Genomic DNA, 57,671 nt, shown 5'->3' with positions numbered 1-57,671 from the left:
ACGACGCCGCCAGCCTTCATGTGGCGGCCCGGGTTCGCCTCGGCGAGCAGCTCGGTGATCTCGGCCATCGGCCGGGAGCCCTCGAACTTCACTATCCCGGGGCTGATGCCCAGGCGCAGGGCCAGACCGGACCGGTGGGCAAGGCCGCGATTCTGTACCCGCCACGGGACAAATGCGTTACCCGCTTTGGTAACGCGAAGGGGCCCGCCAGGTAGTTGGCGGCCTATGCGCGTGGGTGAGGCGCCCGGCGCTACAGCGGGTCGGGGCCGCAGGTTGCGCAGCGCTGGGTCTGCACACCGCGACGCCGGAGCTCGTCCGCGCTGTAGAGCTCGGGCAGGGTGGTCCAGTCGGCCATCCTGCCAGTGGCTTCGAGGAGTTCTTCGAACTCGGCAAGGCGGTCGTCGGCGTTCCCGAGGGTGGGACAGTCCCACCGGTGCAGGCGACGCTCGGTACGGGCATAGGTGCGGCCGGCGGCGAGACCGGCCTTCCAGCGCCCAACGTCCTGGTGGGCACGGGCCCGGGCGGCGTAGCGCAACCGGCAACGCTGGCAGCGCCCGAGAGAGCCGTCGTAGCAGGAGCAGGCCGAGCAGTCCGCGCAGGGGACGCACGGGTGGACGGCTGGCGGGTCCGCAGGTTCGACGGCGAGAGCAGCGTCGACGCGCTCACGGCGCAGCACCTCCCGGAGCCGGCTCTCCTTGGATTCGCCGCGGCAGTGGTTGCCGTCCACGCATCCCTTGCCGCCACAGCCGTGCGGGTCGCGGAATCGGATGGCACGTTCTCCGAGATTGGCGAGCAGCCACCGGGCTCGGTTGGCGTCCAGTTGGCCGGCTGCGACCCGGTCCAGGATCTCCAGGACGGCAGGCACTTCGACGAAGGCGCCCCAGCCCGGCTGGTGCTCACGCTCGGGAGGCCAGTCGTCGTGGAAGCCGCCGTAGAGCAGCCGGATGTTGTCGATCGGCTGGCCGTTGATGTCCAGGTCTGCGTGCACTACGACTCCTTGCCGGGCGGTGCTGTGAGGCCGGACGGCTACGGTTCGAGGTTGGCCAGGGCGGCGCGGGTCGCTTCGGCGAGCTTGAGGGGGTGCGACGCAACCAGGGAGTAGTCCCCCACCAGCACGTACGCGGCGGGCTCGGCCGGGTAGTCGTCGAGGAACCACTCCCCGTCGTAGAAGCCCAGCCGCCAGGGCTTTCCGTTGTGCCGGAGCTGGAGGAAGCCCTGGTGCTCGGGGTGGCCGGCTTCCTCGTGGATCTCGATGGCGCTGCCCGGGGCCACGAGGTCGGTGAGGTGAGCGGCGGCCTGGTGGAGCGCTTCGGCGAAGGTCCTGGGCATCGGACGGCACGCCGGCACCGAGGACAGCTTGGTGAACAGCCGGTCGGCCGCCTGCGGGGAGGGCTTCAGCTTGAACAGGTCTGCGGCGATGGCCAACGGCGCGTCCGGGTCGTCGTACGCCCGGTCGAGGTCGGCGATGTCGCCGCGGTCCTCCATGGCGGCGAGCACGTCGAGGAGCCGGCTCTTCGCCCGAGCAATGTGATCCTCGATCGAGACGAGGGCTGCGGCGACGGCTCCCGCCTGCTCGGGGGTGTGGAGGGACCAAGGGGAGGTCAATGCCTTGGCCAGCGCATCGGCACTGGTCACAGCCGAGGCCGCGAGCCAGGCCGTGGCTTCCGGGCCCGCCGAGGCGGCGGCCACATCATCGACCCGGCAACCGTTGAACGCCTCGCCCAGGTCCTCCAGCAGCGGCAACCAGGCCGCTCCCGTCGTGGTGTCGCTCACGCGACGCTCCTCTCCCTCATTCGTTGCTGGTTCTCCGGCCGGGCCCTGCGCAACCCTCAGCCCGTAGAGCACCTTCTACAGAGTGATCAACGACCCGGCCAGCTATCCGGACGCGGGCCGGGGCGTTGAACACCCTGAGGCCCACCCAGGGACCTTCGCGCTCGGAGTACGGCCGGGTCAGCGGCCGACGGTAACCGTTGCGGCAGCCGCGGCCTGCTTGGTGAGGGTGTAGGCGCGACGGTCGCCGTTGCACGCTGCCGGGACGATTGTCCCGTCCCGCTTTGGGTTGTCGGCGGGGGGTGTCGCTGACCTGCGGATAGGCAAGGCGGGTGGGACACGACCGTGGTTGGTGTCCCGGAAGATGTTGCCCTCCATGGCGCTTTGAGCGAGGTTGTCCCGTTCTAGGTTGTCTGCGGGGCGCGAACTGCGGGGGTGGGGCTGGGGCGGGCAGCCTCTTGCCGGACCGGGAGCTGGCGAACCCTCAAACCGCCCCGGAGAGGGAACATGGGCTGGGCCGCCAATGCCTCAGCTCGGTGGAGGGCTACTGGTACCAGTCGTCTCCGCCATCGGTGAGTGAGCGTCCGAGGTAGTCCCGGAGGTCGCGGGCAACCCAGCGGCGGCTGTCGGTCTCGTGCTCCCAGACGAAGATGTCCGGCCTCCGTGGCGTCTGCACGAAAGCGAACTGGTCGCCGCCGCCGTTGTCTCCGAAGAACAGGAGCGCGTCGAACGGCATGTACAGCTGGGCGAAGGAACTGTCCGAGCGGAAGTAGAGGTTCTGCTCGACGATCTGCTCGATGGTCCAGACCGTGTCCACGCTGGTCTGCCCGACGATCCCGTTGCTCTCAAGCAGAAGCTGCTTGAGCCCGACCGGCAGCTCTTCCCCGAGCTTCCGCTCCGCCTCGACCAGGACCGACTCGTCGGTGGGCTCCCTGAAACCGGCGTCGGGGAACACGCACGGGCTACTTGTCTCCACATGATCCGGAAGCGTAGTCATCCCGGCCGACAAGCTCACGCGGGACGAACTGCGCTCAGCAACAACACGGTGTGGGACGCCACCCCTGGCTTCGTCACCGGAACGACAACCGCGGCTGGGACGAGCTGCGAAGCGGACAAGACGCGCTGGGACACTGGCAACCTACGCCGGGACAGAACAGGCGGCCAGGTGGAGGGGTGGCTTGACTGGTGAGCTCGCATGTTCAGGTGTCCCGTATTCGCGGCTGAGCGCGGTCGAGGCTCACGGTGGGTGATCCGCGCAACCTAGCTGCACGCTGCTGATCTGGACGGTGCCGAGCTGGTGCTGATCAGCCTGATCGCCACCCAGGGTGAACGAACCGCGACCCCGTTGTGACTGAGCGGTGCAGTTGGCCCGCCTGGCCAACTGCACCGCTCAGACGGAGCCGAGGCTTCGTCAGCGGACCGCGTGGGTGATCCGTGGCCGGTCCAGGGGGTGAGGATCTAATTTCAAGTTGTGCGGTCAGGGGCCGCTGTTCCCCTCGAAGTCGCCCAAGTTGATAAAGCTCACCCGGTCCTCCCAGGCGTCCCACGTCACATGCTTCCGAGCGCCCCAGTAATAGGTCTCGTAGCTCATGAGGTCGCCATATGCCTCATTCTCGTGTATTCGATCAGGCGAGCCGAACGCAGTCAGGAACTCCTCGAACGAGGTCAAGTGCCCGAAGTGGGACAGATGCGGGCCGCTGATCGCGAAGCCGACCACTGCTCCAGCGCGCACTTTATAGTTGATCTTGTCCGCGCCGTAGAGGAATCCGTCCGACCGAAGAACGTCTTCGATGACCTCGTCCAGCGTCAGCCTCCGTCCATCAGCGTCGTAGTACTCGCTTTCGATGGTGGTCCCACCGCGGTACCGGGCGATGACGGAGGACAAGCCGCCCACAATACGCGGCCGCGGAATGACGGCGGCCGGCGCACCCAGGGCGATGCCGTTCACCTCGACACTGGCGAGGTCGAGGTTCGGCCGGGACAGCAGGTCCAGGTTTTCGAGGATCTCGATCATCGTCGGAGTCTAGCCTCGCGCTTTCACGGAGCGGGCTGTCCGACAGGTGATCAGAACAGCAGAAAGTGCCTCTGACCAGCGAGAATAAGGATTGTCTAGGCCCTTGTTCCCGCGTCCGTCGGAGGCACTTCCCAGGTGAGTAAGTCTATCGGGTCCTACCCTCGGGTCCTCGTCGAGGGCAGCGGCCGCGGTGTCGTCTCGCAGGCCGGGGCGGTCCTGTTGGTGGAGACGGTCCGCAGGAGCGGTCTGGCGGCTTCGATGTCCTCGGCGCTGGCCCCCTGGCGCAAGCCGCGGGCGGTCCACGACCCGGGCAAGATCCTGCTGGATGTGGCGCTGGCGGTCGCGTTGGGCGGAGACTGCCTGGCCGATGTCGCGGTACTGCGGACCGAACCGGAAGTGTTCGGGCCGGTTGCCTCCGACCCGACCGTTTCCCGGCTGGTCGACACGCTTGCCGCGGCCGGTCCCCGGGCGTTGGCCGCGATCCGCCGGGCACGGTCCGAGGGGAATGTCAGCGAGGAGGACCGTCCCAGCCAGGCAGATCACCGGGCTGGTGGTTCATAGTGCGCCACCAGGTAGGGGTGGAGGCGATCGACTCGCGTCGCACAGGCCGCGGCAGTCGTGAGCGAGGCGTTCGCCCGACGGTCGCCATCTCGTCGGCGGCGACCAGCACGGGCTCGTCGACCTTCGCGTATTTCAAGCTCTCTGACAGCGCCGGGTGTTGACGGTGGGGCCTATGGTCGCAGCGCGCCGGCGTCGCGGAGTAGGGCGGCGAGGTCGTCGGGGATCGGCATGGGGGTGGTCAGCCCGACCCGGGTGCGGCCGGTATTGCCGTCCGGGTAGTTCCCGGCCGCGGAACCGGGCGCGGCGACGACCAGGCGTACCACTTGGCCGAGCATCTCCCACACGTCGCGGTCGCGGAGGGCGAGGCGGAACATCACGCCGTGGGTGCGGGTGTGAGGCCACGGGTAGGGCTGGGACAGGATGTGGGCCCGCTCCACGGCCCTCCATCGCTGCGCCGTGGGTCCTGGGGTCAGGGCTGCGGCCATCTCGGCGTCGAACGCTTCGAGCAGGGCGGGTGGCATGGGAGTACGGCGGGACACTGCGGACCTCCAGTGGTTCAGGATTTCTTGGGTTGTGGAAGGGGGCGCGTATCAGTGCGGTGACAGACCTTCGCCGATGCCCCTGCCCGCTGGTGTCGTAGGGCTAGGCGGCTGGCTGCGGTGTCACCGGAGGCTTGTGGCATCCACAAGGGGGGCGGGGGTCAAGGGCCGGCGTGTCCGGGAGGGGCTGAGGCTCCAAGTGGCCGAGAGGCTTCCTGTGGGGGCGAGGCGAGTTCGGTGAGGGCGGGAGAACTGTTGGATCGGGTTCTCGCCGCCTGTGCCTCCGCTCAGGGCCGGGCGTTGGCGGACCGCGGGCTGCACCTGCCCGGGTTCTGGAGCGAGGGTCCCGGCCGGTGCCCGCTGCATGGCGATGATCGCCGCGCTCGGATGATGCCGGACCGTCCCAGGGTGGCTGGTTACGGCTGTGAACTCTCCGTTCCGGTCGGGACGTTGCTCAGGTGGCGCTGCCGGCTCAGGGTGTAGCAGGGAGACGCGAAGTCACCTCCTTGAGGCTCGGTGGGGCTTCCAGCGATGTGTGCGCCGGCTTCGGCGGCGTTGCCGCGCGGATCGAACCCGATCGCCCGTCCGGCCTCCAGGTCCCACCAGCGGCCGCGGTTGTCCGAGACCGCGTAGAAGGTGACGAACCCGTAGTCGGCGTCGAGCGCCGCACGGAAGGCCCGGGTGCAGTCGTCCGGGCTGAGCCAGGTGGCCAGCTTCCGCGGTGTCGAGGGGGCCGGTTCGAAACTGCCGATGCGCAGGCAGGCGACCTGGAGGCCGAACTTGTCCGCGTACAGGCGTCCGAGTGCCTCGACTGCCGCTTTGCTCACCCCGTAGAGCCCGTCCGGTCGCACCGGCAGGTCGGGGGTCACCGACTGGGTCGTGGGGTAGAAGCCGGTCGCGCGGTTGCTGCTCGCGTACACCATGCGGGGCACGCGGTTGATCCGGGCGGACTCCAGGACGTGGAACGAACCGGTGATGTTCACGTCCACGAGGTCGTGGAAGTCGGCCTCATCGGGGATTCCGCCGAGGTGAATGATCCCGTCCAGATCGGTAAGAACCTCTCTGAGCAGCGCGAATTCCCGCAGGTCCGCCCGGACCGCGCTCTCGTGCGGCGCGCAGTCGGGGATCTCGGCGGTGTCCAGGAGCAGTAGGTGCTCGAAGCGCTGTGCGAGCGCGCCGCGCAGGTGGCGCCCCACGTTGCCAGCCGCGCCAGTCATCGCCCAGCGTCCGTGCCGGGTCGGGGGGTGAAGGCGGGTCATGCCGGTCGTCCTCTCTCCGAGGGTGGGTGGGGACGCTGCTGCGCCCTCCGGGGGGCTCCGTGTGCCATCCGGGCCGGCGTCGTCCTCGACGCGTTCGGCTGTGTGATCAAGTGGTGGTCTTCTTGGGCCGCGGTCTGTCCGGGCAGCAGTGGATAGTGCCCTGGGCCACGGGGGTTGGTGTCGTCGGCGCAGACCCGGGCGACGCCGGCCTGACGGGGTCGAACGCCGCCGGCGGGGCGGTCCTGTCGGCTGTCCTTGCGGCGTGGGGCAGGTGAGGCGGGCTCTTGTGGACCCGCCCGGGGTGTGCGGCCTGCCGGCCGTACGCCTGTGGCCGCCAACCCGGCGTCAGTGCCGAGCCGTCGGCCGGTCGCGGGTCAGTGCGCGGGAGGCGGGGCCGCGTGCCTGTTCATCGGTGTCGCGGGGCTGGTCGGCGGCACCACGCTGCTCGCCGCCACGCCACTCCCCCACGCTCGACGCCCTGGCCTGCGACGGCGTCGTGCCACGACAGCCGCAGGCCGACGTGCCTCCGCAGCGGCTCGGTCCCGCGTGACGACCAGCGTTCGATGGCACACGCCCGGCCCTGGCCGGGACGGGACAGTGGGATGACCTGTCGCCGCGAAGGGGTGTTCTCATCAAAGGTTGGGCGGTGCCGGCGTCAGAAGGACACGGTCAGGGCCAGCGAGGCGACGGCGACGGCGAAGAAGAAACCGGGAAACGCGAGGTTGTAGAGAACACGGGCGCGCAGGTGGAAGACGAGCGCGCCCAGGTAGAGCAGGACGAGACCGCAGGCCGCGGCGGCGCCGAGGGGGCGCAGGGCATCGCTGAGACCGAGGAGGAGGCCTGCCGCACCGGCCAGCTTGAGGGCGCCCAGCCAGGGCAGCCAGGATCGGGGCACCCCCACCTCTGCCGAGTTGGCCAGCACGAAACGCGCTCCGGCGAGATCGGCGGCGGCGATACCGATGTCGATGGCAGCAGTGAACAGGGTGACAACGAGGAGTGCGACATGGGTACCGGTCATGCCTTCAGACTCCCCGGACGCCTCCGCACCGTCCAATACCTTCTTCTATAACCTGGTGGCATGGATGTGGACACTCGCCTGCTTCGGTACTTCGCCGCAGTGGCGGCGGAGGGCAGCCTGACCGGGGCGGCGCAGAAGCTGTTCGTCTCGCAGCCCGCGCTGACCAAGCAGATCCGGCGCTTGGAAGACGATCTCGGGGTACGGCTCTTCGTGCGTTCGCGGTCCGGGATGGCGCTGACCGAGGCCGGCCGGGAACTCGCAGCGCGGGTGCCCACGCTGCTGGACGGCTGGGACGAGGCGGTCCGGGCAACCGGCCGGGCGGCACGAGTGCTGCGCCTGGGCTTCCTGGACGCGGGCGCCTTGGGCGCCGCCCCCGAGGTCATCGCCGAGTTCCGCCAAGCGCAGCCGCAGTGGCGCGTGGAACTGCGCCAGTTCGACTGGTCGGACCCGACCGCCGGCCTGGCCCGGGGCGAGGTGGATGCGGCGGTGGTACGTCTGCCGTTTCCCGGGCAGGAGCGGCTGAACGTGCGGGAGTTGTTCGCTGAGGAGCGCGGGGTGCTGCTGCCGGCCCGGCATCCGCTGGCGAGCAGCAAGACGGTGGAGTTCCGGGAGCTGTGGGACGAGCCGTTCGTCGCGGCCGGAGCCGAGACCGGAGCCTGGAGAGAGCACTGGCTGGCAGCGGACGAACGGGAAGGACACTCCGTCCGGGTCGGTGCTGTCACCAGCCGGCCCGACGAATGGCTCGGAGCAGTGGCCGGCGGCTGCGTGGCACTGGCCCCGGCGTCGGCGGCCCGCTTCTACGCCCACCCGGACGTGGTGTTCCGTCCCGTCCGCGGCGTCTCACCCAGCCGAGTGGGGCTGGCCCGGCCCCGGGGGCGAACGCGCGAGGCTGCCCTGGACGAGCTCCTGGAGGCCATCGCGCGGCGGTTGAGCCGGAACTGCTGACGGAGGGTCCTCCCGGATGCCGAGGCCGCCGGCGGACGGCAAGCTGCTGAAGTTGCCCGCACCCCGTCGGCCGCCTTGCACCAACTCGCCGACGAATGGGACCCCGAGGCCCATGTGCAGGACCTGCTGCGCACCCTGATCACCCGCTCCCGCCTCACCGACGTCGACCTGTGGGCCCACCGCATCCCGGTACGCTCCGCCTCCCCTGCTGCGCCGCGCCGTCCGCGCCGCCGGCGCCACCGCCCTGCCCCAGGCCACCCGGCTCGGCGAGCTCCTGACGGGACTGATGCACCCAGTACCAGCAGCGCTTCCGTCCCGCCTGGCTGCCCGTCGCCCACCAGGCCACCCACCAGGCCAACACCGTCCGCGCCGCCGTCCCCCTGCGCCACCCGCGCCCCTGAACGCGGCCACCGCCCCGCGCGGCGCGGGGCGGTGGCCGCGTTCAGGGGGTTCCGAGGCCCGCGCTCAGCGCGGGTCCCGGCGCATGCACCAGGTGTAGGGGCCGCCCTCGAGCGGGACCTCGGCGCTGACCTCGAAGCCGAGGCGCCGGTAGAACGCGACGTTGGACTCGGTGGAGGTCTCCAGGAAGGCCGGGTACCCCGCCCGGGCGGCCGCCTCGATGCCGGGGGCCAGCACCGCGGCGCCGAGGCCCCGCCCCTGGGCTTCGGGGGCGACGCCGACCGTGTTGAGGAACCACACCGGCTCCTGCGGCCGGTGAGGCTCGACGACCTCCTCCGCGGCCTCGAAGGCGTCCGCGCGGTCCCCGGCGAGCTCGCCGAACAGCGGGCCGAGCTCGGCGAAGGCGGGCGAGGGGTCCTGCTCGGGGGTGGTCCAGGCGGCGACGGCGAGGCCCCCGTCGGCGACCCACGTGCGTCCGTACACCATGCCTATGCGGGTCAGGCACAGCTCCTGGAAACGCCGGATCCGCTCCTCGTGGCCGTCGGCGGCGAGCACGTACCGGGTGAAGGGATAGTCGGCAAAGGCCCGGGTGAGGGTGTCGACCGCGGTGGGGACATCGGCCTCGATGATCGGGCGGACGGCGATGAGGTCCTGACGCTGCGTCATGCTCTCTCCAAGCGGTTGGGTCGGTCGACGGATCCCGGCGCCGCCATGGTGCCGGTACGGCCGTAGGCGGCGAAGGGGCGGTGAGGTCCTTACGCTAACAGTCCTTACCGATGGCCCGGTACGGCTGGTTCCGGATCCCGCGCCCCGACATCCCGTACCGCGGCATCCCACACGGCAGCCGTCGCGAGCGCGGCGGCGGTGAACGCGACCCCGACCAGCAGGGAGCCGCTCAGGCCGCCACCACGGGCGGCGATCGCGCGGGATACCTGTGCGCCGCATCTGCCCGGCCCGCTCGCAGACGGGCAGCCGCAGGTCGGCAAGCGCGGTGAAGCTGGGGTTCAAGCGGACTCGCTCAGCTGCCCGGCCGCCTCGGTGACCGCGTCGGCGAGGCCTGGGAGCAGGAGTAGGCCGGGGCGAGCGCGTAGCCCATGGCGACCCGACCGACTGCGGTGTCCCAGCACAGCACGGCGAAGCGCCCGATCAGCTCAGCGCCCTGAAACGCCCGGGCCCCACCCAGGCGCGGGGCCGTGGTGAGCAAGCCCTGCGGCTCGGCACCCGGCTCGGACTGCGCGGCATTGTTGCGACCGAAGTTCACGAAGGTGTCCCCTCCTGGCAACGTCCGGCGGATCCGGGCCAGTCCCCAGCCCTACCCACCGGCCTTGGCGGTCAGCCATCCAGTGTGGAGCGCGGCGGCGCTCCGGGCGCCCCTTGTTCGCTACGGCCGGCGGGCGGTGCTGTCGGTATCGACTGCCATCGCGGTGACGCACCGCCATCTCGTGATCACTGAAACTCGGCGTGGAGGGCAGCAGGATGTCGTCGGAGGCCAAGGCCGCGTTCCCGGGCGGACGGTCCCGCGTCCGCGGGGGTGCTCCTTCGCGCGGCACCAGATTGGGAGCGTCCTGCCGTCGGTCGGCCGGCTTCGCACCCACACCGACCTCGGATCATCCGACCTGCGCCGAGTGTCCAGCGCACTCCAGCTGTCCCACGCGCGCTTGGAGTTCGGCGGGTAGGTACCAGCCTTCGATGGTGGGTGTCATGTAGAGGCGGGCCTTGAAGCCGAGGAGGAGCTGGCGGCGCCTTTCCTGGTCGGCTTGGGTCCAGGCGTCGGCGAAGGTCTGGCCGGTCTCGACTTCGACCCAGGCGGAGGGGCGTTGCGGGAGGGCGGCGAGGCGGCGGCGTTCGTCGACGAGGACTTCGAGAGCCTCGGAGTACTCCTCGTCACCGCCGGGGTAGTCGAACAGGTTGCGGCGTTTCTCCTCCCGGAGATCCTTCATGGCCTGGGTAACGTGGTTGAGCTGTTCGGTGTGGTCCTCGCCGGGGATGAACCTGCGCACCGTCATCGCCAGCCCGGCCAATCGCTCCACCAGGGCGGCGATCGCGGCGGTGACGCGCTCGCCTTGACGGACTGGCCCTTGCACGCGGGTTTGCCGGCCGTCTTCGCGCACCGGTAGTACTCGTCTCTACTGATCGTGAGGGGCCGGGGTCCGCCGTTCGGCCGGGCGTGCTGGTCGGCGCCCCAGGCCTTCGGAGCGGGGGACCGGAGGGCTTTCGAAGAGCGACCGCCGTGGGGGGGGGGGGGGGGGCGGGGGGCCCCCCCGGGGGCGGGGGGCGGGGGGGGGGGGGGGGGGGGGGGCGGGGGCGCCCCCCGCCGCGGGGGGGGCGGGGGGGGGGGGGGGGGCCGGCCGGCCGCGGGGGGGGGGCGGGGGGCGTGGTCTGCTTCGCGCCGGCGCCGCGCCCCCCCGGGGCCCGCCCCCCCCCCCCCCCCCCGGGGGGTCGACCGGGCGGGGGCGGCCTCGGAGCTGCTCCGGGGCCGCCCCCTGGCAGGGTCAGGTGACGGTGATGGTGGCGGGGTTGGCGAGCGGGGTGTAGCCGTCGTTGTGGAGGTACCAGGCCGTGTAGGTGCCGGCGGTGAACGGGCCGGTGGCCGGGATCGTGACGGTGCCGGCGGCGTCGGGCGCGTACTTCCAGGCGACGGCATCGCCGTTGCCCGGACCGGTGCCCGCGCGGTAGAGGCCGATCCAGTTCTTGGCGGCGAGGGTCGCGGCCGGGGTGGAGTACGAGAAGGTGAGGTCGGCCCCGGCGGCGACGGTCGGGGTGGTGGTGGTCAGGGTGGGCGTGGTGGCAGGGGTGGCCGGGCCGGCGGGGGCGGGCAGCGCGGGGGTGCCGGCGTCGAGGTTGTAGTAGGCGGTGACGCGGGCGGTGATGGTGTCGGTGTAGGGCACCAGGGTCGGGAAGCGGGTGGCGATCACGTCCTTGGTGGCGGTGGTCAGGGCGGCGGTGCTGCCGGTGGCCCGGATCAGGTGCGGTTCGAGCTGGCGCATCAGCTGGTAGTCGCTGGTGATGCCGAGCGAGCCGAGCGCCTGTGCGAGGGAGGGCGTGGTGGTGGCGGTGTCGAGGACGCGGCTGACGTAGGTGACGCGGTGAAGCACCCGCCAGCACGGGGGCTTGCTGACGTCCTGTCGGGTCTCGCGCAGGGCGCGCGCGGCGGCGCCGGTGTCGCGCTCCAGCCATTCGGGGTCGATGACCTTGCCGTAGAAGTCCTCGTAGTTGTCGGCGGAGCTGTCGAGGTAGAAGGTCATGAACCGGTAGGCGTCGACGCGGCCCGGCACCAGGACGGGGCTGCGGTCGGCGCCGAACACCGGCTTGCCGTTCTCCGACTTCTGCAAGTTGCGTCCGGGTTCGGCGGACACCTCCAGGCTGAAGGTGCGGGAGGCCTCCTTGGTCTTGCTGCGGGTGACGGCATACCCGCCACCCACCGTGACGCTGCCGCTGATCTCCACGCCGACCGAGCCGCCGTCGAACTTGAAGCCGCCGCCGACGGTGAGGCTGCCGCTGAGGCTGAAGTCGCCGGCGGTGACCTCCGTGACCTGGTCGGTGGTGGACGTCGTCTCGGTGAACAGCCCGCCGGCGGCGGTCCACACGTAGGTGTTGACCAGATGGCGGCGGGCGGCGTCCTTGGCGGCCTTGCGGGCCGTCGCGGGATCCGAGTCGGCGGCGCCCAGACCGGCTGCGCCGGAGTGGCCGAGCATCCCGCCCACGACGCGGGTGGCCTGGTCACGGACCGGGTTGGAACCGAAGGCGGCGGTGTAGCCGAGGGTCGAGACCGATTCGTAGAAGGTCTGGAGCTGCTGTTCCTCGCGCCGGATGCGTCGCTTGAGGGCGTAGGCCTCGCGAGGTCGGTAGTAGCTGTACTCGCCGCCGTCGCCCGCGGTCGGGAACGCGGGGTCCGCGAACGGCTGGAGGGCGCCGGACGTGCCCTTGGGGGCGTATCCGACGACGCCGTCGAGGGTGCCCTGCTTGGTGTACTTGGGGTTGATGGGGAAGGCGATGATGTTCCAGTCGCGGGGGATGTCGGCGTTGGGGACCATCCGGTAGGCGACCAGCACGCCGCTGTGCGCCAGGCGCAGCGCGTACACGTCGGCGGTGGCAGACTGCACGACGGCGAAGCCGGCGTTGGCGGGTACCCACCGACGTCCGGCGGCCGGGTTGACCTGCCCGCTGGCGGCGTCCTCCTCCCAGTTCCCGGTGAGGGCGACCTTGCTGGTGCGGGTGGTCCCGGTGCTCTGGGTGACCTGGACGTTGTTGGCCCAGCTGTTCGAGTGCTCGATCTTGCCGGACACGTAGAGGTCGCCGGTGAACTTCATGACGGGCGAGGAGGTGCCGATGCCGAGGGGGGCGGTGATGATCTGGCTCTCGAAGGTGAGCGAGCCGCCGATCTTCGCCTCGGCGGACGCGTTGAAGCTGCGCTTCTCGTCGTGGGAGAGGGAGTCGGAGACGGAGTCCGCCCGCACGAAGGACACCGAGGACTTCTCGGCGTAGTCGTCGGCCGTGCCCCACACCAGGTTCTCGGACGGCATGGGCGGCGCGCCTTCGAGGAAGCCGATCAGCTGCGGCTGGAACTGGGCCTGCCCGACCCAGGTGGTGGCCAGTTCGCCGATCTTGTATCCGGTGCGCAGGTACCAGCGGTTGTTGCGGACGTAGCCGTAGGCGCGCTTCATCACCCCGAACGGGTGGCCGTTGGCGTCGCTCTGGAGGTCGCCGTACTCGGAGGCGGTGGGTGTGGTGCCGATCAGGGTGTTGAAGGTGGTGGCGATGCCGGTCAGGGCGGAGCGGACTTCCGCGGTGTCGGCGGAGATCGGCGCGCTGGAGACCACGTTCCGCGGCGGGGTGGGCGAGGGGGTGAGGTCGTTGCGCCGGGGTCCGTGGTCCTTGGCGTTGGCGCCGGGGGTGGTGGAGGCGCCGTCGAAGGGGTAGTAGGCCACCAGGTCGTTCAGCTCGCCGTGCAGCCGGCCGAACATGTTGTCGAGGATCTGCTCCCGGGTGCGGCAGGTCCGCCAGACGCGGACCTCGTCGAGGGTGCCGGCGAACGCCTCGGTCAGCGCACCGCCGGTCCACCGGCCGCCGACCGCCGTCCGCGTCGGGTCGCCGGGCTGAGCGGGGGTCGGTGCGACCTCCGCCGTCTCCGGGACGCCGTTGACGTAGAAGGTTGCCTGGTTGCCCTTCGGGTCGGGGGTGCGCACCCGGCGGGCGCCGCCGAGCTTGGCCGGGTAGGTGTTGCACGCGTCGGCGGTGACCGGTCCCTCCTTCTCGGGGAAGTTCCACCAGGCGACCAGCCCGGGCGTGTCCGCGGCGATCGGTGCGCCGATCTGCTTGCCCTCCCGGGCGATCTTCCAGATCCGTACGTCCGTCAGGCAGCCGCGCAGCCGGTTCATGGCGCGGCCGTTACGGACCAGCCCGAGTTCGCAGCTCCCGTCGTTGCCGACGGGGACGGGGCCGTCGAAGGTGAACGTGCTGGACACCGTCATGGACGTCGCGTCGCCGACGTGGAACTGGATCGCGACGGCGCCCTTGGCGTCGGCGGGGTGCTTGCGGGTGACCGCGACGCGGGCGAAGGTGCCGGGTTTCAGGGTCAGCCCCGAGCGGTACTCCCGAACCCCCTGCCGGCCGTCGGCGGGTTCGAAGGCGAAGGCGACCTCGCCGTCGGCCCGTACGTACAGCGCGTACGGTACCGCGGAGTCCGCACGGCCTCCGCCGAGCACGCCCTTGCCGATCAGGCCGTGCACCGTGCCCAGGCGGTCGATCCGGACGCCGGCCTCGATCGTCAGGTCGGCGGTCAGGTCCAGCCCGTCCGGCCCGCCGGCGTCCAGGTGGCCGCCGTCCGTCGCCATCGCCCACTGCTGCTTGAACGCGAACGCGACGTGCGTCCAGTCGCCGTACGGGTTCGGGTCCTTGGTGGTGAAGGTCTGCGCGCCGACTCGTGCCACCGCGCGGTGCCCGACCAGGGGTGAGATCTTGCTCTGGTAGGTGCCGGTGAGCGTTCCGTCGTGCCCGTTGCCCGAGCGGTCGGTCAACAGGCCGTCGTCGAACTGCCAGTAGGCGAGCAGGCCCGACTCGTGACCGCGCAGCCGTCGCCACATGCCCGCCTTGATCTGTTCGGCGCTCCGCACGGTGTCCCAGACGCGGATGTCGTCGAAGCTGACAGCGGCCATGGCGATTCCGCTGAGCCGGGTCGGCTTCCCCGGATCGCTGTCGTAGCGCATCGGCAGTCCCGAGCCGTCCCAGCGGCCGTCGTACAGCTGCACCGGGTTCCCGTCGCAGTGCATCTGGAACTTGCCGGTGGCGCTCGTGTAGCCGAGCGTCCAGTGCTGCCAGGATCCGGTGAGCCGGTTGTCGGTCGAGGGAACGCTCACCACCGTGTAGCCGCGGACGGTGATCCCGAGCGTGCCGTCGGGCGTGAGTTCGAGGCCGAGGTCGCCGCTCGTGAACAGCCGCTGTGCCATGCCCGGGGACGTGCTCCCGAGGAGCCACATCTCGATGGTGAAGTCCCGTCCGCCCAGGGACAGCCGATCGCCGAAGTCGACCGTGTTGGAGGACAGCAGCTCGATGCCCTGGAACATCCGCGAACTGCGCAGGGACAGGCCGTAGGGGACGGCGGGCGCCGCGGCGTGCAGCACGCCGTGGTCCACCTGCTGGGAGTGGTCGGCGCCGGTGGCGGTGGGGTTGACCCAGGCCTCCAGCGTCAGACCGCGGTCCACGGCGAAGTCCGCGGTGTCCGAGGCGAGCAGGTACTGGCTGCTGCCGTCGAACGCCGGGGCGCGGCCCGGCGCGTGCCCGCGCCAGTGCGGCCCTACGCCGTCGCCCTGATCGGCCGCCGTCCCGTCCGGCACCGCCTCGGCGGCGTCGAAGCGGGAGACCGACACGATCTGCGAGCCGCGGGACAGGTCGACGCCGGCCACCGAGCACGTCGCGTCGGCGTAGTCGTAGAGCATCCTGGAGACGGCCGCGCCCACCGCGGAGGCCACCGCGCCGCCGGTCACCGTGAACGACTTGGCGCCGGCCGGGACGGCCGCGTCGACCTGCCGGACCCGGCCGTCCACCGACACCCGGCTGCCGGCGGCCAGCGCCTCGGCCAGCGGCACGGCGAGCTCGACCGTCCGGCCGCTCACGGACCGCACACTGCCCAGCGGCGTCCCGGGCGGGAGGTTGCCGTTCAGGACCGCGGCAAGGGACGCGGCCGCGCGCGGCACGCTCCGGAAGGTCTCGGTGCGCGGCCCGCAGGTGACCGTGACCACGCAGCGGTCCGCGACGGAGTCGGGGGCGACCACGACGGTGAAGTCCTTCAGCCGGGTGGCGGTGTCGCGGGCGACGAACTGCACCGTGCCGTTGCCGACCTTGGCGGAGCGAGTGGCCCGGGAGACCAGCGTCGCGTAGTAGACGCTGAAGAACTGCCCCGAGCCGCCCCGGAAGTACAGCACCAGGTCGCCGGTGGAGGAGTCCAGGAGGGACGGCGTCTCCTCGGTCCAGGCGAACGCGAGCAGGCCGCCGAACACCGTCAGGCCCTGCCGGTCGGTCGACACCAGTGGCATCTCCACCACGGTGTCCCCGCCGCCCGCGGTGCCGCCCGACAGCGTCGCCAGGGTGTCCTCGGCAGCGGCGAGGGCCGCCTGCCGGGCGCCCAGCCGCTGTTGGGCGGGCTGCGCGTCCTTGAGCGCCTGGGCCGTCCAGCTCATGTCGCGGAAATAGGTCCACACCTCGCCGCGGGCCCTCGCAGCGTTGTAGGCATCGATGTCGGTGAGGTACTGCGGGATCTTGGAGGCGATCAGGCGGTCGGCGTCCAGCGCGGCGCGTGCCGCGTCCACCCGCGCCGTCGCGGCGGCGATCGCGGCGTCGGCGCCGACCGCCTTCGGCCGGTCGCACCCGGCGAGGGTGACCACGGCCGGCACGGCCGCCAGGCGGCCTTCCCGGGTGAGGCCGAAGTCCACCGCCGCGACGTAGCTGCGGCCCGGGTCGCCGCCCGCCGGAGCCGGACCGGTGGTGCCGCAGGCCAGCAGGAGCCGGCTCTGGCGCTTCTCCTGGCTCGCCGTGCCTCCGTAGCCGGAGGTGGCGGGCTCCTGCTGGAAGTACATGGTGGCGGTGAGCCCGGTCTTCACCGCGCGGTCGGCGAAGGCGAACACGTCCCGGGCCAGCCCGGGGCCGTCACCGACCGGGGCGGAGGACTCGACCCATGCCACGCCGCCCAGCGCCGTGGCGTCGCGCCGGGCCCGGGTGTGGTCGCCGAGTGTCGTGCCGGTGCCCTCGTCGAACCGGTAGTAGGCGGACAGACCCGCCTCCACCCCGCTCAGCCGGCGGCCCCGGTCGCCGAACTCGGCCTCCTGGCGGGCGCGTTCCCAGACCCGCACCTCGTCGATGTCACCGGTGAAGCAGGACTGCGGGGCGCCCGAGACCAGCCTGGCGCCGACCACGGCGGCCGACCGCGCATCCGGCACGGCCGTCACCGCGGCACTGCCGGCCTTGACGCCGTCGACGTACAGCACGGCGGTCCGGCCGTCGAAGACGGCGGCCACATGGGTGTACGCGGAGAGCGGGAGCTGAACGCCGGAGACCACCCGTGTGCCCGCGATGTCGACGACCGGCTTGCGGTCCGCGTCCAGTTCCAGCGCGAACGTGGTGGAGGGCGAGGCGGCCTGCGACAGGATCGTGCCCGAGGCGGCCGTCGGCCGCACCCAGGCCTCCACCGTGCAGGCCGCGGAAGCGGCGCCGCCCGCCGGGGCGGCGGGCAGCCGCACGTAGCCCTGCTTCGCGGCGTCCAGCCGCAGCGCGGTGCCCGCGCGGTCGCTCGTGGCCGGCACCGGTATCAGGGGCCGCCTGGTGTACGGGCAGAGCCCGGGCCCGCGTTCGAGCACCGACGCGGCGTACTTCGGGTCGGGGCTGGTGTACAGCTCCGAACCGGCGACGTCGAACAGGCCGTTCTCGTCCTCGGCGCAGTTGTAGCCCTCGATCCGCCCGGTGTCCTTGTTCAGGGCGAACAGCTGCCACCGGGACCGCCCGGTGACGGCGGTGGGGAGCTGCAGCGCCGTGAACTCCCCGCTGCGCAGCGGCGCGACGAACGACAGCTTGGTGGTCGGCTCGTAGAACGCGACGCCCTCCATGTCCCGGGTGCCGAGGGTGTCGCTCTCCGACGCGCCGCGCGTCTTCGAGCGGGACCGCTGGTAGCGCACCTCCACCACGGGCTTCAGTACCGAACCCACCAGCACGAACCGGTCGCAGAGCAGCGAGCGGTCCACCACTGCGGCGGCGCTCGCCTTGGTGCCGGCCGCCGCCGCGGCGCGGTCCCCGGACACCACGCCGCCCGGGGCGTAGAACACCGCGTCCTGGTGCGCGGCCTCGACGGACTGCCGGAACAGCACGATGTGGCGGCCGTCCGACACCACCTGCAGCGGGGTCGGGGCGCTCAGCCGGGCCGTCGTCGACAGGAACGGGTCCCGCTCGTCCGCCGGTACCGTCACCCCGTCGGCCTCGCTCCGTCCACCGGTGCGCACCACCGGCATCCGCAGCACCCCGGCGGCGGCCGTCGCCGCGGCCCCGGGCGCGGCCACCTCGACCAGCTCGCCCGGGAACGGCACCAGCGCCGGCTCCTCGTTCCAGTACCGGGCGTCGAGCGGCCCGCGCTTGGTCGAGGCCTGCTCCAGGTCCAGGACGCTGTAGTAGACGCGCCGCTGGTCGTCCATCGCGAACGCCACCGTGGTGCCGCCGTGGCGCACCATCACCGTGGACACGTACGTGCGGTCCCGGTAGACCTTCACCGAACCTTCGTCGAACACTTGAACCCCCCACGGTCCACGTCCACCCGCAGGCGGACGTCACGGTCCGCACGCGGCCGCGGCACGGCCTCCGCGCAGGCGGAAGCGCGCACGCGGACGGTCGCGTACGGAACACGAACAGAGATCGGAGATCGGAGATCGGAGACGGGCACAGCGGAGAGGGTGTCACGCACCTGTCGACGGACGCCGACCCCCTGTGGGCCCGCACCGCGACCTGCTGGAGCTCGACACCACGGTGGACACTCAAGCCCGCTGTGCCTCGGCAGACGTTACCGGCGTACTCGGGGGCGATGCGCTGCCTTCGCCGAAATCGCGCCCGTCGCCCGGCACCCGCCGACGCCTTTCCGCCACCGTGTGCCGCCGGAGGGGCACCGGGCTCCACGGTCGTGCCCGGACCGGTCGCGCAGTCCGTCGCGGGAGAACGAGGACGCCGAGTGGAGGTGTCAACGGCTGCTGCCCGACGAGGAGTTACCTTGCGGCGAACCGATGGGCCGAGCTGCGATGTTCTTTTTTGACGGAACGTCAAGCGCGCCTTCTCGTCGCGGCGGAAGCACGTCCCGCCGGCCGCTTCGCCGGCCCGCCCGGGCCGACTCCGCAGAGCCGCCGCCGGCACGGACCGGCACGGGTCGCCATCGCCCGCACGGACACCGTTCGCGGTCCCGGCAGGCCGCGGCGGCCCCGGACAAGTGACCGGAATCCGCCCCTCCGGAAACGGCGGGCAGATGGCGATGTCGTCCCCGCGGCGTCGCGCCGGCGACTCGGCGGCCCCGGGCAGGCGGCGGGGCGCGCGACGGACTGCCGGGGCCCGCCGTTCCGGATCGGAACCGGCGGGCCCCGGCGGCGCTCAGGACCGTATCGGCGATCAACGACAGCGCCGCCTACCTCCGCCTGATCCACACCCACTGCCACCGCTGGCGCGGCGCCAGCACCGGCAGTCGGACAGCACTGCAACCTGCCAGTAGCCCTGCGGGGTCTGCTTGAGCCGTGTGCTCGGACAGCGGGCACGCACGGTTCTGAGGGGGCGGGAGCACAGCAATGTGCTCCCGCTACCCGACTTGGTCGGGAACTACAAGAACGCCGGCCAGGAGTGGCACCGCGAGGGCGAGCCGGTCCGGGTGCAGACCCACGACCTCCCGGACCGGGAGCTCGGCAAGGCGATCCCGTACGGAATCTACGACCTGGCCGCAAACACGGGCTGGGTCAACGTGGGCACCGACCACGACACCGCCGCGTTCGCGGTCGAGTCGATCCGTCGCTGGTGGAAGGCCCGCGGCAGCCTCGACTACCCGGCCGCATCCCGGCTGCTGATCACCGCGGACGCGGGCGGCTCCAACAGCTACCGCACCCGCGCCTGGAAAAGTGAACTCGCAGCCCTCGCCCTGGAGACCGGCCTGCAGATCACCGTGTGTCACTTTCCTCCGGGCACATCGAAATGGAACAAGGTCGAACACCGACTGTTCTCGCACATCACGATGAACTGGCGCGGCAGGCCGCTGACCAGCCACGAAGTCATCGTGAACAGCATCGCCGCGACCCGCACCAACGCCGGGCTGACCGTCCACGCCGAACTCGACACCAGCGCCTATGCCACCGGCTTCACCGTCGGTGACCGGCAGATGGACGTTCTGCCGCTGGACCGGCACACCTGGCACGGAGACTGGAACTACACGTTACGGCCCGAGCCCTACGCCGAGATCAACGAAGCCCCGGACCCGTTCGACCAGCCCAGCCCCGACCTCGCCTGGCTGCAGCATCCGGCCTTCACCGGGCTCACCCCGGCCCAGTGGGACACACTGATCGCCCAGCTCTTGACCCTCCACGACACCCAGCGCGAAGGCCAGTTGGACAAGCGGCGCGGCCACCGGCCCCGCATCAAGGGCGACGGCACCACCGGCCGCCGCCCCGTCCTCACCCTCGCCGACCGCCTCCTGGCCGTCCTGCTCCACCAGCGGCTCGGACTCCCGCAGGTCGCCGTCGCCCGACTCTTCGGCGTCACCCCGGAGACCGTCAACCGCCGCACCCGCGACGTCCGCCAACTCCTCCAAGCCACCGGCCGCACCATCAAGCCCGCCGAAGCCCCGACTCGCCGACGTGGAAGCGCTTTCGAGCTCGCCTCCACCCAGGGCATCACCCGCCAGATCAAGACTGCGAGTCAATCCTCCGCAGGTCCTAAGGAGCGCACCTTGGGCGCCTGCCTGAGCTTCAGGGTGCCCTGATACACGAGTGTCCCGCCGACTCCGTGTGGTACCGGCGGGACAGCGGGGGGCTCAGACGACGGGGGCCCAGGACTGGGAGTTCGCGCTGCTCGCCGAGTTGACGGTCGTGATGGCGCCCGAGGCGAAGCTCGTGGTGTCGAGGGCCAGGCCAGTTTGCGGGTTGGTGAGCTTCAGAGTGCCGTTGCTCTTGGCGACCTTCCACTTCTGGTAGGTGTTGGCCGCGTCGAAGGCCTTGACGGTGACCGCGCCGCCGGCAGCGGTGGGGGCGGTGAGGGTGAGCGGCTGGGTGCAGCCGTCGGAGATCCGGACGGTGCCGTCCGTGTTCGCGTCGAGCTTCCAGCGCTGCCAGTTACGAGTGGTGTCGAGGGTGCCGAGGGTGGCGTTGGCGCCGCTGGCGGCGATGCACGAGCCGTAGCGCTCCAGCGCCATGCCGCCGCCGTCGGTGAGGCTGTGGTACTTGCCGTCGCCGATGATGGTGAGCCCGTAGTCGATGGTGTGCGGGGCGAGCTTGCCGAGCGCCGCACCGTCGGTGGCCAGCGGCGGGTTCGCGGCCGGGCGGGCGGTGTTGAAGTAAGCCGAGAAGGTGTACGGCTTCTGCGCGGCGATCGCGGCGATGCTTCCGCTCCAGCCGTTGTCGACGTTGCGCCAGAGGCCGAGCAGAGAGCCGGCGACATTGCCCTCCACCTGGTCGCCGACGTCCCATCCGCCCCCGTAGGCGAACTCGGAGCTGCTTCCGTCGCCGAAGACGAAGCGGGAGTCGCCGAGCATATAGGCGGCGGCCGCGTTGGCGAACCCCTCCGACCACCCGCACCCTTCGGAGCTCACCCGCCAGATGGAGTGCGTCTGGCAGGTGAGGCTGTCGGACCACGGTCCGTTGAAGAGGCGGTGCATGAGGAAGTGGCTGGCCTCGTGCAGGATGTAGTGCTCGGAGTCGGCGTCGGCGCCGATGATGTAGACGATGTTGTTGGCGGGGTCGTACTGCGTGTGGCCGGAACCGGGGCTCGCCGGCGCCCAACGGACTTTGAGCGGGGTGCAGGTGTTGCCGTCCGTTTCATTGGCGGACCAGCAGATGCTCTTCGGGTTCGCGCGATTCCACCACGCGACGTTGAGGGTGTCGGCGATATGCCATGCCTGGGCCGTGGACGCCGGGGCCTTGGTCGTGCCGAAGTTCGTGTTGCGGCTGATGTTGGACATGGCCTGCGACAGCATGGTGTACACCTCAGAGGGGCCGTAGACCCACCACAGCCGGTTGCTCGCCGCCCAGGCCTTCACCTGCACGGAGCTCAACGAGGTGGTCGTGGTGGGCGTGTAGCAGAGGTTGTAGCTGCCATCGATGTAGTCGGTGAGCCCCACGACGTTGAGCGCGTGCGGCGTTTCGGTGCTCTGCTCGGAGCCCCACAGCTCGACGGTGGCGTTGCGAAGCGGCTTGGTGCGGGTGGGCTTGGCCGGTCCGTCGTCGGCGGACTGGTAGTCGTACTGGAACGCGCCGCTGATGCAGATCGGGGTTGCCGCCCTCGCAGCGGTGGCCGTGAGCGGGATGGCGGCCACGGCGGCGAAGAGGGCTGCGGCCAAGGCGGTGACCCGGTAGGGCAGTCGCAGGCGGATGGTCATGCTGATCCTTCTTTAGGTGTCTCTCCGAAGCTCCACGCCCTGGTTGGGTGGCGGCGCTAGTGCAAGGCATCACAAGACGGCGCTGAACACCCCGGCGCCACCATCGTTCGGTAGCAATCGATTCCGGTTGGCCCAATGATCTGCGGCACCTGCCGCCGCGCAGCAGAGCGCGCGGAAGCACGCGGGGTAGTGAATGCCGTGATCCGTAGCCGACTCCGCCCCGGCAGGCGGAGAGACACCAACCGCACATCAGCGCTGAGGTGGGCGAGGAGCAGACCGCCGCGATCGCCTGCCGGACGCGTACTGCTGATCCGGCCTACCCCTTCTCCGCCGCACTCGCCGTGACCAGAAGGAACAGCCGATGACGAGCACGGTCACTTACGTCCGCACGGACACCGTCCCGCTGTCCGCCCTCACGCCGTACCCGGGTAACGCCAAGCGGGGCGACGTCCCGACGATCCTGGAAAGCCTGTGCCGCAACGGCCAGTACCGCGCCCTCACGGTCCGGGACGTCGAGGCCGACGGCGCCCTTGTCACCCTCGCCGGTAGCCACACCACCCAGGCGATCGCCGCCCACGGCCCCGGCCCCTGGCGGGCTCACCGTACATGCCGACGGCGAGGAACAGCCGTGCGCGCTGTGCGGTGGCGAGGAGCGGGAGCCAATCGCCCGGATCGAGGTCATCCGCTGCGACGACGAGACCGCCCGCAGGATCAACCTGGTGGATAACCGGGCAGCAGAGACGAGCGGTTGGGATCAGGACGCGCTCGCCGCCCTCCTCGACGGACTGGACGACCTGTCCGGCACCGGGTACACCAACGTCGACCTCGGTGATCTCCTCACCGCCATCGAGGACGCCGCCGAGGAGCTGGAAGACCCCTACGAGGAGCCCGAGGCCGCCCCGGCGCCCGCCGCCCCCGCCGCCCCGGCACCGGCCGTCAAGCCCGTCGGCCAACCCCTTCCCCCGACCGGCGAGGCCCTGCCCGCCCCGGCGCCCGCGCCGGTCCCGGTGCCGGGCCTGTGCCGAGCGTCCTCGCCCCGGCGTTCGTGGAGCCGAGCGCCCCCGCCCCGCTCGCCCCGCCGTCGCCTGGGCACGCGCAACTCGTCCTCGCCTACGCCGCCGACAACCGCGACGAGGTCACCCGACTCATCGCCGCCGCCCGCGCCGGCGGCTGATCTTGATGTCGTCAGGCATCAGGATGGTGCTCATGACTGGTGATCCCTTGCATTGTCCCTTGATGAGCTGCGCAGGTCCTTCGATGTGCTGATCCGTCACGTCGAAGGTGCCACGGCGGGCGGTGCCGTTGTCCTGGACAAGGACTACTTCTGGTCGATCCCGTCCGACGAGCTGTACGACGTCGCGGAGGCTCCAGGCGACCTGACGATCGGGCAGCTCTCCGAGTCCTGGCAGCATCTGCAGGATCTGCTTGCTGATGAAGATCGTGCTCTGGGATACCACCTGGTGTGGCTCGCTGACGTCTGTAGAGATCTTCTGACCTCCGACTGGGGCATCGGGTCAGCCCAGGGCCATCCAGCTCGTGAAATTGAAGTTGGTCCTCTCGCCGGGAGCGACACTGATCGAGTTGCCGACACACGCCCCGGAGGTGGTCGAGGTGTACGCCTGCAGGTACGAGCTGGTGTTGTTGACCAGGCCGTAGGAGTGCAGCCCGACCGGGTGGCACTGGTGGTACCCAGGGTTGGTCACGGTGTAGGTGTCGTAGTCGCCCCCGTTGACCCAGGTGACGGTGCCGGTCGCGGCCTGGGCCGGTGCCGCGGCGAAGCCGACCGCCAGGCAGGCTGCGGTGGTCGCGGTCACCAGTACGGCCCGGAGGTTCGAAGCACGGGTCACAGTGCACTCCGTTCGTAGGCGCGCATGGGGAGGTCCATGCCGTCCGGGGAAGGGCCCGCGAGACGGCGGGCCGAGACCATCAGAGCAGCCGTTAACAGCTCTGCCCGGGCCAACACTCCATGCACCATCCGAACAGGTGAGTAGCCGTCGAAGTGCTGTGGAAAGCAGGGATCTCTGGTAGAGGAGCGAGCCGCTACTGCCTCGCTGCTCAGGTGATCGGGCCGACGAAGGCACATCCGGCTGGGTTGGCGACGACGGCGTCGCCCCGGCGGGCGTGGCGATGGTGACCACCGTCTGGTCGGCGCTGATCTTGTACGGCGAACCGGACGATCCGTTGCCCGTAATAGTGACGCGGTCACCGGCGGCCTGAGGAAGGGCAAGCCGCACGAGGACTCCCGCGCTCCGCACCGATCAGATCTGATCAAGCCTAGCACATGAAGCATCTTGTTTGATCAAAAAATGAGCATGTGATGAAGCATCAAAAGACTTGTGAATAGCATGGATTAAAACCGGAGCGACAGCATCCGGTCGTGCCCTCCGAGAGGCGGAACCTCATGCCACTGACCACTGAGAACCGGCTCGTGCCGGACAGGCGGCTGCGCCGCCTGAGGCGCGGCGCGGCGGCGGTGCTGGCGACCGCGCTGCTCGGCACGGTTAGCACGGTGCTGCCGACCACGTCCGCGCACGCGGCTGGCCCGGCGCAGCTGGTCTACGTCGCCAACGACAGAAGCAACTCCGTCACCGCCTACGACCCGGCGACCGGCACGGTCGTCGCCACCATCCCGGTCGGCACCGCGCCGCGGGACGTCGCCCTGTCGCCGGACGGAACGCAGGCGTACGTCACCAACAGCGGGAGTAATTCCGTCTCGGTGATCGACACCGCGAGCAACACTGTCGCCGCCACCATCCCGGTCAGCAACCATCCCGTGCCAGTGGCTTTCTCCCCGGACGGTGCGCACGCCTACGTGGGACAAGGCGCCAGTCAGGGCGGTGTGGCCGTGATCGACACGGCCACGCGGATGGTCGCCGCCACCGTCCCGGTCGGCGGTCAGCCGACCTCGCTCCAGGTGACCCAGGACGGCGGCCGGGCCTACGTCGGCAACTTCACCAATAACGTGGTGGAGGTGATCGACACCGCCACCAATACCGTCACGGCCACCATTGCCGAGCCCGCCGGGGCCTACAGTCCGGCCGGGCTGGCGATCGCCCCCAACGGCGTGTCCGTGTACGTCACCAACTACAACAGCGGCAACGTCACGGTCATCGACACCGCCAGCAGCGCGGTCACGGCCCTCGTCCCGGTCGGCTCGCAGCCGTTCGGCGTGACCGTCACCCCGGACGGCCAGTCCGTCTACGTCGCCAACATGTCGAGCAACTCGGTGTCCGTCCTGAGCATCGCAACCAACACCGTCACCGTCACCGCCACCGTGCCGGTCGGCGTCCGGCCGGTCGGTATCGCGGCCGCCCCGGAGGGCGGCGCCGTGTACGTCGCCAACAGTGTGTCGAACACTGTGTCGGCGATCAGCACCGCAACCAACACCGTCACCGCCAACATCCCCACCGGGACCGCCCCGCACGGCCTGGCGGTCACCAACGCCACCCCGGCCGCCGTCACCGGCATCGCACCCGGCCACGGCCCCGTCACGGGCGGTACCACCGTCACCCTGACGGGCAGCCACCTGGCCGGCACCACTGCGGTCGCCTTCGGCGGCACCCTGGCGAGCAACGTCACCGTGGTCGACGATTCCACTGTCACCGTGACCGCCCCGCCACACGCGACCGGCGCCGTGGACGTGACGCTGACCGCCAGGGGCCGCACCGTGGCCGCCGGGCAGTACGCCTATGAGGACCCGGCGCCCGTGCTCGCCGGCATCGCGCCCGACCACGGTCCGCTGGCCGGCGGCACCACCGTGACCATCACCGGCAGCCACCTGACCGGGGCAACCGCGGTGAACTTCGGCTCCACCCCCGTCGCGTCGTTCACCGTCGACAGCGACACGCAGATCACCGCGACCGCGCCCGCCGCAAACGCCGTGGGCACCGTCGACGTCACCGTGACCACCCCGGCCGGGACCAGCCCGGCCGCCCACTACGGCTACGTCTACCCCTTCGGCGGCTTCCAGGCGCCAGTCGACAACCCGCCCGCCGTCAACGCCGTCAACGCCGGACGCTCCGTCCCGATCAAGTTCAGCCTCGGCGGCAACCGTGGCCTCGGCATCCTCGCCCCCGGCCAGCCTTCGGTGCAGGAGGCCGACTGCACCACCGGTGCGCCGATCGGCTCGCCCGTCCCCGCCGAGACCGCGGGCGGCAGCAGCCTCCAGTACGACCCGGCGAGCGACACCTACACCTGGGTGTGGAAGACCGTCAAGACCTGGGCCGGCACCTGCCAGATGTTCACCCTCGGCCTGAACGACGGCACCACCCACACCGCCCTCTTCCACCTCCGCTGAGCCCGCCACAGCGAAGCGCCCGCCCCCGTCGACTTCGCGGGAGCGGGCGCTTCGCCGCGTGAACGGCCTTGCGCGAGACGGCGGCCCCATCTCTCTCCCGGCCTCGCGGCGTCGCTCCGGCCGGGGTGGCGATGATGTGGACGGTCGCCCCGTCCAGCGGCGCCGAGGCGGCGAGAATCGTGAGGCCGATCAGTGCGACGACCGTCGCCAAGCTCTGGCGGACGTTGGTCGTGCGGGACGTCGCCGAGATCGCGGTGATCCGGTAGTCGACCGGGCTCGCCGACGCGAGCGTGCCTCGTTTGGCGATGCTCGTTCATTGGCCCATCGGGACAGGTTGAGCGGCTGGTGGCCGCTCGTTGGTGATCGGGCGCTGCTGGTTCCGTGCGCTCAGTGGGGCGTAACGCCAAACCGAACGCCCCAGCGGCTGGTCGGCCCGGCGACGAGCCGATCGATCCAGGCGCCCTACGCGTCACGCGCCGCCTTGAGTGGCGAATGCCTGCGGCTACTGGGCGATCGCGGCGAACGGCCGAGCGACAGGCGCGTCATTCGGATTGGGACTTGGCAGCCGATAATCCCAGGTCAAGGCGCTTTCGCGTATCAATCCATGATCCGGAAGGCGTTACTTAAGCGCCGAGTCTAGACAGTATGCACCTGTCGGATTACAGTCGGTTCAGATCCTGCGGCAGCAGGAAAGACAAGAGGGGGCGGAAAAGGTGAGTGGCGGCTGCAAATGCCGCCTTGCCCTGCCATTCGGCGGGATTTCTCATTTATGGAAAGCGGCTCATGGAGCTTACGGGACCGCGCGGTTCGACTCAAAAGACTCCCGTCGGCTGACGCCGCAAGTACTGAACCTGATGCCCCCTTCCAGCCTCGCATTCAGCGCCGCAAAGGCTGCCGGCAGCGGCGCTCGCTCGACCGAAGTTCGGCGAGCTGCTGGCATACGCGCGGCCGGGCGACACCGTGCACATCTCCGAGATGTTCCGCCTCGTTCGCGGCACCGGCCACATCCTCGACGTGCTCGACGTCCTCCACCGCGACCGCCTCGCACTGCGCATCCACGACGGCGCGTTCTCCGCGATGGACCTCACCGCCCGCCACCCGCGCACCGGCGAGCTGCTGTCCACGGTGAAGTTCATGGTGCAGACCCTCGCCGCCGCCGGCGAACTCCAGCGCGAGCTGACCTACGACGGCCTGCGAGCCGCTGCGGCCAAGGGCAGTAAGGGCGGCCGGCGCCCCGCCTTCCCGGCCGGGAAGACCGGCGACGTCCGCACGGCCTACCTGGAGGGCCGCTCCATCGCCGCCCTCGCCCGCGACCACAAGGTCAGCCGCGGCGCCATCCGCACCGCCGTCGCCGACCTCCTGCCCGAGCACACTGCTGCCGACGTGGACGGCCCGGCCCCCGAGCTGCCGGTCACCCCCGAGCTGCCGGTCACCCTCGACATGCCGGGCAAGGTCGCCGCGCCGCCGAGCTGGAACCCGCCGAACGCGCCGTGCTCGACCAGGGCGTGGCCGTACGGCGGGTTCGGCTACGCCCTTCGCGTCAGCGCGGTCCCCGCGGTGCACCGCCAGCTCCTGGCCCGCTGCCAGCCGCTCGACGGCGGCCACAGCGTCCCGGTGGTTCCGGCCCAGCGCAAGGCCCGCCGCGAGTACGCGAGCCGCGTCAGCGCCCTCGCACCGATCGGACCATGATCGTTCTCACCGATAACCACGGTTCCATTGATCCCCGAGGCCGTTCTACAGCTCGACATCCATCCAGGCGACGTCGTTCAGCTCGACGTCGAGGCCGCTGGCGCGGCGTCCGCCGTCCTTGAAGTACGCGTCGCGCAGGGCTTCGGCGAGGATCCGCTCCTGCTCTGCCTGGCTGGCTCCGGCGTCGCGGGCCGCGTACAGCCGCTGGGCAACGCTGCCGGGCATCTTCTGGGTGATCACGCGAGGGCGCGGGTCGTCGGTGGAGCCGCCGGCCGCGCTATAGCCGAAGGTCGCCTGGATGTGCAGCATGAAGCCGTTCTTCTCGGCGTCGCAGCGCACCCGCTTCTTCACCCTCGGCTGCCAGGCGGCGCGGACCTTTGGCCTCGATGGCCTTGGCTGCGCGGGCTTGGGGGTGCCCTGGCCCTTGGGCCAGCGCTGTACGGTGTGCTGGGAGACGCCGAGGTCCTGGGCGAGCTTCTTGGTGGAGCCCTTGGCGCCCTTGAGCAGGAACCGCATCCGGGCCCGGACGGACTGCGGGACCGGACGGGTCCGCTCGGCACGCTCCAGGCCCTCGTCTATCTCCCGGCTCACACTGTTCTCCCTTCGCGGCCGCCGAGCTCGGCGGCCACTGCTGGCGGTCATGGTGGGCGGCCCGCCGGTCGGTGCCGGCGGGCCGCGCGGGGAGGCGGCTACTCGTCGACGGAGACGACGCCGCCGGCCTTCATGTGGCGGCCCGGGTTGGCGCCGTCGGCGATCGGCTCGGTGATCTCGGCCATCGGCCGGGAGCCCTCGAACTTCACCATCCCGGGGCTGATGCCCAGGCGCAGGGCCAGACCGGACCGGTGGGCGGGGCCGCGATTCTGTACCCGCCACGGGACAAATGCGTTACCCGTGTTGGTAACGCGAAGGGGCCCGCCAGGTTGGCGGACCCCTTCGGTGGTTGGTGCCGTCAGGCCGAGGTGGGGAGCTGGCCAAGGTTGGCGATCTGGGCGGTGTAGCGCTCACGGCGCTGCTCGGTGAACGCGGCCGGTTCCACGGCCTTGATCTCGGGAACGGCGGTCGCCGGCGAAGCAACAGCGCCCCCGGTCAGAAGCGGGTGGAGCTGGTAGCGGCCGCCCTCGATCTGCCAGGCAAGGCCGGTCTCCCGCAGTTGCTGCACCGCGCGGTTCACTGCGGGCACGGCGGTGCCGAGGGCCGCGGCCATCTCCCGCTGGGAGATTTCCGCGGCCCCGGTCTCCTCGTTGTACAGGGACAGCAGCACGTCCAGCGGTCGGCCGATTTTCGCCGGTCAGTCGCGCGCGGGCGGGTGCGGGCAGCGCGACCGTGACGGCCTCGTAACGCCTGATGCCAGGTCAAAGTTCCTGGTTTCCCGGCGAACTTGTGTGAAGTCCCTTTAAGCTCCCGTTAACGATGGCGGCTTTCCGCCACTCGCGAACTCGCTCACGAGGGCGGGCGGGCGGAAGACCCGAACTGGACAATGAGAGCAGGGATGACGACGACAAGTGAGCGTACCGCCGGTGCCGCGCGCGGCCCGGGCGGGGGGCGGACGGGTCCACCTGGCCGCCGTGCCGCGGGCCTTCGCACCGCGGGCGGCGCGGTGACGCTGGCCTTGCTGGCCGGGTCCTGGTCCCTGGCGGCGGCCCCACCGGCCTTCCCCCAGACTGGGGACGGCACGGTGGCGGTCCACGTGATCCGGGCCGTGGACACCGACGGTGTGTGGACGCCCGGGCTGGAATCGGGCATGGCGGGCGTGAAGGTGACGCTCACCGACGCCGCCGGGGTCTCGATCGAGGGCACCACGGCGGCGGACGGCACCGTGACGGTGGCGCCGGCGGCGAGCAAGCTGACCGGTGGCAAGTACCGGGTCCAGGTGGTGAATCCGAAGCCGGGCGTGCTCTACCCGGCCTTCGCCTCCCGCGAGGGTCTGGACGGCGGGCCGAACAAGCTGAGCTCCAACGAGGAGTTCGTCGACCTGTCCGGCGGCAAGAAGGTGGAGATCACCACGGGGCTGTGGAGCCCGGGTGACTACTGCCAGAAGAACGCGCCGCTGGTGACGACCTGCCAGCCCGTGCCCAGGGAGGGCGGGGCGGCGCACACGCTGGTGTCCTACCCGTACAACTCCCGCGGGGTGGCCGGCACCAACGTGCCGGTGACCGACCTGGCCACCGCCGAGCAGACCGGCAACCTCTACGGCATCGCCTGGAACAAGGCCGACCGGCGAGTCTTCGCCTCGGCCCAGGCCAAGCGGACCACGAGCTACGGTCCCGGCGGCCCCGGCGGGATCTACGTCACCGACGTGGCGCAGAAGAAGACCACGCTGTTCGCCACCGTCCCGGACGCGGGCACCACCCCGCACACCCCGGGCAACGACGACGGCTTCCTGGCCCCGGTGGGCAAGGAGAGCCTCGGCGGCATCAAGATCACCGACGACGGCAAGGACCTCTTCGTCGTCAACCTGCACGACCGCAAGCTCTACCGCTACGACGCCACCGCGGCGACGGCGGCCGCGCCCAAGGCCTCCTACCCGATCCCGGACCCGGGCTGCGCGGCGCCGGGGGACTGGCGTCCGTACGGCCTCGGCCTCCAGGACGGCGTCGGCTTCCTCGGCGGCGTCTGCTCCGGCGAGTCCACCGGCAAGGCCTCGGACCTGCGGGCCGTGGTGCTGCCGTTCGACCTGGCCACCGGCGCGTTCAAGTCGGCGGTGCTGAACCAGCCGCTCGACTTCCCGCGTGCTGTCTCGGTCCCGACGTCGTGCCCGGGTACCGCCTGGTTCCCGTGGCAGGACACCTTCCCGACTTCGCAGAACGGCCAGGCCTGCAACAGCTCCCTGGCCAATCCCGAACCGGAGTTGGGCGAGATCGCGTTCGAGACCGACGGCTCGATGCTGATCGCTTTCCGGGACCGCTTCGGCGACCAGTCCTCGGCCGGCCCGACGCAGGGCCAGGGGACCCCGGTTCTGTCCGGTGGTGACCTGAACAAGGCCTGCCTGGTGAACGGCACCTATGTGCTGGACACCAACAACGGCTGCGGGGCCACCACTCGGGGCACCCGGTTCTTCGACAACAACCGCCTCGGCCACAACAACGCGGCCAACGCCGGGCTGGCGTTCTCGAAGGTCGAGGACTCCATCGCGACCGCGGGCTACGACACCAACTACATGATCGTCGGCTACGGCACCGCCTCCGTCAAGCGCAACGGCAAGGCGGACGGCGGCGTGCGGATGAACCCGGAGGGCACGAACTCCTCGCCGTTCGGCAAGGGCGCCGCGATGGGCGACCTGGAGGTCCTCTGCGACCAGGCGCCGCTCCAGATCGGCAACCGGGTCTGGTACGACCCCGAGCGCAGCGGCCTCCAACTGCCGGGCCAGAAGCCGGTACCGGGCGCGACCGTCCACCTGTACGACGAGGCGGGCAAGCTCGTCGGCACGACCAAGACGACCCAGCGCGGCGAGTACTACTTCGACGACAGCAACGTCGACGGCGGCCTCAAGCCGAGGACCAAGTACACGATCAAGCTGGACAACCCCGCCGACTACGCCAAGGACGGCCCCCTCTTCCAGTGGGTGCCGACCGACCACGACGTCGGTGACAACCACTTCATCGACTCCAAGGGCATCGTTCCGAAGGGCGGCAAGTTCCCGGAACGGGCACTGACCACCGGTGGCCCCGGCGAGAACGACCACACCTACGACTTCGGCTTCCGCCTGCAGGAGGGTGCGCTGCGCCTGGTCAAGCACGACCAGGACGGCAAGCCGCTGGCGGGCGCCAAGTTCCAGCTGTGGCACGAGACCAACGGGACCGACGGGCTCCAGCCGACCGGCGACAAGCCCGACACCAAGGTCGGTGAGCCCTGCACGACCGGGGCCGACGGCATCTGCCAGGGCACCGGGGTGCCGGGGACGTACTACTGGCAGGAGCTGAGCCCGCCGGCCGGCTACGAGGCGCCGGAGGTCACCGTCTTCGGTCCGCTGAAGCTGACCTCGGCGAACCTGGACGCCGGTGTGGAGGTGACGGCCGTCAACAAGCTGATCCCCACCCCGACGCCGACGCCCACCCCGACCGAGACGCCGACCCCGGCGCCGACGTCGGCGGCTCCGGTGCCGCCGGCCCCCGCCCCGCAGCCTCCCGCACCCGGGCAACTGCCCCACACCGGTGCGGGTGAGGGGATGCCGATCGCATTGACCAGCGCTGCGGCGCTGATCGTCCTCGGCACCGCCATGGTGCTGGTGGTCCGCAGGCGCAAGGCCGCCCAGCGCGGCTAGCGTTCGCAGTGAGTGGGCCCGGCGGGGGAAGACCGGCACCGGGCCCGAATCGGGCGGGTTCGTGGGACCGTTGGTCCCCGGACCCGCCCGACTGTTTGCGCGGCTGCCCGAGGGTGTTGAGGGGTGCTGTCAGGTTGAGTCGCGGGCCTTGGGGCTGGGATGATCGCCGGATTTGTTGATCACCGGGGAGGGATCGCAGTGGGGACCGAGGCGGCGCCGTCGAGACCGCTGGCGCGGTGCCCGTTGTCCTTGAAGTAGTGCTCGCGCAGGCCCTCGGCGAGGATCCGCTCCTGCTCGTCCTGGCTGGCTCCGGCGTCGCGGGGCTCGTACAGGCGGCGGGCCACGTCGCCGGGCATCTTCTGGGTGATCATCCGGGGCGGGGGTCATCGGTGGAGCCGCCGGCCGCGGAGTAGTCGATGGTCGCCGGGATGTGGAGCATGAAGCCGTTCTTCTCGGCGTCGCGGCGCACCCGCTTCTTCACCCGCGGCTGCCCGGCCGCCCGTACCGCCCGCTCGACCTTCACGGCGTTGGCTTTGGTCATGGGGATGTCGCCGGTCAGTCTGCCTCGACCACGGCCTGGAGGGCGTGGGCCCAGCGCTGCGCGGTGCGCAGCGAGTGGCCGGCGGCCTGGGCGAGGCGTCCGGGGCCTGGCTGCTCCTCAGGGATCCGCCAGGCCATGTCGCCTGCGGCGCCATCGAGAGCGCGCGGGGTGCAGCAGGGGCGGGGTGGGCAGGGCCGGCTGAGTGTGGGCTTGTCTCCCGGACGGCACTCAAGCGCTCCGGGTCAGTTGGCAGGGCCGATGTCGATCCACATCCCGATGTAGGGCGCGAGCACGACCCCGACCAGGGCGGCGAGGACCATCGCGGCCCCCAGACAGCTCTTCGCCTACCTCTTGCCGAACAACACCCGGCTCCCTCCGTCTCGTCTGGTGCCACCACGCTAGGAGTGCGACCCGGGCCGGTGCCTGAGTAGCCGTACTCAAGCCGGTGGGAGTCGATGGCGAGATCACCCTCCACGGGCCGCGCCCCCGGCCGTCGTATCCGGGCGAGGGTCTCGCCGCACTTGGGCGGGCCCTGCCGGGCACCCGCTCAACGCCGTCCGGGCGATCGCGTCCTCATCGTCTCCCCCGCGGACGGCCTCGCGGGGTGGCAGCGGCCGCCATAGCGGGCCGGGGATGTCAGGGAGTGGTGAAGGCGGTGTCGACCGTCAGCAGGGCCAGTGCGCCGGCTTCGGCGGCGCGGCGGAAGTCGAAGACGTCGGTGAACGGGCCGGTCACCAGGAGCAGGACCTCGTGGGTACGTAGCGCGCGCCACCATTCACGGCCGGCGGTGACGGGCGCGTCGTACCAGGGCTGTCCGGTGGGGCGGTGCACGGTCAAGTGCGGTGGCGCGGCGGTGGCGGCCCAGCCGGGGTGGGGGGTGTCGTGCGGGCAGGCGGCTTCGCGGGACCAGTCGTCGACTGGATGGGGTGGGGGTGCGGCTGGGGCGGGTACCACCAGGACCGGGCGCCGGTCGGGCAGCAGCTCCGGCCACGCCCCGCCCGCGAGCCCCGTACCGGCGATGGTGATCTCCATGGTCCACCCTCTGCCCCGCAACCCCGCCCGGCACACCCCCCGCCCCGGGCACGGGGCAAGCGCCGGGCCTTCGCCAACGACTTGACCCACGACCAGCTGGTCGCGGTCTCCGCCGCCTCGAACAGGCGAAGGCCGACAAGGGGCCGGACGCCTGGCGGCCGCCGCGGCAGTCGTACTGGTGCACCTACTCCCGTGCCTGGGTCGACATTAAGCACCTCTACGGCCTCTCCGTCACCGACTCCGAGAAGGCGGCGCTGGTCGAGATGCTCGACACCTGCGCGTAGCAGCAAGGGTCGGCCCGCCGAGCCTTCGGGCGGGTCGGCCTCCTGCTGTCCGGGAACATAGTTCCGGCTTCAGCCGTCGAAGCGGAACCAGCGGAAGCCGTAGTCGAGGAGTGCCATCAGGGTCCCGCGGTGGAGTGCGGCGAAGCTGACACCCGCGTCGCTCCCGTCGCTGCTGACCGCCGCGATCAGGCCCGGGGCGACGAAGAACCTCGAGGCGTCGTAGGCCGGCAGGAACGGGCTCAGCGGTACCGGCCGGAGCGTGCTCAGCAGTGGGTCCAGGCTCGCAGCCGGCAGGCGGTAGGTCCGGGCGTGGTAGGGGGAGGCGATCATGGCCTCGAAGATGGTGTACTTCAGGAGGAAGCGGCTGAGGGGTTCCTGCTCGACGGTCGTCTCCCGGTAGTCGGCGCTCTGGGGGTCTTCGGTCTCCCACACGACGGGATCGGATCCGTCCTGCTCCCGCAGCGGCCACGGGATGGACCAGTCCCGGTAGCCCTGCGCCCACCGTGCGAAGACCAGCCTGTCGCCGAGCGGTCCGCCGGCAGGCTCCGGTTGTTCCAGGACCGGATCATGGAACCCGTGGAGGGCCGGGCGCAGACGTGCCAGTCGGTGGAATGCAGCCAACGCCTCCGGCAGATCCTCCCGCCCGCCCGCCGCACCGCCGTTGCCGTCCGCTCCCGCCTGATCGGCGGGGAACCATCCAAGGGCGAACGACTCCAGCGCCCGAATCGGGTCCGCCTCCACATGGTCGACCCAGTCCACTGCCGGTACCGGACCGACCGCCCGGACGGGCCTGACCGCGTCCAGCACCTCTCGGCTCAGCGGCTGGTCGAACTCCAGCTCGGCGTGGTCGAAGCCGTCATGTCCCCAGGATGTCCCCCTGCAGAACGCGCTGCCAAGGGGAAGGTATCCCTGCTCAAGGCGTGCGAACAGCTGAATGGGCGGGGCATCGCGGGAACCGAACCGTGAGCGGAGATCCGGGCCTCCCTCCCCGTGCAGGCGGATCCTGCTGGAGTCCTGTACACCGCTCTTCGGGTCGTCTCCGGGTACGAGGATGACGACAGTGGCGTCCGCCCCTGTACCGACGAGCGCGGGGCCCAGTGTGTAAGACCGGAGCCCGGCTCCGGCAACGGACAGCACCGCCGCCTCAGTGATCAGGTCCGGAAGCGTCTGTGCCATGCCGTCACCATAGCCGCGGGGGCGGACAGCACATGCGGTCAGCCCTGCTGCAGCCAGGCACCGACCGGGTTGCCACTTGCCGGAATATCGCGCACTCGGAATGACGCCCCCCGCCAGTCGGCGCTGACGCCTGGACGACCGACAAGCGCGAGGCCTTCGCCAACGACCTGACCCACAGCAAGCTGATTGCGGTCTCCGCCGCGTCGAACCGGGCCAAGGGAGACAAGGGGCCGGACGCCTGGCGTCCGCCAGCGGTCGGCTACTGGTGCACGTACAGTCGCGCCTGGACCGACATCAAGTTCATCTACGGCCGATCAGGCCGACGCGCAGTGCCGGGCGCGGTCGCGGCGACGGTGACGGCGGCCTCGGATCCCGGCCAGGGGCACGTAGCACGCCCGAGTTCCACTCGCCACGGACCGCCAGCGAGGCAGGGCGCCCCTTGCCGGCACCGGGTGGCCCTTCACCACCGGTCAGACGGGTGTCGGTACGGAGGAGGCGGCCGTCGGGGCGGGATCGCGGCGCAGCAGGACGGCAACGGCGCCGGTGATGCCGAGGGAGACGGCGGCGCAGAGCCACCAGACAGTGGTGTACGCCGCTTCGGTGGGGACGGTGGTGCCCTGGACGGTCATCGCCGTGAGGACGGCGGCGAAGACGGCACTGCCGATGCTGCCGCCGAGGGTTTTGGCCGTGCTGTAGAGGCCGGTGGCGATGCCGGTGCGATCGGCGGGGCTGACGTCGAGGACCAGGGCGGGCAGGGTGCTCAGGACGAGCCCGGTGCCGAATCCCAGTCCGACGTTGAGCAGCGCGAACTGCCAGACCGCATGGTGGGTGAGGACCAACGTGGTGTATCCGGCGGCGAGCAGGCAGCCGCCGAGGGCGGGTACTGCGCGGGCGCCCAGTACTCTGCCCAGCGTCGGCGAGACGGTGGCGGCGGCGAAGGCGCAGATCCCGGCGGGGAACAGGACCCAGCCGATGCCGAGGGTGCTGTAGCCGAAGCCGTAGCCCTCCTTGTCGGGTGAGGCGGCCAGGAAGAGGGCGGCGGCGACCTGTGCGCCGTAGAGGGTGACGCCAAGCAGGAAGCCGGCGGCGTAGACGGGGAGCAGGCTGCGCCTGACGGTGATTCTGATGTCCACCACGGGGTGTGGGGCACGGAGTTCCACGAACACCCATACCGTCAGCACGGTGGCGGCGAACAGGAGGAGGGTGGCCGGTGCGGGGGTGGTCCAGCCGCCCTTGGATCCCTGCGAAACCCCCGCCAGCAGGGCGGCGAGGCCGAGGCTCAGGAGAGCGGCGCCGGCCCAGTCGATGGCGCCGCGCGCCCTGGTGGCGGACTCCGGCACGAGGACGAACACGACGACGGTGCAGACCATGGTGGCGACGGCGGGTACGAGCAGGATGCCGTGAACGCTCGGGATGGCCCGGCTGAGCAGTCCCGCGAGGACCATTCCGGTGCTGGAGCCGAACGTGAGGGCACCGACCAGCAGGCCGATGGCGCGGCGGGCGCGCTGGGGGCTGAGCCGGTCGCGAACCAGGCCCATCTCCAGGGGCAGCAGGGCGGCCAGCGGGCCCTGCAGGATGCGGCCGAGGAGCAGCACGCCGACGGAGGGGGACCAGGCGACCAGCAGTGAGCCGGCGGCCAGGCTCGCCACCGCGATCCGCAGCATGCGCCGGTGTCCGTATACGTCCCCGAGGCGGCCGAGGAGCGGGACGCTGACCGCTGCGGCCAGCAGTTGCACGCCGGCCACCAGGTTGAGGTCTCCCGCGCTGATCGAGAGTTCCGTTCCCAGCCGCGGGGTCAGCGCGGGCGTCATCCCCTGGATGATGCCGCTGGTGAGTTCGACGAAGATCAGGAATCCGACGGCCGCGGCGACGCGGGTGTCGCTCCGGCTGGTTGTTGCAGGGCCTGTGGCAGCACTGACACGCGGCATGGATCCTCCAGCGAGCACGGTTTTCGGTGGCGGAACGAGGTGGGGGTGGTGCCGTCCGAACAAAGTGGGTGTGGCTGCTGTCCGATGTGTCCGGCTGCCGGGCGGCTCGGGCGACCGGCAGCCGGCCGTGTTCAGTCGCCCCGGCGCAGCAGGAGCTTGGCGATGCCGTTCTTCTGGATCTCGGTGGTGCCGGTCAGGACCCGGAACATGCGGACCTTCCGGAACAGGAACTCGACCTCGTTGCCCTGGGTGAGACCCTCCTTGCCGTGGATCTGCACGGCCTGGTCGAGGATCCGGAACGCCGACTCGGCGACGAAGTACTTGCACATGAAGGCCTCCAACCGGGGCACCGTGCCGGTGTCCAGGTCGGTGAGTGCGGCGTAGGTCATGGCGCGCGCGGCGTAGAACTCGGTGGCCAGATCGGCGAGTTTGTGCTGGACGGACTGCAGGTCGGCGAGCGGGGCGCCGCCCACGGTGCGGGTCCGGACGCGGTCCAGGGTCAGCGCGATCGCGCGTCGGGCCATGCCGAGGACGCTGGGACAGTGCAGCAGGCGGTTGACGTTGACCCGGCCCAGGCCGAGCAGCAGGCCGTCGCCCTCGCGGCCGAGCAGGTTGGCGGCCGAGACGAAGCAGTTCTCGAGAACGATGTCGCTTTCGATGTGCTCGCCGGACATCGGGGTGGCGCCGTCGGTGACCTGGCAGCCGGGGCTGTCGAGGTCGACCACGAAGGCGGAGAAGGTCTTCTCGGTGCCGTCCATCCGGGCGATCACGATGGCGAAGTCGGCGACCGGTCCCGCGCTGGAGAAGACCTTGTGGCCGGTGAGGCGGTATCCGCCCGGCTCGGGCACGGCGACGGTGCGCATCGCGCGCACGTCCGAGCCGGCATCGGTCTCGGTGAGGGAGAAGCAGCAGGCGCGCTCGCCACGCACGACGGGCAGGAAGTAGGTGTCGAGCTGGTGCGGGGTGGCGCCGGCGAGGATGTCGCCGACCCGCAGCGGACCGCCCATCTCACCGAGCACGCTGTGTCCGAGCACGCGCCCGCTCGCGCCGATCTCCTCCTTCAGTGCGGCGAGTTGGGTGTAGGTCAGGCCCTGGCCGCCGAGGTCGGGCGGCAGGTGGATGCCGTAGAAGCCGAGCTCGCGGCTGCGCCTCCAGACGGGTTCCAGCAGGGTGCGGGTGATCGGCGTCCCGGGAGTGACGTCGTGTTCGGCTTCGTAGGCGGCGAGTTCGCCGTCGAGGTAGTCGCGCAGTCGCTCGACCAGGTCCTGCAGCAGGGGGTCGGCGGGGTAGTCGGGGTGCAGGGAGAAGAGCACGGGCTGAGTCCTCAGTTGACGCGCCGGTCTGCGCCGGCCCAGTAGGTTTCGCGGACGGCCTTGCGGTCGACCTTGCCGTTGCGGTTGTGCGGGAGCACGGGTACGAAGTCCACGGAGCGGGGCTTCTTGAGGCGGTCCAGGCGTTCGGCGCAGAACTCGATCAGCTCGGTCTCGGTCGGTGCGTCGCCCGGGTGGAGGGCGACCACGGCCTTGACCGCCTCGCCCCACTGCTCGTCCGGCACGCCCACCACGCAGGCCTCGAACACCGCGGGGTGTTCGTAGAGGGCTGCTTCGACCTCGGTGCTGTAGATGTTGAAGCCGCCGGAGATGATCATGTCCTTGATCCGGTCGACGATGAACAGATAGCCGTCCTCGCGCATCCAGGCCAGGTCGCCGGTGTGGACCCAGCCGTTGCGGAAGGTTTGCGCGGACAGCTCCGGGTCGTTCCAGTACTCGGTGACGCAGTCCGGGCCGCGCACGATCATCTCGCCGACTTCACGGGGCGGGAGTTCGCGTCCCTGCTCGTCGACGACGCGGATCTCGCTGTCGTAGACGGCTCGGCCGCAGGAGGCCAGCAGCTCCGGGTCGGCCGCGACGGCACGGGCGATCTCGGCGCTGGTCAGCCCGGCGACGACGCTGGTGGTCTCGGCCGTGCCGTAGCCCTGTCCGACGACCGGCCCGAACGCCTCGACGGCCTGCCGAAGCCGCTGCGGGGAGATCGGTGCCCCGCCCACCCGCAGATCGGTGAGGCTGGAGAGGTCGTGTTCGGCCAGCTCCGGGTGGGCCAGCACCATGCTGAGCATCGCCGGCACCAGGAAGGTGGAGTTGATGCGCTCGCGTTCGACCGTCGCCAGGAAGGCGTCCACGTTCCAGGTGGGCAGCACGTGGATCGTCGTGCCGGCGAAGACGCAGGCCAGCAGGGCCATGCCGGAGGCGTGGGTGATCGGGCCGCAGGCCAGGTAGCGAGTGTCCGGGCGGGGCCGGGGTTCGCCCATCAGCTGCTTGCGCATGTTGGCCAGGCGGTTGCCGAAGGTCTGGGTGGCGGCCTTGAGCGCCCCGGTCGACCCGGAGCTGAAGTTGAGGACCGCCGGGTCCTCCGCTCGCATCTCGACACTCACCGGTTCGACGGTGCCTTCGGCCAGCAGGTCCGCGTAGGACAGCACTTCGGAATCCGCGCCGTCGAACTGCACGGCCGCGCAGTCGGCTCCCGAGGCCGTGATCGCGGCCAGGGCGTCCTCGCGGTGCGCCGCGTCGAAGACCAGGACGCGTACGGGGGCGTAGCCGAGGATGTGCGTGATCTCCGAGCGGCCCAGCCGGGCGTTGACGGGTGCCCGCAGCAGGCCGGCCTTGTAGAGCGCGAACTCGACCACCAGCAGTTCGCCGCGGTTCCACGCCACACTCGCGACCGCGTCGCCGGGGCGCAGCCCCCGCGCCACCAGGGCCGAAGCCAGGCGGTTGGCGTCCTGCTCCAACTGCCGGAAGGTCCATGACTGTTCACCGCACACCAGGGCGGGCTCGTCGGGCCGGTAGCGGGCACTGCGGGTGAGGTAGGCGCCCAGGTTCATGTTCAACCCCTGACTGGTTTCAAACATCCAGATCGTTTCCGGACAGGTTGTCCATTAACGTCTCGGCTGTCAAGGGTCTCTATACTGGGAGTTCGCTGCGGCCCCGGCCGCCGCATCCGCATCCCCTGGATCGAAAGGTGACGATGGCCGAGGACAGGCGCACACGCCGGACCCGGCGCGCGCTGCGCGACGCCCTGGTGGCATTGGTGATGGAGCGCGGCTTCGCGGCGCTCACCGTGGAGGACATCACCGAGCGGGCCGATGTCGCGCGCGCCACCTTCTACAGCCACTGCCGCGACAAGGACGACCTCTTCACCAGGGTCACCACCGACTTGCTCCAGGAGCTGGGGGAGCGCCTGCAGCCGCTCGCTGACAAGTCCGACACGGGATTCACCGGTGAGCCGCTGCTGGCGCTGTTGCACCACGCCGAGGAGGAACGCGACCTCTACCGGGTCATCCTGCGCGGCGAGGGTGACGGCAAGCCCCTGCGCATGTTCACCGAGGAGGCGGTGCGCCGCATCGCCGCCGTCTTCCGCCGCCGGGCGGAGCAGAACCACCGTGAACCGCGCATCGACCCCGAGGTCCTCGCCCGGGCCTGGGTCGGCGAGCACTGCGCCGTGATGCAGTGGTGGCTGGAGGGGGAGGCGGACCGGATGCCGGCCGAGGGGCTGGCCGAACTGCTGCTCGGCCTGTCCAGGCGCGGGCGCTACTGGGCCAGCGGATTCGATCCCGTCGGCTGACAGGTGGCACCGTGTCGGCTCGGGGCGGAAGGAGGCGCGGGCCGGACCCGCGCGGCGCCGTTCGCGCCGCCCGTGCGACGGGGGCGGGCCAGGGCTCGCAGGTCGGGCGCGGCCCGGGTTCGGCCGAGCGTACGGCCGGACCGAACGCCCTTGTCAGTGGAGATCGTTGAGGTGCCGTCCGAGCTCGATGAACGCCTGGACGAGTGGAACCTGCGGTGCGACCGGCGACATGATCTGGGCGCCGTAGTGCACCACGACGAGGTCCAGGCCGGGTGAGACGAACAGGCGCTGGCCGTGGATGCCACTGGCCATGAAGGACCCGTACGGATCGTTGGGGATCCACCACAGGTCGTGGTACGAGAGCGTGGCTGGCGCCGTCGTCGGCGCTCCGGGGAACCGGACCCGATGGGCGTACCCGTCCGGGACCCCGCTGACGATCGTGGTGGCGACGGCCTCCGGTACGACCTGCCGATCCCCGACCGCGCCGCCGCAGCGCAGCATCTCGCCGAGCCGTGCGACATCGCGCAGGGTCGCACTGAACCCTCCGCACGCGGCTTCGACGCCTTCCCCGTCGAGGAGGTAGTACGCGTCCTCCTCCGCGCCGATGCGCGACCACAGGAGTTCGCTGAGCAGCTCCGACGTGCTGGTTCCGGTGATGCGGCGGAGGACCGCGGCGAGTGCTTCGACGTTCCCGTTCTCGTAGCGGAACTCGGTGCCGGGTTCGCCGGTGGCCCGTGCGGTGGCCAGGTGCTCGCCGATGCCGGTCGGCCCGGCGTACCCGTACGGGCGCAGCTGGGGGGCCAGGACGGCGAAGTAGCGCTGGGCTTCCAGTGCCTTGTCGTACGGCCGGCCCGCGTAGCTCATCAGCGTGCCCATGTGGAGCAGGTGGTCGACCTCGGCATCACCGAAGGCCGTCCCGGCCAGCTCGGGGACGTACTTGCCGACCCGGGTGTGCCGGTCGAGCAGCCCTTGGTGTTCGAGTATCGCCGCCATCAGACCGGTGTACGACTTCGCCGCCGAGGCGTTGAAGTGCGGCACGTGGGATTCGTACCCGTGCAGGTAGCGCTCGTGGACGACGGCGCCCCGGTGCATCACAAGGAAGGCGTCGGTCTCGGCCGCGGCGAACAGTTCGGCCAGGCCGAGGGTGCGCCCGTTCGGGGCTGGGAACCGAAGGCCGTCGAGATCGGCTTCGCGCAGCGGTAGCGGCTGGGGCTGGGTGCGGCCACGCCACACGCGGCGGCTCGGTACGCTCTCGCGCCCGGTGACCGCGTGAACGCGTACCCAGGCGGGATCGGTGTATCCGCGCGCCCAGGTGAGGTCCGCCAGGGATGGTATCGGTGCCATGTGAACTCCTGCCTAGTAGACAGCATGAACGATAACGTACATGCTGTCTGGAATTTCCTCCAGGGTCCGGCATGGAGGGCGCCGCGACCACACCGAGGGCGGCGCAGGTCACTGAGGTGATGGCGAGGGCAAGGGGAGCAGGACCCGGAAGGTGCAGCCCTGGCCCGGGGCGGTGTCGAGGGTGATGTAGCCTCCGTGGGCGGCGGCGAGCGCCTGGGCGATGGCGAGGCCGAGGCCGGAGCCCCCGGTGGCGCGGTTGCGGGACTCGTCGGTGCGGTAGAAGCGATCGAATACCCGTTCGCGTTCGGTGGGGGTGAGTCCGGGCCCCTGGTCGGCGACCTCGAGGACGGCGTGGGCGCCGACGGTGCCGACACCGATGCGGATCGGGGTACCGGGCGGGGTGTGGGTGACGGCGTTGCCGATCAGGTTGGTGACGACCTGGCGGAGCCGGGCCTCGTCGGCGATCGCGGGGGCGTTGGAGGGTTTCCCGCCATCGGGGCCGGTGAGGGTGACCGGGCGGCCCTTGTCCAGGGCACGTACGTCGCGGAGGGCGTCGGCGGCCAGGGTGCGCAGGTCCATCGGGGCAAGGTCGAGGGCGAAGGCCGAGGCTCGGCCGGGACCGGCGGCCGCGTTGTGGGTGTCCTCGTCGAGGCGGGCGAGGAGGAACTGAGGTGACCCCCGGATTGTGGACACAGGGGTTTACGCCGCGAGTGAGCAGTTCTCCACCCTCGAAGGCGCGCTGGCGGGCATCTGACCACCCACGGCCACACCTCGGCCGAGGCGATCCACCCGCGCAGAACCCACGCTCAACCTCGGCGGGCGCGACAGGACGATCACTTCGGCCGAGGCACGCCAACACACGGACCCCAACAATCGCTACTCGCAGCACCCCATGCCGCATCCGCCAGCCGCAAGATCAATTATCGGAGCGGTCCCGGCCCGGATCGGGCACGGCATTCGGCACGAAGAGGCTCAGCCGATAGGTAGTCGGCTGCATCCGGCGCCCACAGAACGTGTCCATCCGCACCGCCGTCCAGTCGATCTGCGTCTCCGACGCCCGGAGGCCGTGGATGTGAGCGCGCCATTCCGACTCGTCCTGTGTCTCGAAGAGCACGTCCCAGCGGCCCTCGCCAGGCGCGAAGCGAGCGGCAGCCCGCCGCATCTCGTCCTCCTGCTGACACCTTCTCCTCCGCTGCCCTGGCATCGGCCCGGCATCGCCGACCTCCACCATCGCAGCAAGGCCATTACCTGCCACCCGAGACCAGCAGGACGTGAAGGCCCCCACAGCGACGGCCCCAGGAACGGCCATAACTCACAATTCGTCACAGATCAAGCACGTCAGCCCGAACTCTGCACGTGAGCTTGTACTTCACTCTGCAGATGAACTCGTACCCCGACAAGGCCCGGCGCTCGGTGGCGCAGCACTGTCCCGGCACAGGTCGGTCGGGTTGCGACGCGAGGGGAACCTAGCCAGCTCCACCAGCGAGTCACGGGGGTTCAACGGACACCTGAACATGGCGCATGATCCGGGTTCGAGCCTCGAAACCTGCAGGTCGGAGGGCGTGAGTGCGTACGCGCCGGGCCGAAGGGGAACCCGGTTGGCATGACTGGATGCACACCAGCGGCATCGGAGCTGTGGCCGATTACGAGTTGCCATGCCCCTCGCCCAATAGGGGAGAAGGACGGTCCGGCCCAGGTCCGCCGCACACTGCCACCAGCGGCGCGGAAACACCGTCGGGACCGTCGTCTGCAACGGTAGGGTCCACGTGTTGGCAAAAGGGGCCCGTCACTGCGCGGGGTCACACAGGGGGAGCTGCCGATGACCCGGTCGGCCCGTGCACGCGACGTCCTGTACGGCGCCCGATGGTGGGTCGTGCCTTTGACTGCCGCGGTCGGCACCGCGACGCTTCGCGCCTTCGGTCCATAGCGGGGGTGGGAACCCGGAGTCTGGGCGGTTGCGGCAACCACGGTCACCGTCTTGTGGCACATGTCCGTGCTTGGACGCATCGCGTTGGACAGCGCCCTGTTCCACGAGGTTTCCCGATGGGACTACTACGCCTACGCCGAGGTCGAACTCGGCGAAGTCCCGGCCCGGGACCGGCACGCCATCATGCGCCCGCTCCCGGGAGCGCGTCGAAAAGTTCACCCGGCTCCCCAACCTGGTCCACGTGTCGTTGGGGATCCCGGCGCCGACCCCGCACGGATACGCCGAGGCGAGCGCGCTGCAGGCCGAGGGCCGCCGTCACGTCTCGATCGGGCACCGGTGGCTCAATCGCGGCTCGCGGCATCTTCCAGCACGAGCTCGCACACTTGCGGGTGCAGGGACGTGCTCCGGCTCCTGTTCCGGCGTGCGGCGGGCTGTGGCCTCGCGGTGGCAGCAGCGTGGGGCTGGCCACCACCAACAGCTTCAGCGGTGTGCAGGGCGATGCTGATGGCGGGGGTGGCGGCCAGTTGGTGGAGCGAGCTCGCCTGCGATCGACCCGCACGACGCTCGTACGGGTCTCAGGTGGTCAGGGGGCGTTGTCGTGGACGATCGTGCGGCCGGGGTAGTGGGCCTCCAGGTAGGTGCGTGCTGCGGTGAGGTCACCGACGACGCCGACGGTGGTGCGGCCGTCCGGAGCGGCGCCGGTCTCGAAGATCTGAAAGTCGGGCCGACCAAGGCCCTGGAGTTCGCCTTCGAGCGGGTAGTCGTGGCCGGGCCGCCACACCAGGTCCGAGGTGACGTGACCGCTCACCACCCGGGTGCGGCCTGGGAACCGCTCCTCCAGGACACGGCGCGCGGCGGATAGGTCGCCGATGACCTCGACGGTCTGGACACGTTCGCCGGGCTGCGCGCCCACGGTATCGATGTGCCAGGTGGCCGGGCCGATGCCGGTGCGGTAGATGCTCTGTTGGAGGTCGGCCAGTGCCTGGCCGCGCAGCGGTCCCGGGGTCTGGGTGGCGGCGGCCGAGCCGCAGGCCAGGGCCAGGACGCCGGCGGTGGCCGCGATCCGGCCGATGAGCGCGACGTTCACGACGGTGCCCTTTCATCAGGTCAGTGGGGTCATGGGGTCAGGCAAGGGAGAGGCCGAACTTGCTGATGATCGGCGCGATCGGCACGAAGACGACGGTGTCCCAGCACGTGACGCGCGCGGCGGTGTCGACGCCCGAGTTGCAGGCAACGGTATTTCCGCCGCCGGCGCTGATGATGCCCCGGGCCTGCATGTCCTCCCCGCCGGTAACGCTGGCGATCACCGGCCCGCCGCTGTCGCCCTGGGCCACCGTGATGGTCGAGTCGTCAGTGCGGGTCGCATAGTCGAGGTCGGAGCGCCAAGCCCCCTGCACGGACGTGGCGACGTCCGTCTTGGTGATCTTCAGACCGCAGTGCACACCGCTCATGGCGCCGTTGTCGCACACCAGGTCCCCCACGTTGTTTCGCCCGGCACCAAAGGCCCGCTTGACGTAGCCGGTCCCGTTGTTCCACATCCCGTCATAGAACTTCCCGGACGGGCTGCCCTTGAGGGTGATGAGAGCGGCGTCCAGACCGGAGTCGGAGTCGGAGACCGCGCCGATCTCGGTGCCGGTGCCGGTCTTGTAGGTCCCGGAGGCCCCGCAGTGATGCGCGGTGATCATGACGGCCTTCCTGTCGCGCCAGGCCCCGAAGCCCGACGTACAGAACCCTCCACCGGGGACGGCAAGCTCGGCTCCGCCGCTCCAGGGGTTGGCGTCGCTGTGGCGAGTCGCGGTGGCGGTGGGGGCGGTGGCCGGGGTGGCTACGACCGGGACACCGGCAAGCTCGGCGGCGCGGGCGGCAACCTGCTCGCGCGTGAGAGCACGGTTTCGGTGGACAGGGCCAGGGGTGTAGTCGACAACCAGTCCGGTGCCGTCCGCCGCGGGCCCGGCCGAGTTCCACACCGCGCCCGCGTCGCCGCGCACCGCGGCCGCCACGAGCCGGTCCCGCGCCTCGCGCAGCTGCCGCAGGGTGTAGGGCGCCTGCCGAACCGTGGCGGCGATCCCCGGCGGGGTGTGCATCAACAGGTCGGTAATGCGCTCGGGCACGTCGCCGTGCCAGTACAGGGTCAGGCGGCCCTGCTGCGGATCGACGGTGTGCCCGGCATACCCCGGAATCGTCGCGCGCTGGTGCTCCGGTACCGCGGTGATGGCGTCGGCAAGCCGGTCAAGGACTACCTGACGCCGGAGTACCTCGGGGTCCACGACGCCAACCGTGCGCTGGGCGCCGGGCGCGAGCGACGCGGCAGCCGCATGGACTGGCACCGTGGCGAGAAGTCCGAGCATGGCCCCGACGACGGCCGTCCTCCTGATACGCACCCGCCCAGTACCCCACGCCGTGGGCCAACAACGCCAGCGCCCAGCTGCATTGTCACCCGCACGAGCGAAGACCCACCAGCGTTGGCTACTGGCTGCCACCCGAAGCGAGTGTCGAGACCGCCGTGGTGGCGGCTGGACCAGGTGTGACCATGATGTAAGTCGGCACCGGCGCGGCAGCCGCATACCAGCCGGCGCCAAACGCGACGACGCCAAGCAGGAGCCCCCCAAGGACGATGCGCTGCTTTATGACCCCAGGGTAAGAGGGTGAAGACGTCAACTACGATGCCACGACGGCCAGATGGCACATTGGCGTCAATGGGTGTTGACATGTTGGGCCTGTGGTTCACACAGCGAGGGCCTGTCGAGCGCACTCGGACAGAGCTGCTGCGCCGGGAACGCCGCGCGCCTGGTAGCGCCGCATCGTGGTACGCATGGCTTGGATGGACTCGGTGTTGTGCTTTGAGGTGATGCCGTCCATCAGGTTCAACACCTCCCCCAGGTCGAGACGGCCTCGTCCATGTGGCCGCGCTGGTCGAGCGTGCTCGCCAACTCGCCCAGCGTGAGAGCGTGGATACGCCTGAACTTCTCCGGGTCGCGACCGGCCAGGGCAGCACGGCGGTGCTTCTCCGCGTTCCTGTGGTCACCGAGTTCCGAGAGCGTCTTCCCCGTGTCGGAGCTGATGGTGGCACCGGCCGGTCCGGCGGCCAGGGCGCAGTCGGCGACCGGGTCATTGGCGCGGACCAACGCGTCCTCGGCGGACAGCAGCGCGTCTGCGGCCCTGCCGCCCTGCCGACTCCGGGTTCCCGCCTCGCGGGACGCAATTCCGGGCGCCGGACGACAGTGGGCACTGCCGTCCGGCGTCATGAACAACGGCACAACGCCGACAACCTGGGTTGGCTTTCCCACGAACATCCGGCCGCGTGTCGCGCACTCAGCGCCCCGATGTGGCAAGTCCGGGCGGCACCGACGTGACGGTGTCCGGACGTCAGGAGGCAGGCAGCGGCGCGGGCCAGTCCTGCTCACGCAGTTTGTCCAGGGTCTTCGCCTCGGCATCCAGGGTCTCCTTGACCTTGCCGAGCTCTGCCGAGTTCTTGTTGATCACCTTGTTCTGGAGGTCCGACTCTACGGCGAACCACACGCCGAGCAAGTTGGTCTCCTGCTTGCAAGCCACGTCGGCCTGGGCCTGATCGATCTCCTGGCTGCTCGCGGGCCCGGTGGCCGTCTCGAAGGGGTCGCTGGCCTTGAGGGGGTCCGTGACGCTGTAGCCGCGCGCCTTCATGCAGGCGGACCATGAGGTGACGGCGGCGACGACCTCGGGGTCGGACTGGGAGTCGGCGAACGACGCGGCCTTAATGGTGGTGACGACTCCCTCTCCCCCGCCGGCCGGTCCGGCGGGTCCGCCGCTGGCCCCCGGCAGCAAACGATCGAGCTCGGTGAGACAGCCGCCCTCTGGCAGGGCCTTGCCCGCGAACGACGTCACACGTTGGCCGTCCTGGGGATTGACGCCCATCAGAACGGTCTGCGCGTCCTGCGTCAGCTGCCCGAGTACGGCGGGTTTCGCGCTCGGGGCGTCGGAGGTGTCAGGCCGGGGGTGGTAGCCCCACTTCCGGGCCGCTTCGGCGTCAGAGATTCCGTAGCGGCGACGCATGACGTCGTACCGGTCGTACCAGGGGCTGGCCTTGGTAGGCCTGGGCGGCACCGTATACGCCTGGTCGTAGCGCCTCATGCAGTCGCCGATCGCGGCCTGCCGCAACCAGTCGTAGTCCACAGCTTGCGCCGGTGTCAGCATGTAGGCCTCGATGGGCAGACTGAGTTCCTCAACACCGTTGGTGACGCGCGGCGTTGGAACCGGCGTGAGCGGCGCGGACGGGCCCGACGCGGCACAGCCCGCTTGAGAGAGGAGTGTGGCGGCAAGGAGCGTGACGGCCGCCAGTGTGCGGCGGACGTGACGCGGTGAGGCGGTGCGTTTGCTGTCCGCCGGTCGTAGTTCGTCGGTCTTGTGAGGGATGGGTGTGCCGGATCGGTGGCGGGGCCTCATGCATCTCCTGAAGTTCGTGGGCGTTGCCCGAGAGCGATGGATAGGGACAACCGAGACCGTCCCCTTCACCCGTTCCCGGAGCAGGGGCGGCGGCCTGTTGCTGGTGTGTGCTGGCGACGTCGGTGAGTGTCGGGTCCGCCCGCCAGGGGGCCGCTTCGCCGCCCGGGAGAGGCGAAGCGGCCCCGGCTGCTCAGGCTCGGTAGTGGACTTCCGGGCCGTAGGGGGTTTCGGTTGTGAGGCTCGGCGGGACGGCTTGCGTTCGCTGCGATGGGCAGCGAGGACGCGTGCCCTCCTGGTGATGAGGTCCTCGAGCGGGAGGGCAACGCCTTCGGGCGGATCTGCGCTGGTCGTGTCTGCTGCGAAGGAGTCCGGCGCCGGGCGCCTGTGGTGGCAGGCCGGGCTAGCAGGAGAGCGCCGCGCTCTCGTTCTTGTTCTTGACGTAAGAGTTGAGGTTGCCGCCACGAAGGGGCGGGATCCAGGTGACGTCGCCGTCGGTGTTCCAGTTCGAGTACACGCCGAGGTTGCAGTTGTTGGTGTCGTTCTCCGCGCTGGCCGCGTTGTGGTAGACGCGCTGGCCGGCACCGTTGGAGCCGTACTGGTCGCGCTCGAAGGGAGTGGTCCAGGTGCGGTTGAAGTTCCACAGCCTGTACGGGGACTTCCAGACGGCACCGTTCGCACCGGAGTTGTAGTAGAGGCAGAAGTACACGGCCTCCTCGTGGCTGCCGTTGGTGCAGCGGAAGGGGGCGCTGTAGGTGCCCCAGCCGTTGCTCCAGGAGCTGGCGGCCTGCGCCTGGCCAGCGCCGGGGATCAGGGCGCTGCTCGCGGCTGTCAGGGCGGCGGCCGTGAGGAGGGCCTTTCGTGTGCGCGAGGTGAGACGGCTGCGCGTGGTCGTGATGGTCGTCATCAGGTCTGCCTTTCGTCGGGTGGCGGGTGTGCTGTGTTGTGGCCGGGTGGTCAGGTGGGTGCGCTGCAGCGCCAGATGGCGCTGCGGTCGCCGTGTCAGGCCGCGGTGGGGACCCGTGCTGCTCGGGCCCTGAGCTCGGTGAGCGGCAGCGTGCTGGCGATGGTGAGCGCTTCGTCGAGCGTTTCGGCCACGGGGGCGCCGGTCGCGACGAGTGCGGCGCGTGAGTGGGAGCCCCCCGCGTACACAGGGGCGGGGTAGCGAGGCCGGCAGCGACGGACGCGCCTACGGTAAGAAGCCGCTGTCGGGGGTCGAGGACCGCGAGGGCGATCATGGCTGCTGCGGACGTGGTCGCGGCCGCGATCAGCGGAAGGCGCTGCCCATGCCGATCCACCAGGCGGCCGAGCACAGGCTGGCCGATCGTCGCCGCGAGGCCGTAGAGCCCTGCAACGACGCTGGCCCACAGGTAGCCGCTTCCCGCGGCCACCGCGCACAGCAGAATGGCCAACGGCGCGGACGCCACCGGAAGACGACCGACGAGCGAGGCCAACAGCAGGTGCGGAACATGCGGAACCGTCAGTACAGCGCGAACTCCGGCAGACGGATCACGGAGAATGGGATCGGCCTTCGCCGGCCGAATCGAGACTGGCATGAATGTCCCTGGGAGTGATTTTATCGCAAAGCCCCGAATACCCCGGTCCTCAGAATTGACGAGGCGCCAGAGAGGGCGGCTGTGCGGACTGCTAGGCAGTGCCCGGGACGGCCCTGGCCGGATTCCGGCGGCTGCGCCAGGACCGGATCGGCAGCCGTTGGCGACGGCGTCCCCGCCGCGCCTCCGCAACCAGACGCGCATGATCCGCCTCACGGATGCGCTCCTGCATGGTGAACTTGGCCATTTCGAAATGAAGCCAGTCCACGACAGACGACCCCTCCTCGTACCAGATCAGCAGTTGACCGAACCGGCCCATCAGGGCCATTCCGCTGGGCCGGACACCGAAGCTTTTGCTTCGTCGAGGACGCTAGCCACCGCCGCCGGAGACTGCAGTACGGAAGGGCTGAGCGCGGCACCAGGAACCCGCATTACGGGAAAGGATCCACGGAGTTCCCGCCCAGCGGAATCCCGGGCCGCGCGCAGCCCTTGCACCGGTCGACGGTCCACTACCTGGCCGGGCCCGCGCACTCCGCCGGCCAGGACCGTCTCCAGCGCGGTCCACCGCTCCCGGAGCGTCGACTCGCGTATGGCCCGTCCTGGCACGGCAAGGACGTCGAAGGCGCCGTACAGCACCTGGACCCCGGTCGCGGCCCGCGCCGCCGGGGTGGGCAGCAGCACGGTGAAGTTCAGCTGGCCATCCGGACCGGCGGCAACGCCGTCGAGGACCAAGCCGACCGGCAACGCGGACAGCGCGGGGACCCGCTAGGGGAACCGGCCGGTGAGGTCGGTGCCGCACCGGGAGCACGACCGCGCCTCGCGCCTCTCCAGGATGTGGGCGACCGTCCGAATTCCGTCGATCGGGGAATACTCCCGTCCTCCCGCGCGCCGCCGTGTCCCAGGCCGGGCGTCAGTGCCTGGCAGCGCGTGGCCGGGCTATGCGAAGGGCGCCGGTCACGCAGTTGGACGACTATGTTCGGGGCCAGCCGTGCTCGGGGGTTCACGGCTGGCCCGCCGCCTTCCAGGATGGCCCGCGCTGCCGGGTGGCGCGTGCTCAGCTGGGCCGAGTGCGTCACCAAGGCGGCCGCTTCGGGATGCAGGGGTACGTACCACCAGCCCCGTCACCAGCGCGGCAACGTTCTGGGGGAGACGAGTGGCCCGGTGCGGCGCCGGCGACTGAAGGTGGTGGGCCGGGAGGCGTGCTTGCTGCGCGTGATCGACGGCAAGCCGGAAGGCGCGCCGTGAAAAAGTGGGTTTCGCTGGTTGTTTGGAGCCACTCACGTGGTGTCGTATGCCTGGCCGACTGCCCCCTCCGGCCGGACTGACCCGGCTCCATGTCGAACGGGTCCGAGGTCGCCTCCAACCGGGTGGCGGCCGCACGCCGCCCTGGGCCGGGCTGGGCCGGGGCAGCTGCTGAGCCGCTACACCGCCGCCCCCTGCCTGCCCGATGTGCGCGGGGACACGACCCCCGGGGGCGGGGTCGGCGGGTGCGTCGAGCGGCTTCATCAACCTCCAGCGCACGATCACGCGTCACTACGACGCCATCCGCTCCGCTCTGATCACCGGCCTGTCCAACGGACTGATCAGGTCCACCAACACCAAGACCCGACTGATCATCCGGCGCGGCTTCGGCTTCCACTCCGCAGACGCCGCAATCGCCCTGGTCATGCTCACCCTCGCAGGCCCCAGCCCCACTCTCCCAGGACGCCAACCCTCAACAACATGACCCACACATCACGTAGGAGAGCCCCAAAACGGGCTCTCCTGCCGTATGTGTGGGTGCGCTGATCTACGGCTGGACGTGAAACACGCCGTCCTCTGTGACCCTTGAGGTGTCGAAGCCCAAATTGGATCAAGCAGAGAGACGGCGTGCCTGCCTTCAGCATATGGAAGCGCACCCTGATGGTCGAAAACACCGTGGTCGAGACGGTGCGCTGGGACAAATCAGAACAATGTGCAGTCGCGTCGGTACGGCCTGACGCGCGGCGGCGTGGACGGTGCGGACTGTGCCGACGCCCGGCTCCTTGGTACGACCGGGGACGCGGCCGACGCCGGTGGCGGGACCTGGACCACGGGGCGGTGCGGGTGTTCCTGGAGGCCGACGCCCCGCGGGTCGCCTGCCCCCGGCACGGCCCGACCGTGGCAGCGGTGCCATGGGCCCGGCACGACGCCGGCCACACCCTGGCCTTCGACCAGCAGGCCGCGTGGATGGCCGCCGAATGCTCCAAAAGCGCCGCGGCCGAGCTGTTGCGCTGCACCTGGCGCACGGTCGGCAGGATCGTCGAGCGCTACACCGCCGACCGCGACCGGGGCGCGGACCGGCTGGCGGGGCTTGCTCGGATCGGGATCGACGAGATCTCCTACCGCAAGGGCCAGCGCTACATGACCGTCGTGGTCGACCACGACACCGCCCGCGTGGTCTGGATGGCCGACGGCCACGGCACCAACGTCCTCGCCCGGTTCTTCGACGAACTCGGCGAGGTTCGAGCCGCGCGGCTGACGCACATCAGTGCCGATGGCGCTGCCTGGATCGCCCAGGTCATTGCCGAGCGGGCACCGGGCGCGCTGCGGGCGATGGATCCCTTTCACGTGGTTGCCTGGGCGACCGAGGCGTTGAACACCGAGCGCCGGGCCTCGTGGAACCGGGCCCGGCACGAGCTCGGTGACCGGGAGAAGGCGAGGGCGTTGAAGGACTCCCGCTTCGCGCTGTGGAAGAACGGCGAGGACCTGACCGACCGCCAGGTGGCCAAGTTGGCCTGGATCGCCGCTACCGATCCCAGGCTCCACCGCGCCTGGCGATTGAAGGAAGCCCTGCGGGCCGTCTTCGCCCTGGCCAAGCGCCGTCCCACCGCCGCCCTCAAGGCCCTGGACCAGTGGATCGGCTGGGCCCGCCGCTGCCGCATCCCCGCCTTCGTCGATCTCCAGCGCACGATCACCCGGCACTACGACGCCATCCGCGCCGCGCTGATCACCGGCCTGTCCAACGGGCTGATCGAGTCCACCAACACCAAGACTCGACTGATCATCCGCCGCGGTTTCGGCTTCCACTCGGCCGACGCCGTCATCGCCCTGGTCATGCTCACCCTCGCGGGCCCCCGCCCTACCCTGCCGGGACGCCAACCCGCGACAGCATGACCCACACATCAAGCAGGAGAGCCCCAAAACGGCCCTCCGCCACCACATCGATCTCGCCCACGGCAGCTGACGTCTACTCATTCACGCGCCCACGATTTACCCTTGCAGCCGACCAAGATTGCAACCCGGCACAGGACGCTCTTGCAGTCTGCCCCTGGTGCCCTGCCGAGCTGGCACAACGTGCCGATCTCCGCGGCTACAATCACGACTAGAGCCTGTCTTCAAACTCCCATCCCCCACTCCGTCCCTGATCCGTCGACCGACACCACAGGTCGGCGCAGTCCGGGCCCTGACATACGATCACGTCTCGGGTCATCGTGGGTCGGGGCAATGGGGTGTGGATGTTCAATCTGCTGGTGTCGCAGACGGAGCCGAGGGCGTACCGGACGCTGAGCGATGCGCTGCAGGCAGCCCCGGCCGGGGCGGTCAACATCGCGATCACGCCCGGTCACTACCGGACCGAGGCGTACCGGTTCTGGGGAACGGCGACGATCACCGCGCTCGGCCCGCGCGGGTCCGTCGTGATCGACTGCTCCGACGAGCACAACCTCCAGATCGAGGGCCGCACGACGCTCCAGCGCCTGGTCCTGCGCAACTGGCACCCGGACGGGCTGGCGCTGAGCGTCGTCGGCGGCACCGCGGTGGTGGAGGACTGCGAGTTCGTGAGTCGGTCGGCCACCAGCGTGTCGGCCCGCAGCGGCGCGGAGCTGTTCCTGCGCGGGAGCACCGCCCGCGACGCCGGCATCGCCTACCTGGACGCCGCCGGCGTGATCGAGGGCACCGAGGTGATCGGCGCCGGGGCGTGCGGGATCGCGCTGCGTGACGGCGCCCGGGTGAGCGTGCGCAACTGCCGGGTCAACGGGGCCCGGGAGCACGGGATCTGGGTCACCGCACGGGCCAACCCGCTGATCGAGCAGTGCGAGATCGACGGCCCGGACCAGGCCGGGATCATGGTCGACGCCCACGCCAGGGCCGCGATCCGCGGCGGCTCCGTCTCCGGCTCCAAGCTGTGCGGGCTCGTGGTCCGGGACGACGCCCACGCCACCGTGGAGGGGCTGCGGATCACCGCGGCCGCGATGGACGGCGTCTGGTGCACCACCCGCGGTGTCCTGACCGCCGACGGGGTCACCGTGCAGGACGCCCGCCGCAACGGGGCCGTCGTGGACGACGGCGCCGCGGCCACGCTCACCAACTGCGTCATCGAGGGGTCGACGGACCTCGGGCTCGCGGCCGGCGGCGGGGGCGGCAGCCGGACCGAGGTGACCGGCGGCCGGATCGAGCGGAACAAGGTCGGCGTCGGCTTCGGCGACGACGGCGCGCTCACCATGACCGCGGTCGAGCTGACCCGCAACGCCGACGCCGGCCTGGTGCTCATGCCCGGCGGGCCCGCCCGGTTGCGCAACGTCACCGTCACCAGGACCGAGGGCCCCGGGCTCATCGTGTTCCGGGGCGCCGACGCCGACATCAAGGCACTGGTCTCGACGGCCAACCAGAAGGGCGACCTGCGGGACTTCCAGCCGACGCCGAACTCCACCACAGCTCCTGCCACTACCCCCGCCCCGCCGTCGGCGCCGCCCCGCCCGTCCGTCCCGTCCGCCGAACGGCCGACCGGCAGTACGGCGCCGACCTCCGCCCCGAACGCGTCCCTGGACGCGCTGCTCACCGAGCTGGACGCCATGATCGGCCTGCGCGAGGTCAAGGAGGAGATCGGCAAGCTGGTCAAGTTCCTGCGGGTGGCCGAGCAGCGCCGCCGCGCGGGGGTGGCCCAAGGGCCGTCGATCGGGCGGCACATGGTGTTCTCCGGCTCCGCGGGCACCGGCAAGACCACCGTCGCCCGGCTGTACGGGCGGCTGCTGGCCGCCCTGGGCGTGGTCGCCGACGGCCACGTCACCGAGGTCTCCCGCGCCGATCTGGTCGGCAAGGTGCTCGGCGAGACGACCCAGAAGACCACCGCCGTCTTCCACAACGCCCGCGGGGGCGTGCTGTTCATCGACGAGGCCTACACCCTCTCCCGCCGCTTCGGCGTGGGCACGGACTTCGGCCAGGAGGCGATCGACACCCTGGTGAAGCTGCTGGAGGACCACCGGGACGAGGTCGTCGTCGTGTTCGCCGGCTACTCGGCCGAGATGCGCGAGTTCCTCTCCGCCAACCCCGGCCTCCAGTCCCGGGTCTCCCGCACCATCGAGTTCGAGGACTACACCCCGGACGAACTCGTCGCCATCGTCGAGGGGCTGACCGCGCAGTTCGACTTCGTCCTCGCCGACGGCACACGCGAGGCCCTGAAGGCCCACTTCCAGCAGGCCCGGCGCACCGCGACGTTCGGCAACGGGCGCGAGGCCCGGCGCATCTTCGAGGCCGCCATCCAGCAGCAGGCGCTGCGGCTGGCCGACCACGACGACCCCTCGCCCGAGGAACTGGTGCAGCTCCTGCCCGAGGACCTGAACGGCGTGGTCGACCGCGGCCTGGGCACACGCTTCGGCGAGGCCAGGGACACCGACCAGCTGAACGCCATCCTGGGCGAACTCTCCGCCATGGTGGGCCTGGAGAGTATCAAGCAGCAGATCCGGGACCTGATGGACCTGATCGTGATGGCCCGGCGCCGCCGCGCGGCCGGCCTGCCCGCCGACCCGCTGCCCAGCCACCTGGTCTTCTCCGGCCCGCCCGGGACGGGCAAGACCACCGTCGCCCGGCTGTACGGCTCGCTGCTCGCGGCCTTGGGCGTCCTCGCCCGCGGGCAGGTCGTCGAGGTCTCCCGCGCGGGCCTGGTCGGCGCGTTCACCGGGCAGACCGCGGCCCTGACCGCCGAGGCCTTCGAACGGGCCCGCGGCGGTGTGCTGTTCATCGACGAGGCGTACGCCCTGGTCCGCCCGGCCGGCTCGGGGCCCGACTACGGGCAGGAGGCGATCGACACCCTGGTGAAGCTGATGGAGGACCACCGCGACGAGGTCGTCGTCATCGTGGCCGGCTACACCGACGAGATGCAGTCCTTCCTCGCCGCCAACCCCGGCCTCGCCTCCCGCTTCTCCGCCACCGTCGAGTTCCCCGCCTACGGCCTCGACGAACTCGTCGAGATCCTGGTCCGGATGGCCGAACCCGCCGGTTACACCCTCCCCGCCGACACCCTGGCCGCCGTGCGCTCCCACCTCACCACCCACGCCCCCGACTACGCCCTCGGCAACGCCCGCGAGGTCCGCAAACTCCTCGCCGCCGTCCAGACCGCCCAGGCCCGCCGCCTCCGCGACCGCGAACGCACGGGCCTGGAGACCACCGTCGACGACCTCCGCCTCTTCCACCCGGAGGACATCGACGCCTAGATGAATGATGCGAAGGGTTAGTGGTCGTAGGCGATCAGCGAGCGCATGACGGGCTGGCCGGTACGGTCGTTGTGCCAGATCCCGACGGTGAGTGCGAGGACGCGTTGCAGGACGCGGACCGTCACCCCGCCGGGGGGTGCGGCCCTGGTGGCGTTCGAGGTCGAGCTGGGCCTTGAAGGTCTGGTTGACCGACTCGATGATCTGCCTCAGTGGCCTGAACAGCCCTGATCCGGGCCGCTGCGGTTCGCCTTTACGGGCGGGCCGCAGCAGCCGGACATCCCGTTCGCGGAGTTCTTGTTCGAACGCGGCGCCGAAGTAGTTCCGGTCGCCGATCAGGGTCTGTCCGGGCCGGCCGGTGAGCAGGCCCGGCCCGGTGTCGAACATGCCGAGCAGGGTCTCGCGTTCGTCGGCTTTGGCCCCGGTCAGGGCGAATGCGATGGGCAGGCCGTGCAGGGTGCACACCAGGTGCAGCCGAAGTCCCCAGAAGAACCGGGAGTGGCTGGCGCAGTAGCCGTAACCGGCCCAGCCGGCCAGGTCGGACCGCTTGACGGTCTCCCGGGAGCGTCCGCACTCGACCGGGGTGGAGTCGACGACCCACACGGTGTCCGTCCACAGCGAGGTGTCCGTCGCGAGCAGGCGGTTCACGCGGGCGATCAGGTCGGCAGCCTTGCGCAGTCGTCTGTTGTAGCCCGACTGCCCGGGCAGGTACGGGAACAGGTGCCGCAGGTGGGCGCGGGCGTGGCGGACCCAGCGACGTTCGGAGGTGAAGCCGAGCAGGGCCTGCATCACCGCGAGGGTGACCAGTTCGGCGTCGCTGAGCCGGGGTGCGATCCCGATCTCGGGCCGCCAGGGGGCCAGATGCGGCGAGTCCTTCAACAGGTCGTCGGTCTTCACGTAAAGTGCGGTGGCGAGGGAGTCCAGGTCTGGCGTCACAACCGATCTCTGGACTCCCTCGCCTCATTTCATGCTCCGACGGCGGGCGATAACCGGGTGTGTTGTCGGAGCGTCCGGCTCTACGCTGCGGCCGTGACGTTCTATTCCGGCTGGGGCCCCAGCC

Annotated in this window: 42 protein-coding genes and 4 pseudogenes (1 of these 46 running past the window's edge); 13 read left to right on the top strand and 33 right to left on the bottom strand. The window is 70.7% G+C overall.

What is annotated here, in order from left to right; all coding sequences use genetic code 11:
- Positions 1–250: 250 nt before the first annotated feature.
- From ACIRRH_RS35025 to ACIRRH_RS35010, 4 genes are all read right to left on the bottom strand, one after another.
- Positions 251–988 (bottom strand): hypothetical protein, encoded by a 738-nt coding sequence (locus ACIRRH_RS35025; protein ID WP_403075561.1) that lies wholly within the window; start codon positions 986–988, stop codon positions 251–253.
- Between the two features lie 38 nt (positions 989–1,026).
- Entirely contained in the window at positions 1,027–1,773 is a 747-nt protein-coding gene (locus ACIRRH_RS35020) for a hypothetical protein (RefSeq protein WP_403075558.1), read from the bottom strand.
- Between the two features lie 541 nt (positions 1,774–2,314).
- Positions 2,315–2,725: an SMI1/KNR4 family protein gene (locus ACIRRH_RS35015; RefSeq protein ID WP_403075556.1), complete on the bottom strand. Its 411-nt coding sequence runs from the start codon at positions 2,723–2,725 to the stop codon at positions 2,315–2,317.
- Positions 2,726–3,247: 522 nt separating this feature from the next.
- Entirely contained in the window at positions 3,248–3,784 is a 537-nt protein-coding gene (locus tag ACIRRH_RS35010; protein ID WP_403075554.1) for a hypothetical protein, read from the bottom strand.
- 135 nt (positions 3,785–3,919) lie between these two features.
- Between ACIRRH_RS35010 and ACIRRH_RS35005 the strand changes: the two are divergent.
- Positions 3,920–4,282 (top strand): annotated as a pseudogene (locus ACIRRH_RS35005) (transposase); the annotation flags it as partial.
- Positions 4,283–4,515: 233 nt separating this feature from the next.
- On the opposite strand, the gene ACIRRH_RS35000 reads toward ACIRRH_RS35005, so the two are convergent.
- The 3 genes from ACIRRH_RS35000 to ACIRRH_RS34990 all read right to left on the bottom strand — a co-directional run bounded on the left by ACIRRH_RS35000 (position 4,516) and on the right by ACIRRH_RS34990 (position 7,161).
- The gene (locus ACIRRH_RS35000) at positions 4,516–4,866 is read right to left on the bottom strand and encodes a DUF3703 domain-containing protein (protein ID WP_403075551.1); all 351 of its coding nucleotides are present in this window, start codon (positions 4,864–4,866) and stop codon (positions 4,516–4,518) included.
- A gap of 434 nt (positions 4,867–5,300) precedes the next feature.
- Positions 5,301–6,143 (bottom strand): NAD-dependent epimerase/dehydratase family protein, encoded by an 843-nt coding sequence (locus tag ACIRRH_RS34995; protein WP_403075548.1) that lies wholly within the window; start codon positions 6,141–6,143, stop codon positions 5,301–5,303.
- Positions 6,144–6,798: 655 nt separating this feature from the next.
- Positions 6,799–7,161, bottom strand: coding sequence for a DoxX family protein (locus tag ACIRRH_RS34990; protein ID WP_403075545.1), 363 nt, complete (start codon positions 7,159–7,161; stop codon positions 6,799–6,801).
- Positions 7,162–7,221: 60 nt separating this feature from the next.
- Between ACIRRH_RS34990 and ACIRRH_RS34985 the strand changes: the two genes are divergently transcribed.
- Positions 7,222–8,106: a LysR family transcriptional regulator gene (locus tag ACIRRH_RS34985; RefSeq protein WP_403075543.1), complete on the top strand. Its 885-nt coding sequence runs from the start codon at positions 7,222–7,224 to the stop codon at positions 8,104–8,106.
- A 465-nt stretch (positions 8,107–8,571) separates the two neighbouring features.
- On the opposite strand, the gene ACIRRH_RS34980 is transcribed toward ACIRRH_RS34985, so the two are convergent.
- From ACIRRH_RS34980 to ACIRRH_RS34965, 4 genes are all read right to left on the bottom strand, one after another.
- The gene (locus ACIRRH_RS34980; RefSeq protein ID WP_403075540.1) at positions 8,572–9,171 is read right to left on the bottom strand and encodes a GNAT family N-acetyltransferase; all 600 of its coding nucleotides are present in this window, start codon (positions 9,169–9,171) and stop codon (positions 8,572–8,574) included.
- Between the two features lie 352 nt (positions 9,172–9,523).
- Positions 9,524–9,766 (bottom strand): hypothetical protein, encoded by a 243-nt coding sequence (locus tag ACIRRH_RS34975; RefSeq protein WP_403075537.1) that lies wholly within the window; start codon positions 9,764–9,766, stop codon positions 9,524–9,526.
- Positions 9,767–10,112: 346 nt separating this feature from the next.
- Positions 10,113–10,616 (bottom strand): hypothetical protein, encoded by a 504-nt coding sequence (locus ACIRRH_RS34970; protein ID WP_403075535.1) that lies wholly within the window; start codon positions 10,614–10,616, stop codon positions 10,113–10,115.
- 381 nt (positions 10,617–10,997) lie between these two features.
- On the bottom strand, positions 10,998–18,272 hold the full coding sequence (locus tag ACIRRH_RS34965) for a LamG-like jellyroll fold domain-containing protein (RefSeq protein ID WP_403075532.1): 7,275 nt from the start codon (positions 18,270–18,272) through the stop codon (positions 10,998–11,000).
- Positions 18,273–19,324: 1,052 nt separating this feature from the next.
- On the opposite strand from ACIRRH_RS34965, the pseudogene ACIRRH_RS34960 reads away from it, so the two are divergent.
- A pseudogene (locus tag ACIRRH_RS34960) lies at positions 19,325–20,488 on the top strand (ISAzo13 family transposase); the annotation flags it as partial.
- Positions 20,489–20,539: 51 nt separating this feature from the next.
- Here the strand turns inward: ACIRRH_RS34960 and ACIRRH_RS34955 are convergent.
- A complete protein-coding gene (locus ACIRRH_RS34955) occupies positions 20,540–22,099 on the bottom strand; it encodes an RICIN domain-containing protein (protein WP_403075529.1) in 1,560 nt (519 codons plus the stop codon).
- Between the two features lie 1,018 nt (positions 22,100–23,117).
- Between ACIRRH_RS34955 and ACIRRH_RS34950 the strand changes: the two genes are divergently transcribed.
- Entirely contained in the window at positions 23,118–23,273 is a 156-nt protein-coding gene (locus ACIRRH_RS34950) for a hypothetical protein (protein WP_403075526.1), read from the top strand.
- Here the strand turns inward: ACIRRH_RS34950 and ACIRRH_RS34945 are convergent.
- Both ACIRRH_RS34945 and ACIRRH_RS34940 read right to left on the bottom strand, forming a co-directional pair.
- Positions 23,245–23,556 (bottom strand): hypothetical protein, encoded by a 312-nt coding sequence (locus ACIRRH_RS34945; protein ID WP_403075524.1) that lies wholly within the window; start codon positions 23,554–23,556, stop codon positions 23,245–23,247. The genes ACIRRH_RS34950 and ACIRRH_RS34945 overlap by 29 nt on opposite strands.
- Before the next feature lie 57 nt (positions 23,557–23,613).
- Positions 23,614–23,946, bottom strand: a complete 333-nt coding sequence (locus ACIRRH_RS34940; RefSeq protein ID WP_403075521.1) for a hypothetical protein — start codon at positions 23,944–23,946, stop codon at positions 23,614–23,616.
- A 554-nt stretch (positions 23,947–24,500) separates the two neighbouring features.
- Between ACIRRH_RS34940 and ACIRRH_RS34935 the strand changes: the two genes are divergently transcribed.
- The 3 genes from ACIRRH_RS34935 to ACIRRH_RS34925 all read left to right on the top strand — a co-directional run bounded on the left by ACIRRH_RS34935 (position 24,501) and on the right by ACIRRH_RS34925 (position 28,085).
- Entirely contained in the window at positions 24,501–26,396 is a 1,896-nt protein-coding gene (locus ACIRRH_RS34935; RefSeq protein WP_403075518.1) for a PxKF domain-containing protein, read from the top strand.
- Between the two features lie 134 nt (positions 26,397–26,530).
- The gene (locus ACIRRH_RS34930; protein ID WP_403075515.1) at positions 26,531–26,662 is read left to right on the top strand and encodes a hypothetical protein; all 132 of its coding nucleotides are present in this window, start codon (positions 26,531–26,533) and stop codon (positions 26,660–26,662) included.
- A 694-nt stretch (positions 26,663–27,356) separates the two neighbouring features.
- Positions 27,357–28,085, top strand: coding sequence for a hypothetical protein (locus tag ACIRRH_RS34925; protein WP_403075512.1), 729 nt, complete (start codon positions 27,357–27,359; stop codon positions 28,083–28,085).
- Between the two features lie 45 nt (positions 28,086–28,130).
- Here the strand turns inward: ACIRRH_RS34925 and tpg are convergent, their stop codons facing one another.
- Complete coding sequence (gene tpg, locus ACIRRH_RS34920; RefSeq protein ID WP_403075509.1) at positions 28,131–28,676, bottom strand: telomere-protecting terminal protein Tpg; 546 nt, start codon at positions 28,674–28,676, stop codon at positions 28,131–28,133.
- A 358-nt stretch (positions 28,677–29,034) separates the two neighbouring features.
- The gene (locus ACIRRH_RS34915) at positions 29,035–29,346 is read right to left on the bottom strand and encodes a winged helix-turn-helix transcriptional regulator (protein ID WP_403075508.1); all 312 of its coding nucleotides are present in this window, start codon (positions 29,344–29,346) and stop codon (positions 29,035–29,037) included.
- A gap of 336 nt (positions 29,347–29,682) precedes the next feature.
- Between ACIRRH_RS34915 and ACIRRH_RS34910 the strand changes: the two genes are divergently transcribed.
- Positions 29,683–32,346 carry an SdrD B-like domain-containing protein gene (locus tag ACIRRH_RS34910; protein ID WP_403075506.1) on the top strand — a complete coding sequence of 888 codons (2,664 nt, stop codon included), beginning with the start codon at positions 29,683–29,685 and terminating at the stop codon, positions 32,344–32,346.
- Between the two features lie 179 nt (positions 32,347–32,525).
- Here ACIRRH_RS34910 and ACIRRH_RS34905 read toward each other — a convergent pair whose 3' ends face one another.
- From ACIRRH_RS34905 to ACIRRH_RS34870, 8 genes are all read right to left on the bottom strand, one after another.
- Entirely contained in the window at positions 32,526–32,717 is a 192-nt protein-coding gene (locus tag ACIRRH_RS34905) for a hypothetical protein (RefSeq protein ID WP_403075504.1), read from the bottom strand.
- Positions 32,714–32,887, bottom strand: coding sequence for a hypothetical protein (locus ACIRRH_RS34900; RefSeq protein ID WP_403075502.1), 174 nt, complete (start codon positions 32,885–32,887; stop codon positions 32,714–32,716). The genes ACIRRH_RS34905 and ACIRRH_RS34900 overlap by 4 nt, the downstream gene beginning before the upstream one ends.
- A gap of 14 nt (positions 32,888–32,901) precedes the next feature.
- Positions 32,902–33,024 (bottom strand): hypothetical protein, encoded by a 123-nt coding sequence (locus ACIRRH_RS34895; protein WP_403075499.1) that lies wholly within the window; start codon positions 33,022–33,024, stop codon positions 32,902–32,904.
- Positions 33,025–33,523: 499 nt separating this feature from the next.
- A complete protein-coding gene (locus tag ACIRRH_RS34890) occupies positions 33,524–33,919 on the bottom strand; it encodes a hypothetical protein (RefSeq protein ID WP_403075497.1) in 396 nt (131 codons plus the stop codon).
- A 353-nt stretch (positions 33,920–34,272) separates the two neighbouring features.
- Entirely contained in the window at positions 34,273–35,340 is a 1,068-nt protein-coding gene (locus ACIRRH_RS34885; protein WP_403075495.1) for a hypothetical protein, read from the bottom strand.
- 509 nt (positions 35,341–35,849) lie between these two features.
- Positions 35,850–37,307, bottom strand: a complete 1,458-nt coding sequence (locus ACIRRH_RS34880) for an MFS transporter (RefSeq protein WP_403075494.1) — start codon at positions 37,305–37,307, stop codon at positions 35,850–35,852.
- A 131-nt stretch (positions 37,308–37,438) separates the two neighbouring features.
- The gene (locus ACIRRH_RS34875) at positions 37,439–38,620 is read right to left on the bottom strand and encodes an acyl-CoA dehydrogenase family protein (protein WP_403075491.1); all 1,182 of its coding nucleotides are present in this window, start codon (positions 38,618–38,620) and stop codon (positions 37,439–37,441) included.
- 11 nt (positions 38,621–38,631) lie between these two features.
- Positions 38,632–40,185, bottom strand: coding sequence for an AMP-binding protein (locus tag ACIRRH_RS34870; protein WP_403075489.1), 1,554 nt, complete (start codon positions 40,183–40,185; stop codon positions 38,632–38,634).
- 143 nt (positions 40,186–40,328) lie between these two features.
- On the opposite strand from ACIRRH_RS34870, the gene ACIRRH_RS34865 reads away from it, so the two are divergent.
- Entirely contained in the window at positions 40,329–40,925 is a 597-nt protein-coding gene (locus ACIRRH_RS34865) for a TetR/AcrR family transcriptional regulator (protein WP_403075486.1), read from the top strand.
- A 153-nt stretch (positions 40,926–41,078) separates the two neighbouring features.
- On the opposite strand, the gene ACIRRH_RS34860 is transcribed toward ACIRRH_RS34865, so the two are convergent.
- From ACIRRH_RS34860 to ACIRRH_RS34825, 8 genes and pseudogenes are all read right to left on the bottom strand, one after another.
- The gene (locus ACIRRH_RS34860; RefSeq protein ID WP_403075483.1) at positions 41,079–42,269 is read right to left on the bottom strand and encodes a serine hydrolase domain-containing protein; all 1,191 of its coding nucleotides are present in this window, start codon (positions 42,267–42,269) and stop codon (positions 41,079–41,081) included.
- A gap of 108 nt (positions 42,270–42,377) precedes the next feature.
- Positions 42,378–42,932 (bottom strand): annotated as a pseudogene (locus ACIRRH_RS34855) (sensor histidine kinase); the annotation flags it as partial.
- A 253-nt stretch (positions 42,933–43,185) separates the two neighbouring features.
- Positions 43,186–43,500, bottom strand: a complete 315-nt coding sequence (locus ACIRRH_RS34850; protein WP_403075481.1) for a hypothetical protein — start codon at positions 43,498–43,500, stop codon at positions 43,186–43,188.
- A gap of 1,279 nt (positions 43,501–44,779) precedes the next feature.
- On the bottom strand, positions 44,780–45,283 hold the full coding sequence (locus tag ACIRRH_RS34845) for a hypothetical protein (protein ID WP_403075478.1): 504 nt from the start codon (positions 45,281–45,283) through the stop codon (positions 44,780–44,782).
- Between the two features lie 37 nt (positions 45,284–45,320).
- A complete protein-coding gene (locus ACIRRH_RS34840) occupies positions 45,321–46,544 on the bottom strand; it encodes a S1 family peptidase (RefSeq protein ID WP_403075477.1) in 1,224 nt (407 codons plus the stop codon).
- A gap of 516 nt (positions 46,545–47,060) precedes the next feature.
- Positions 47,061–47,321, bottom strand: a complete 261-nt coding sequence (locus ACIRRH_RS34835) for a hypothetical protein (RefSeq protein WP_403075475.1) — start codon at positions 47,319–47,321, stop codon at positions 47,061–47,063.
- A gap of 241 nt (positions 47,322–47,562) precedes the next feature.
- Positions 47,563–48,615: a hypothetical protein gene (locus ACIRRH_RS34830; RefSeq protein ID WP_403075472.1), complete on the bottom strand. Its 1,053-nt coding sequence runs from the start codon at positions 48,613–48,615 to the stop codon at positions 47,563–47,565.
- Between the two features lie 400 nt (positions 48,616–49,015).
- On the bottom strand, positions 49,016–49,519 hold the full coding sequence (locus ACIRRH_RS34825; RefSeq protein ID WP_403075469.1) for a hypothetical protein: 504 nt from the start codon (positions 49,517–49,519) through the stop codon (positions 49,016–49,018).
- 2,093 nt (positions 49,520–51,612) lie between these two features.
- On the opposite strand from ACIRRH_RS34825, the gene ACIRRH_RS34820 reads away from it, so the two are divergent.
- From ACIRRH_RS34820 to ACIRRH_RS34810, 3 genes are all read left to right on the top strand, one after another.
- Positions 51,613–51,891, top strand: a complete 279-nt coding sequence (locus ACIRRH_RS34820; RefSeq protein ID WP_403075468.1) for a transposase — start codon at positions 51,613–51,615, stop codon at positions 51,889–51,891.
- Positions 51,892–52,067: 176 nt separating this feature from the next.
- On the top strand, positions 52,068–53,300 hold the full coding sequence (locus ACIRRH_RS34815; RefSeq protein ID WP_403075465.1) for an ISL3 family transposase: 1,233 nt from the start codon (positions 52,068–52,070) through the stop codon (positions 53,298–53,300).
- A 356-nt stretch (positions 53,301–53,656) separates the two neighbouring features.
- Positions 53,657–56,614, top strand: a complete 2,958-nt coding sequence (locus ACIRRH_RS34810) for an AAA family ATPase (RefSeq protein ID WP_403075463.1) — start codon at positions 53,657–53,659, stop codon at positions 56,612–56,614.
- A gap of 17 nt (positions 56,615–56,631) precedes the next feature.
- Here the strand turns inward: ACIRRH_RS34810 and ACIRRH_RS34805 are convergent.
- Positions 56,632–57,547 (bottom strand): annotated as a pseudogene (locus ACIRRH_RS34805) (IS982 family transposase).
- A 93-nt stretch (positions 57,548–57,640) separates the two neighbouring features.
- Between ACIRRH_RS34805 and ACIRRH_RS34800 the strand changes: the two are divergent.
- A protein-coding gene (locus ACIRRH_RS34800) for a hypothetical protein (RefSeq protein WP_403075460.1) crosses the window boundary here: on the top strand, positions 57,641–57,671 show its start. The gene runs 320 nt beyond the window's last position; only the first 31 of its 351 coding nucleotides appear in the window; it begins with the start codon at positions 57,641–57,643; its stop codon lies off the right edge, out of view.

Origin of the sequence: Kitasatospora sp. NPDC101235 (assembly GCF_044767505.1) — a bacterium.
In the GTDB taxonomy this organism is placed as follows: Bacteria; Actinomycetota; Actinomycetes; order Streptomycetales; family Streptomycetaceae; genus Kitasatospora.
Note: the sequence above shows the minus strand (reverse complement) of the source record. Positions and strands in the feature narration are given on the sequence as shown.

Excerpts from the sequence above, each read along its gene's own strand:
- ACIRRH_RS35010 (WP_403075554.1), bottom strand. The coding sequence starts at position 3,784 with ATGATCGAGATCCTCGAAAACCTGGACCTGCTGTCCCGGCCGAACCTC.
- ACIRRH_RS35000 (WP_403075551.1), bottom strand. The coding sequence starts at position 4,866 with ATGCCACCCGCCCTGCTCGAAGCGTTCGACGCCGAGATGGCCGCAGCC.
- ACIRRH_RS34995 (WP_403075548.1), bottom strand. The coding sequence starts at position 6,143 with ATGACCCGCCTTCACCCCCCGACCCGGCACGGACGCTGGGCGATGACT.
- ACIRRH_RS34990 (WP_403075545.1), bottom strand. The coding sequence starts at position 7,161 with ATGACCGGTACCCATGTCGCACTCCTCGTTGTCACCCTGTTCACTGCT.
- ACIRRH_RS34985 (WP_403075543.1), top strand. The coding sequence starts at position 7,222 with ATGGATGTGGACACTCGCCTGCTTCGGTACTTCGCCGCAGTGGCGGCG.
- ACIRRH_RS34980 (WP_403075540.1), bottom strand. The coding sequence starts at position 9,171 with ATGACGCAGCGTCAGGACCTCATCGCCGTCCGCCCGATCATCGAGGCC.
- ACIRRH_RS34955 (WP_403075529.1), bottom strand. The coding sequence starts at position 22,099 with ATGACCATCCGCCTGCGACTGCCCTACCGGGTCACCGCCTTGGCCGCA.
- ACIRRH_RS34935 (WP_403075518.1), top strand. The coding sequence starts at position 24,501 with ATGCCACTGACCACTGAGAACCGGCTCGTGCCGGACAGGCGGCTGCGC.
- ACIRRH_RS34930 (WP_403075515.1), top strand. The coding sequence starts at position 26,531 with ATGTGGACGGTCGCCCCGTCCAGCGGCGCCGAGGCGGCGAGAATCGTG.
- ACIRRH_RS34905 (WP_403075504.1), bottom strand. The coding sequence starts at position 32,717 with ATGATCACCCAGAAGATGCCCGGCGACGTGGCCCGCCGCCTGTACGAG.
- ACIRRH_RS34900 (WP_403075502.1), bottom strand. The coding sequence starts at position 32,887 with ATGACCAAAGCCAACGCCGTGAAGGTCGAGCGGGCGGTACGGGCGGCC.
- ACIRRH_RS34895 (WP_403075499.1), bottom strand. The coding sequence starts at position 33,024 with ATGGCCTGGCGGATCCCTGAGGAGCAGCCAGGCCCCGGACGCCTCGCC.
- ACIRRH_RS34890 (WP_403075497.1), bottom strand. The coding sequence starts at position 33,919 with ATGGAGATCACCATCGCCGGTACGGGGCTCGCGGGCGGGGCGTGGCCG.
- ACIRRH_RS34880 (WP_403075494.1), bottom strand. The coding sequence starts at position 37,307 with ATGCCGCGTGTCAGTGCTGCCACAGGCCCTGCAACAACCAGCCGGAGC.
- ACIRRH_RS34870 (WP_403075489.1), bottom strand. The coding sequence starts at position 40,185 with ATGAACCTGGGCGCCTACCTCACCCGCAGTGCCCGCTACCGGCCCGAC.
- ACIRRH_RS34865 (WP_403075486.1), top strand. The coding sequence starts at position 40,329 with ATGGCCGAGGACAGGCGCACACGCCGGACCCGGCGCGCGCTGCGCGAC.
- ACIRRH_RS34860 (WP_403075483.1), bottom strand. The coding sequence starts at position 42,269 with ATGGCACCGATACCATCCCTGGCGGACCTCACCTGGGCGCGCGGATAC.
- ACIRRH_RS34850 (WP_403075481.1), bottom strand. The coding sequence starts at position 43,500 with ATGGTGGAGGTCGGCGATGCCGGGCCGATGCCAGGGCAGCGGAGGAGA.
- ACIRRH_RS34840 (WP_403075477.1), bottom strand. The coding sequence starts at position 46,544 with ATGCTCGGACTTCTCGCCACGGTGCCAGTCCATGCGGCTGCCGCGTCG.
- ACIRRH_RS34830 (WP_403075472.1), bottom strand. The coding sequence starts at position 48,615 with ATGAGGCCCCGCCACCGATCCGGCACACCCATCCCTCACAAGACCGAC.
- ACIRRH_RS34825 (WP_403075469.1), bottom strand. The coding sequence starts at position 49,519 with ATGACGACCATCACGACCACGCGCAGCCGTCTCACCTCGCGCACACGA.
- ACIRRH_RS34820 (WP_403075468.1), top strand. The coding sequence starts at position 51,613 with ATGTGCGCGGGGACACGACCCCCGGGGGCGGGGTCGGCGGGTGCGTCG.
- ACIRRH_RS34815 (WP_403075465.1), top strand. The coding sequence starts at position 52,068 with ATGGTCGAAAACACCGTGGTCGAGACGGTGCGCTGGGACAAATCAGAA.